Below are 55337 nucleotides of genomic sequence, written 5' to 3' on the forward strand. Positions count from 1 at the left end.
TTTTAAAGTTGCATTAGCCAAAGGTTTTGGACGATCAAAAATGGATTTACCAAGATCTTTGAAATCAATACATTCGGCACCTGAACGCCATTTTTTCTGCCCACGTTTAGGTACCTTAATATGACTTGGTTCAGGCCATACAATTGGTTGACCATCGCATCGAGCAACTAAAAATAAACGTTCACGGGTAGTTGGTGCACCAAAATCTGCGGCAATTAATTTTTTCCATTCAACCACATATCCAAGATTCTCAAGGCTTTTAACAAAGTGTTTCCATGTTTTGCCTTTTAACTTGGGATTTGGGACTAAAAATTGATTATGGCGTGGTACTCGTTCACCAGGTTCAGCAACTCGATGAACCAATTTCCCTTCCACTTCAATTTTTTCTAAAGTAATAACTCGACCAGTTGCTTTATCACGTTTGGCAATTAATGGTCCCCAGTTAAGAATCTGCTTCACATTTTCCAAACTGATTACATCAGGACGTACCTTTCCGGCAAATTTGATTACTATCCAAGAAAGGTCACGAATTTCCTTCTTACGTGGTTGCCCACCGGCAGCTTGGGAATGATGAGTACAATCTGGACTGGCATGAAACCATCCAACTTGGTAACCGCCACAAATTTCAACTGGATCAGCAGCAAATACGTCCTGCACATAATGCTTTGCATGAGGATGATTAGCTTCATGCATTGATATGGCTTTTGGATTATGGTTTACAGCTGCATAAACTGGACGGTTTAAGCCCATTTCCAAACCAGTGCTTGCGCCCCCACCACCCGCAAAATAGTCAACGATAATTTTTTCAGAAAAATTTAAATCAAATTGGGTTTTAAATGCCTTTGAATAATCAACAAAGCTTGTCATGCTGCCCCCTCATATCCAATGGTTTTACCGCTACCACCTAATACCTGGTCGGCAATCCATAATTTACGTAAACGGTCTTCCGCTAATTCATGTCCAGCATTTACCCACTCAGCAACCGCTAAAAATTCCTGATAGCACTTGGTATTGATAAATTTAATATCAGCTTCGATAAGGACCTGAATTTGCTCAATACCAAAATCATCAGGAATATTTTTCTGAGATTCGATTTCTTTTATGATTTCCTCATCCAAACCAAGCCAACCCACCTTTTTTAATCCATGGCCAAGATCAATTTTGCAATCTTTCTTGCCACGTAATAATTCAATATGGCTCATGCTTGGCAAATCACGACGAAATTCAACCGTGACCATTGGTTTGCTCAAATCATCAAGATTCATCATGTGAATATCAGCAGATAATTTCCATGCTTCTGGTTGTTCAACATGACCAAGAATTAAAGCTATGGATAAATCCTGATAGTCATATGCACCAATAGTGAAGTGATAAGGTAATGTTTCAGCATGAGGGAACTTATCTAATAAAGACTTTTCCCCGATTTTTTTGTCTTCAATGAAGTCACGCACATGGGATGAGATAAATTCCATACTCATTTCATAAGTTTCAGAAATATCTTTTTTGTACTGTGCTGCCTGTTGAAGCTGTTTTATCTGTGAAGGCAATAATTTGTTTGGATTAAACTTTTTGGTGCGCTTCTTTTTCATGCTGCCACCTTCTTTTCATGACTTGAACGAACTTTATTCACACCTTTTATATGATGTGGTCTATAAACATGGTCATAGCAACCTTTACATGCTGATTCTGGTCGTAATGTAATGGTTCCATCCTTCAGCTTTGATTTCATCATGAACCAAAACTCTGAATCTGTAGGCCAGTACTCATCACAGTGCTTACACAGTTTTTCTTTTCCTAGTTCAGTAAAGATGTACATAGGTTTTTTAGCTTCATTTAATTTCATGCTGCTACTCCCTTATGTTTCTTCACATGCTGTGCCCAGCCTTTGCATGGCTTCATACGCTTCTTGTCTTCACTGGTCGGACAGTCCAGATTCTCAATATTTTTATGACAATAGAAAACCGCATCTGATTCCAAGGCATGAGCCAAGTCAGATTGAGTCGTAAGACAGTGATTTGCGAGTGTTCCGCAGCGATAAGCACATGATTCACATAGCACATCTTGATTAGGTGCTTTCTGAGCCAAGATCAGCCCATTCAGAGCACCATGAAAACTTGGTGAGATTAGCTTTTCAATCGAATAGGGATGCATACCACCATTGGTGACCATATGTAGGTAAAGAGTCTCATCACACGATTGGGCATAATTCACAGCAACATTTAAAACATTGCCAAGTAAATTAAGTAATTCATCATGTGATTTTGCTGAAAACTTATCCTTGATTGCCTGTAAGCGTTCAGCTTCAGGCAATTGGGTAATGTCAGTTAGGGCGAGAATTGAGGTGTTATCAATCATGATGTCACCTCATTCGCTTTTTGCTTTTCTTCGCGTTGTTTGAATACGCATTCAGCATGGATGACACGAAAACCTTTTGCATTTTGACGCTTTTCAAAATGACCTGCGCCTTTTGCAACTAAGTCCGAGCAGTAATAGCATTTACCAGGGAAGCGATTTCTCATGCTGCACCGCCTTGGATTACCTTAAATTCGACTACCCACACCCATGGGTTTATATTCCAAGCATTAGCACCGTAAATCTGTTCCCATGTGTGGCGAAAGTTGGTTCTAGCACCAATGGCATAGCCCATTTCAATTGCAGAAGGATGTGTTGAATAATCAAAGCCTTCTGCTTTTGCATCTTCATCAGAAATGTCCTGCAAACGCTCAACACGAATATTGGTGATTTCAAGCAAAATGCGCGATGCCCAGCGTGGCATATGAATTGAGGGCTTCCAGTTTCCTTCTGTTCCCGAAAGAACATCATCGGCCCATGCTGCAAATGAATATTTTTCTAAACGTGGATCGTCATAGTTAATAGTCCCGTCATCGTCTTGAAAGCTTTCGTTTTCAACGACACGGATTACATCACTATCAGCTTTATATGCCAAAGCAATTTCGCCATATAGGTTGACTGGGGCAAATGTCTCACGCACCCATAGACGATCACCGACCATCCCAAAAGGGCACTTTATTGTGAATGGGAAAGTGGTAATGTATTGCTGAATGACTTGTTCGCTCTTTGCTGTGCCTTTCCAGTAACCACGTTCACCATTAGGGACAAAACCAGTAACCACAGGATGAGTATTATTTAAAACACGACGTGTCTGGGTTTTACGACCTTCTAAAATAGCATTGACCATTTCAGCATTAAATAGAATCGGACGCTCAATCATGACACTTCCCCTAATGCTTGCTCAGCCAACGAAAGACGACGTTTAGCATTTAGCTCAACTGTCGATGCATGACGTAGTAAATGTGCAAGTGCAAATTTGCGATTACCATCTAATAGGATTCCATCACCCTGCACTTTATGAACTGTCATCAGGTGGTCAGGCATAAATTCGTCAACAAATACAACCGTGTCGCCTTTCACGAAATCAGAGCATGTTGCTGTTTCCACCGATATGGTTTTCACATACGCCTCATCGGGTGCTACACCTAATTCAAATTCGCGCTTTTCAATCTGCTGTACTAAACAGTGATTACACTGCTCCCCTTTAAATTCAGGGCATTTGCCAGCGCACTTATGTTCTGTTAAATTAGTCATGTTCATTTTCCTGATAGATGATGAATACTAGAAGCTCGACCTGCTACGTCGGGCTTTTTTAATGCTTGAAAAAAAGTGAATACTTTTCTGAATACGCTGGAATACTTTGTATTCTTTGATTTTTCTATGTGCTCAGATGATGATTGACCTGTCTCCAGTTCGATCTTCATATCTATGGCATCTCTTAACCATTTCGCACGATCACTACCTTGGCTTTCAGCCAAAGTATCAATGATCTCTTGGACTTCCAGCGGTACACGTGTTGACATGGGTGCCAACAGTTTTTTGCTGAAAACGAACATTATTTTTGTTTCCATGGGGTTACCTATTGAATTTGTTCAGGCTCTCTTAGTTCAATCCAAATATCCTGATAGTCTTCTGGGAAAAGGTCTTTGCGTGTGCAAATGCCACGATCTTCTGCAATCACAGCTAGACGGATTTTTCTGTCAGTTGGAATAGCTTTCCAACCACTCACTGAAGGTCCTGTAATACCTAAAAGCCGTGCAACTGCATTACATCCACCTAAGGCTTCAATAAGTTGGTTGTCATTCATGTTGCTCTCCTATAACAAAAGTAATTATTAGGTATTCCTTATAAATAATCAATAGGCATACCTAATTTTATTCATGTTAGGATTTCCTAATGATTTGAGAGTTACTTATGAAGACACTTGCTGAAAGACTTAGACATGCAATGGAGGTTTTACCACCCAAGAAGATTAAGGGTGTAGAGCTTGCTCGTGCGGTTGGTGTTAAACCACCATCTGTAAGTGACTGGCTTTCAGGTAAATCAAAAACAATGGAAGGTGAAAATCTTCTAAAAGCGGCTCAACACTTGAATGTAAACCCTATTTGGCTAGCGACTGGTAAAGGCTCACCTAAACCAGATAGTGAAATTAATCCTCAATTCACCCAAGTAAATGAATGGGATAGTAATACTCCAGTAGATGATGACGAAGTAGAAATCCCATTTTTCAAGGATTTTTCTTTCGCTTGTGGCAATGGTTCATTTAATGAAGCTATTGCTAATGAAAGACGTAAATTACGAATGTCCAAAGCGACTTTACGCAACTTAGCAATCACCGAATCTAATGCAGTTGCTGCAACTGCATCAGGTGACTCAATGACACCAACCATTAATGATGGCGATACAATCCACATTGATCTTGGTCGCAAAGAGGTTAAAGATGGTCGTATCTATGTGATTTGTATAGGTGGGCTTCATTACTGCAAACGTTTATATAATCTTCCCTTTGGTGGAATCCGATTGTTATCTGATAATTTAGAAGAATATAAAGAAATTGAACTAACAGCAGAAGAAAGAATCTCGCAACAATTTGAAATTATTGGTTGGGTTTGGCAGATCTCAAAAATAGAAAAGTGGTAATTGTACACCTGGACTTTTAGGTGTTGAGGACCTAAACGAGTAAGAATAAATTAATCAGTTTCGATCTGCAGGAATGCCATGAAAAAAATATCAATATCGCTAATAATATTTTTCATATCATTTTCCGTTTACGCTGATCGATATATTGAAGATGGGCTTAGAGGCTCATCGGGTGGATTTTTTGACATTATTATTGGAATTGTGTTTGCAATAGGTGCTTTAATTTATTTTGTTGATTCTTTTTCAAAATGGAAAGTACGACAAGCTAAAGATGAAAAGCCTGAGCAAATAGATGGTGTTGCAGAATGGAGTTTTTTTCTATTTGCATACGCTATTATCTCAGCTTTTGCGTGTATACCAGTTTTATTAATATTAAAAATTATTGGTGGTGCAGATTTTGTTAGGGAGTATTGGTTATGGGGATTTATTCTTTTCTTTTCGATACTTACATATTTAAAAAGAACATGATATTTAATTAAAACTGCGAACCCGACGCAGTCCCTTAGAACAGATCGGGAGGAGATAATATGCCTTTTTACACAGTAACTTATGACTTAAATAAGAAAAAAGATTATGTAAAATTTGAGGAAGGAATTAAGAAAGTTTCTAATAATGTATATGTTAAGGCAACATTGTCTCAATATATAATTCAGTCTAATTTAACTGCAGAAAATGTTCATAATACCTTAAAGGGTTATGCTGATTCAGACGATTCTATTCTAGTTCTGAAATTAGACGTAAGTGATTGGGCATACACTAATTTACCCAATAAGTTAAAAGAATGGTTGTTAGCGGCTACTAGAGTTGGCAACTAGGATTATTACCAACAACATCTATTCCATTCTCAAAATCTTCTTGAGCCTTTAAAACCTTGTCAAGGTAGATTTGAATACCATCTACTTTGACATCTTCAAGCAAAGTATAAGTACACCCCATAATTTGAACTTTAGTACCTTTTGGTATTACCGCAATATTTTCACTCATTTTAAACTCCATACAACCTGCCCTATGCAGGTTTTCTTTTGTCTATTAAAACATGAAAACAAAAAAAATATTAGGCAATCCTAAAAATAAATTAGGCTTACCTATTGACTATATTGTTAGGCATGCCTAATATTTATATCACCAACAACAACCAACCTTGGTGAAAAAATGAAACCTACTGACCACAATCAGTTTATTGATGACATTGATGGCGGTGTCTTTGCTCAACAGCTTGGATATGCAATTAGTGAAGTAGCTTCAGCAGTCGTCGATAACAATAAAGCTGGTGAAATCACCATCAAGCTGAAATTAACAAAAGGAATTGGTGCTGACAATGTAACCATTGAGCACAAGTTAACCTCCATTGCCCCTTTAAAAGATGGTCGCAAACTTGAAGATCACGGTGCCAAAACTCCTATGTTCGTCAACAAACATGGTGATGTAAGCCTGTTTGCTAACCACACTGCTCAAATCTTCGATAAAGAAGAAGCTTAAAGCCCCCTAACCAATCTGAATATTCCATAAGGAAAAAATCATGTCATTAGAAAAAAGTGAAGTAGCAGCAGTTGTGGAACATTGTGCACCAGTAATGGATTTAGTGCGTGGCGGTCTACAGGCTGTCCATGAGAACTTCAAAGTTCTTGATGCTGAAAAGTATCAAGATGGGCGCAACCGAATTCGTGGCATTTTTGCAACACCAATCTTTGCAGATTTTGCTCAATACATTGCAGATGCACCAACGACTGGACCAGTACCAGTATTCGTTTCTCGTGATGATGTTAAAGCTGTTGCTGTATTGAATTATAGTGAAAAAGGCTTTGACCAAGGTCATTGCGACCACACAGCAACATTACAACTTGATCCAACTGTTGTTTGGAAAAAGTTAAATCAACTTAAAGATACGAAACTTGATCAAAAACGTTTTGCAACCTTCCTTGAAGATTGGGCAAGCGTATTGTCAGCGGTTGATGCAGACGAAAATGAAATCAGTATCAAAGAAGCGATTGTCGCTGTACGCAATATGAAAGTGGATATCAACACTTCAAATGAAGCGGAAGTAGAAAATACTCGTGAAGTACAAACTGCCTATACCGATATCGCTGCTAAAGCTAAAAAAGGTCAACTACCTGCAAAATTCAAAATTCTTGATACGGCGTATGTGGGCTTAGATGAAAAAGAAATCGAATTACGTCTAATTGTGAATGGCGGTAGCGGTGAGCCTATTTTCGCAATCCAAATTGTGAAAGAAGAAATCCTGGTAAATGAAATCATCCAGGAATTTAAGCAAAAAGTAATTGATTTACTTCCAGAACAACAAGTTCTGATTGGTACCTTTTCCGCTTAAAACTAAAAATTAAGCAATAAAAAGCCCCGAAATTTTGGTCGAGGACGGGGCTTCTTTAAGGGGTATAGCAATCGCTATAAGGAGATTATGAACATGGTTTCAGTAAATTTCAAATCTATTTTGTTGGGTTTAAGTGGCGCGGTAACAGTGACAGCTGTATTGGCTTCTGTGCAAATGTATCAACCAACCAAGTTCTTCAATGAAGAACACCCTCCAATCACAGTTGAATCAAACTTCTACAAAGTAGATGAGCTTGATTTGGGGCCATACAACGACTGTCAACATGACTGTCATGCAACCTTATTAACAGCAAATGACCAGTATTACATCGAAGTGAATTTTGACTATTCAGGTTTCGATGATGGTAACAGCTTTAATCGTGCTGAAGGCATTCAGATTGATCGCTTAGAACCTGAATTGGTCGGTGATGAAGATGGTGAAATCAATGCATATCTTGATCGTTATGAACTCGTAAAAATCAATGATGCCATTGAAGATTCTATCGCTGTGAAATTACATAAATTGAGAGGTTGATATGCTTGATTTAATTGAAATTAAAACAGCTAAAAGCGAAAAAAACGATCCAACCGAAAGTATTCAAGCTGTTGTATACCGCGCTTTGTTTGGTGAGCCTGTCAAAAGCAACGAATTTGAATTCGATGTTGGAAATAAAACTGTTATTTGCCTAATGCATGGCTTTCCTTGGCATGTGGTTTCTAAAGATGAACCATTTAATAACCATAACGGTGAATTTTGGGGATGGAATCCGTTCAAAGTCAAAAGTTCTGGTCGATTTGGTGGTGGATGGGCTTTCAAATTTGGCATCACTTCAAATGAAAATTTTCGTGAATTAGTTACTGATGTCGGAATTGGTTCAATTCGTTTGGAAATCATGAATTCACGTAGAGGATTTAGAGCATGAAAATCAAAAAGATTACCTCTCACAACTAAATATAGTGCCAATCAAACAATATAAGGTGAACACAATGCCAAATCATGTATCCAATAAGATTGAAATCACTTCAACAAATGCAGCCGATGCACTTAATTACATGCGTGCAAATGAGCGTGAATTTGACTTCAATAAAATCATTCCAATGCCTGAATCTCTAAATGTTGAATCAGGATCTCGTACCGATGCTGCACTAGCATATGCTTTATCAGAAGGCTTCAAGTCAGAGCTTACAGCTGATCAAATTGAAAAATACTTCGAAGATGGCTTTTTCACCACAAAAGAAGCTGTGGCTCAACGTGATTTAGCCACAGCTCAGCGTCTTATTGATGATAATTCTGAAACTGCTGAAAATCTCCTAAAGCTCGGGCAACAGATCATTTCAAACGTAGATACCTATGGCGCTAAAACTTGGTACCAATGGGCGATCCCAAACTGGGGAACGAAATGGAATGCTTATGATGTGAAAGTGGAAGAAGCTCAAGTGACTTTTGATACCGCATGGAACTCTCCTCTCGTTGTGCTGGACGCATGGATTTCTCAATTCAAGTTAAGTTGCACAGTTAAAGCTTTTGATGAAGGTCATAATTTTTGGTTCATTCGAACCTACAAAGACGGTGTTCTTGAATCAGAGAGAGACACTTTAAAAGAAGATTGCAATTCCTTATGCAAAGAGCTCAAGGGATATGACCCATCCGAAGAAGATGAGGATTAATTTATGAATACACAAGTTAATCGTGACCAATTTCTTGCAGGTCGTAAAAAGGGTATCGGTGGTTCAGATGTTGCTGCAATCCTTGGTTTCAGCCCATACAAATCACCATACCAATTGTGGTTAGACAAAACTGGTCGCAGTGAACGTAAAGAATCACAAAATGAGTCTGCCCATTTCGGCAACTTACTTGAAGACGTTGTTGCAAAAGAGTTCTCACGTCGCTCAGGTATGAAAGTTCAACGTGTTACTCAGCAATTAACTCTTGAAAACATCGGAGAGTCTTGGGCTATCGGTAACATTGACCGTGCTGTTGTAAATCCTGAAATCGCAGGTCGTGTTTATTTCGATAAAGATGGCAAGTTGACCACTGACCAAGGTTTGGAATGTAAAACGGCTTCTGAATATCTTTCTAAATTATTCGGTGAAGAAGGTTCAGACCAAATTCCAGATTATTACCTGACTCAATGTCTTTGGTACATGAAGCTTACAGGCTTCCAAGTATGGCACCTTGCCGTTCTCATTGGTGGCAATAAGTTCCGCATGTATCGAATAGAGCGTGATGACGATTTAATTGAATCAATCTTTAAACAAGTTAAAGCATTTTGGTTCAACCATGTCATTGCTGATGTGCCACCCGACCCTACTTGTTTTGATGATGTTCTGCACCGCTGGTCTAAGCATATTGTAGGCAAACAAGTAGAAGCAACTTTTGAGCAAATCAAACTCAATGAGGAGTTGATCACAGTTCAAGGTCGCCAAAAAACAGATAAAGCTCGTGAAGACGAGATCAAATTAACACTTGTTTCATCCATGCAAGATGCAGAAATGATGATTAGCCAAGGCATGACCATTTGCACTTACAAAGAACAATCCTCTACCCGTATCGACAGTACGCTGTTGAAAAAAGAAGAACCTGATTTATTTGCGAAATATAGCAAAACCTCCAGCACCCGAGTTTTCCGTATTTCAAACAAATTTAAAGAAACAGTTTAAGGAATTTTATTATGAACGCATTAACAACCCCACAAAATGGTCAGATTGCCCACTTAACTGCTTTTGACATCATGATGAATCCTGAAATTATGGATCGTTTTGAGCGCATTGCAAGTGTCATGGCTTCATCAAAATTTGCAGTGCCGAAACATCTTCAGGGTAATACTGGTGACTGTTTAGCAATCATTATGCAGTCTGCGCAATGGCAAATGGATCCTTTCGCAGTTGCACAAAAAACCCATCAAATTAATGGTGTATTAGGGTATGAAGCGCAACTTGTGAATGCTGTGATTACCAACCGTGCACCTATCACTGGTCGTTTGAATTTTGAATGGTATGGCGATTGGGCAAAAATCAACGGCAAGGAAGATAAATCATGGGATAAAGGCATTAAAGTTTGGGCAACATTAAAGGGTGAAGCTTCTCCACGTGAAATTGATATTTCTATGGGACAAGTAGGCTCAGTACGCAATTCACCTTTATGGGTAAGTGATCCACGCCAACAACTTGCATATCTCGCTATTAAACGCTGGTCACGCTTATATACACCCGATGTAATTCTAGGTGTTTATACCCCAGATGAGATTGCTGAACGTGAAGAACTTGATGTTACCCCAGTTCAATCAACGGTAAAAAAACATCAAGGTTCGAGTGGGCTTAAGGCTCAGATGGCCGAACGTGAACAATCACAAGAAACTGTCATAGATATGGCTCCTAATTTTGATGTTGAAGGGCTCATTAATCAAATTAATGCTCTAAGCACAATTGAGGAATTAAAGGCTTTAGCTAGAACAATTCCTGCCGATCTTGGCGAACCTGCAAAAACAAATATTTCTACTGCGTATGCCAACCGTAAAAATTATGTGCAATTACTGGTTGATTTGGATGGTGCCGATACCATCGAGTTAATCAATTCAATTATGGCTGAACGTTTTGAACCTAATACAAGTTCAATGAGTGATAAGCAAATTGATGAAGTTAGCGCACTATTTGAACGTAAATCAGCAGAACTTACACCTTAACTATTGGCATGTGGTGCCCTCACACATGAGGGTACCAATAGTGAGATAGAAATATGAATCCAACTATTGAACAACAACATGCCATTGATATGGCATTACATGGACAGTCTTGTAAAGTGACCGCATACGCTGGTGCTGGTAAGACCTCTACCCTTAAACTGATTGGTAATGCAAAGCATCACCAACATGGCATGTACTTGGCATTTAACAAGGCTATTGCAACAGAAGCACAGTCTAAATTTAACCATAATGTTAAGTGCAAAACATTTCACAGCCTAGCTTATAACTCTGTTCCCCGTTGGTTGACCAATAAACTTAAAAATCGTCGTTTGATGTCAAACCAATTGGCATCTCGCCATGATCTTGAAAATTATCAAGTACCAGTGGCATTGGTTAAACAACGTGGTGAGGATGACCAGAAACGTTTATTTAATTCAAAACGTATGGCCACATCTATGATGAATGCCGTTGGTTATTTCTGCCGTTCTAATTACAGCGAAATTCAATTATCACAAGTCTATGCTGCTTTACCTGATTGGATGGATGATACATACCGTGCTGAATTGGCAAATATCCTCTTACCTAAGGCACATGATTACTGGAATGACATTTTAAATCCTGCTGGTATTAACCGTCTCGAACATGACCATTACCTAAAATATTGGGCATTGAGCAATCCAGTGATTAATGCTGACTTTATTTTATTTGATGAAGCACAAGATGCTGATCCAATCATGTTAAATGTCTTGAGTAAGCAACGTGCTCAGGTAATTTATGTGGGTGATCGTCACCAGCAAATCTATGCGTTTCGTGGTGCTGTCAATGCGATGCAATCCCTAGATATTGCTGAAACACGTTTAAGTCAATCATTCCGTTTTGGTGAAAACATTGCTGATCTTGCGAATAAAATTTTGTTCAATGTTTTGGATGAAGAAATTCCATTACGTGGTTTTGAACAGATAGATTCACAGGTTAATGAAATTAGCGATGAAATTGCAGATGCCTTTATTTATCGCACCAATGCTGCTGCCCTTTCTAATATGGTTGAGTTAGTCAAAATTGGACGTGAACCACGTTTAGAAGTTGATACCGGCTCTTTATTAAAAAATATTGAAGATGCCAAAAAAGTTAAGTCTGGTATCAAAGTCCATGATGGCAGTGTATTTGAAGGTTTTGGCAATTGGGAAGAAGTCACCGAATATACAGAAGAAGTCACAGGTAATGACTTAAAACCTCTGGTTAGTCTGATCAACAAAGTGGGAGAAAATGCCTTAATTGAAGCTTTACTCAAAAGCAATTCTAGTGACTATGACTGCATTGTGACCACAGCTCATAAGTCTAAAGGACTGGAATTTAATAAGGTCAAACTTGGTGGGGATTTCTTTTATAAAGAAGCTGCTGCACCTGGTGAAAAAATCCTAACCGAAGATGAAGCTCGTCTTTTATATGTTGCTGCTACTCGTGCCAAAAAACAGTTAGATATTTCTGCACTGAATCCACTATTTAAAAATCTTGGATATATCACTCAAGTTGAGGTAGCAACATGATCACTCGCCTACCTTGCCGATTTACAAACTTATTCACTTACTGGTTGTACTGTGATGGATACAGGCCACAAGTGAAAAAGGATGCTGTGGTTATGCGTCGTGGAGATAGTGTTCTCAAAATATTCTGCCACAAGGGTCGAATGCAGCAAGATTATTTGATGAATGAAGCATGTCAGCGAAAGTTTAAGCAATTTTGTGGATGCTACTTAAATGGATATCGAGAATTTTTAGTCGGCTTAGAGCGCGAAGCAAGAGTTGAGGTAACTCGTAGTAAGAATTTTAACTATTTAATGGTGGCGTGATGAAAGCAATTGTAAATTTTGATTTAGAAAGTGAGCTAAAAGCACATCTTAATTATTTCATTCAATCTAATAACTTGGGAGTCGACTTTTTATTAAAACAAGATCCTCAAGTAGATCGAGATTTTGAAGTAAGCGAAAAATCTTGGATTGCACGAGCAACACCAAAAGTACCTGCAAAAGTGATTGTGAAAGCATCTGTTCGTTATTGGGAAGACACTGAAGTAAATGGAATTGATGACACCGAAAATGGCGACAACATCCCATGCAAACAAGGTGAATTGTGGTGCCCAATCATCAATATAGCTACTGGCATTATTGAAAATTGGGAAATCGGTAAAACTGCAAAAGTTCACTACAAAGTATCCGATGGCTGCGGTTGGGAGTTAGTGGATTCAATTGGCAATACTATTAAATCCCAAGAAGATGGATATGTCCCTAGAACTCTGTGCCCTGCTGAAAATGGTTATGGCGATTACATCATTATGAATATTGATGAAAAAGGTCAAATTGATAAATGGCGTTTTGATATTGATGATTTTCAGGAGGATAAAGACTGATGGAAATTCAGAAAGAAAATCATTTGTTTGAGCAATTTGAAAAGACAAAAACTTTTAAACGCTTTTTTTCAACCTTGCTGCGTTTCGATGAAGAATTAGATTGTTTTATTGCTACAGAAAAATGGCGCGATAAAGAAGCCGAGCTACTTACTGCTGCGTGGTGGATGTTTGCTGAAGTAGCAACAGCTCAACCTGTAACTGAAAGTTTTGAGAAGGCATACAGTAAAATATTTTCCCCTATCGTCAAACGGCCATTTCCACGTTTAGAAAATGGCGATTACAAGTATATTGAAATCGATCAGGGATGGAAGTTATGGCAAGCGGCTACAGCCCAAGTCGTGCCTGAAGAGTTTGTTGTTTTAAAAATATCAGATGTGCGCGAGATTTTATCAAACGCAAGTGATGCGATATGCGATGAAAAGGCCTCAACTGTTTTTAGCGAAACAGGTAGCCCCTCAACTTGGTATGACCATCATCTTGTAGCTGAGAAAAATATTCTTGATGCGATTGAAGCACAGGAGCAAAGTCATGATTAAACAATTAAAGCGTGTCGATCTACCTGAAGACCTTTGCTGGTGGTTTCATCCTGATTTTAATTTAATTGACCCAATGTCAGCCTGTGATGAAGAACGCGGCTACACGCCTGAAGAATGGGAAGAGCTTCAAGCAAACAGCAATATTGATATTTTAATCGACACGTCTGTTGATCTTGAGGAAATCGATCCCAATGCAAATGGTGAGTGGAAAGGCTTTGTACCTACACCACCATCACCAGAACATTTTTTAATGGCTTCTTTTGATACCGAGCATTTAGACAGTGCTGTTTTTTGGTGGGCTAAAGAGCGTTTACCGCATTCTGTGCAGCAAAGTTTAAAGGAGGTGCCATGACTAACCTGCAACACATCGCCCAAGACCTTGCTGAAGAATTTGCACCACTCGTCATTGGCAAGTCAGGTACAACAAAAACATTCACGGCGGAGCAAGCCTCTGCCATTTATCACATCCTTGTGGATTTTGGATTTAAAGACGAGTTCACAGGCTTGGACACCAAATTGCCGTTTGAGTTAATTGATATTAAGAAGGAGGTGACTTGATGGCGCGTTTAACAAAATTGGACAAGTTGTCAGCTGATGAAAAAAAAGCTTTAGTTGAAGACTTTCGCAATTCACCTGATGATGGCTTATTTACTCCTGAAGCCGTGGCATTATCTTGTGGTTTTTCCATCCCATGGTTGCAAAAAAAACGCTGTGAAGGTGGCGGTATTCCTTTCTCGAAACCTACTTCAAAAACCGTTTTGTATAAGAAAAAGGATGTTATGGATTATGTAGATAATCATCGCATGCTTCATACAGCTTAAGAAAAGCCCACTTATGTGGGCTTTATTTCTTCTTGCATTTTTGTAATTAAAACTGCTTTATGCTCTTTCAATACTGTATCTTCAATTTCATTCATTGCTTCACGCAGTCTTTTATCACTCACTTGAATGTAGCCAGAAGTCACATCCCCATCATCATCAGATTTTTTGTGGTTTAAGAGCCGTTTAATTGTGTAATGTCCATAGTCTAAGCCTTCCGCGATTGAACCAAAGGTGCGTCGAAGATCGTGGAATGTGAATTTAACAGCACAAATTTTATTTACCCGGTCGCGAACTTTTGACAAATTTACTATATGGCCAGACTTAGATTTGGCAGACGGAAAAACCCATTCGCTTTTTATCATCCGCTTACGTCGTTTCATTAACTCAAATAGGAAATCACCCATTGGTAGTGTGTGAACTTCGCCATTTTTAGGATCTGTTGATGTAATAGTTCCGTACTTTAAATCTATGCTAGACCATGGTAGTGATTCACATTCTTCCCGACGGAAGCCAGTTAGAATTAAAGTCAGCATAAAATCACGGTTTGTATCCGTCTGCTGCCCTCTTTCATTGAAATTCACAATCGCATTAATCCAGTTGGGTAACTGGTCATCATTGATGTATGTTTTTCGACGTTTAATTTTATTCCAAACTTTTTTTGCACTTAAAGTTTTGGTGGGGTTATACGGTATTAAAATTGGCTGATCATCTTCACCGAGATAATGTTCAACTGAGAAGTTGTATACTGCAGAAAAGACACGCATTGCCAAATTGGCTTGTGCTTTACTACTTTTGCTCAATGCAGCATGTTTATCCTGAATCATCTTTCGGGAAACTTCGTCTAATTTAGAGTCATGCCAATCAGATAAGTGTTTATTAAGAACTGTGTAATAGTCTTTTAATGTACGCGGTTTTAATTCTTTGAGTCCGATATAATTTTCAAAAGCGATTTTTACAGTTGGTTTGGACTTTGAGATGCTATTTTTAACATCCTCCTCTGCTATTTTCTTTCGCTTTTCATTATTTGGATTTATGCCCTGTGACATTTCAAGCAGTTTGGCGCGTGCCAACTCTCTTGCTTGAACAAGTGTAATGTTTCCGTGTAGACCCAAAGTAGACCGAACTGATTTACCCAGTACTTTTTTTTCAACAATATACGTCTTATAGCTATTGTTTACGCGCACAGCAAAGCCAATCAATTCAGAATCTCTATAGATGGCTGGTGTCAGCTCTAATTGATCAATAAATGACTTTGTTAGCTTTACTCTTTTGGATGACATATATAGAATCGCTATCTGTCGCAATATCAAACAATATAGCACAATAATTTTTACAGTCTACTATGCGTCTACTTGGTAAAAATGCTTGCTTCAAATCAAAATATTGGATAGTATTGGACACATCGCAAGTAATTGATAAATAATTACTTCGACACATATAGGGCCTATAGCTCAGTTGGTTAGAGCAGCGGACTCATAATCCGTTGGTCCACAGTTCAAGTCTGTGTGGGCCCACCATATAAAACAACCACTTAGGTGCATTAATCCTAGGTGGTTTTTTATTGGCTATTTTTATATAAACATTTTGAATTCAAGTATTAGTCGTTTCTGCTTATTTAAAAAAAGATTCGAAATTTTCATTTAAGCAATCCTTTCTAATCTTCATCATTCTCAGAATCACGACCTAATTTATCTTTGCTTTAGATTTTCCTGTCAAATCTTATTTTCAGGCATTTTTTATGATAACTGTAACAAATTCTTTGCCTAAACTTGCAGCTATAGATTCAAATGATATGAGTCAAGCCATCATGACTGATCGTGCCCCATTGTTTCTATACCCTCCTACAGAAACCTATACTGTAATCACTTAGCCTCACTACTCACAAAAATATGGCTAAGTTAAGCATAGAATAACTGTGAACATAACATCCAACACGCTATATATGACTAGTAAGTATAAATTTTAAGCATCCAAACATGATGCTCTAACAAAGTATCTCATTTAGAATAAGAGCTATTAACGATTATAGATGATTGAAAATTAAATTTTTAAGTCAATCAAGCTAGTTATAGCTAGCATCAAAAATCAGTGCATTTATACATTATTACCACTAAATACTGATTTCCTTTTTCTTACGAGACTCAATGAAAAATTCAACAACCGACCACAGAACAATCAAACCGAAAAGGACAAATGCCCATAAAAAAGTCGAAAGATAAGTCATTTTAACAATCCTGAACTTTGTTACACCAAAGTTAAAGTATGAAAGTTCACACTCTTTTCTTAGACCAAAGTCTAATCTTTCATTTCGATTATGAATAGTAGTATTTTTAACAAAATTATACTTATTTTCTATTAATAAATATCTATCAAGACTTATTACATACTTTTTAATCATAATTATTTAGCCTACTAATGGAAAAATCTGACCTCTAATGTCTGATCAGAATTAAGTTAGGGCTTGACTCAAACGCCAAACAAGCAGACATTAGCCACTTTAAAAAACACTTGTATATTTATGCTCATGTTAAAGAAACTGATTGGCGAGTCTGCATTTAAGCTCGCAGGCTGGAAATACCATGTGGAACCAAATGTTTTAGAAGATAAGCAAGTCATCATTGGATTTGAGCATACCTCTATGCTCGATGCTGTTTTATCACTGGCCATTTTTCAAATCTACGATATGAAAATCCATACCCTGATTAAAAAAGAATTATTCAAGGGGCCAATCAAGCCACTACTCGAGGCGATTGGTGGTATTGCAGTTGACCGTAAGTCAAATAAAGACATCGTATCGCAAATGGTTGAACACTTTTCTCAACATGAAAAATTCAACTTGGTGATTGCACCAGAAGCAACCCGTGCGAAAACAGGCGAAGCACGTAAACCGATTCGTACAGGCTTCTGGCATATTGCAAAAGCCGCAAATGTCCCTATTGTACTCATGTATGCGAATTCGCAAACCAAACAAGGGGGTATTTTTGGAAAAATCTATCCCACAGAGTTAGATCATGATTTGGCCCTCATTAAAGCACTTTATAAAGAACATGTTGGTTTAGATATCGAAATTCCTGAACCTAGAAATGATCCCAAATAAGCTCATCTAAATGACCTAAAAGAATGTGAATAGCCCCTCTCTTTTAGGTCTAAATTAATTCTGTCTAAGGGCTCATTTTTGAAATGAATTGCTTCACAATCTAAATTTGAAATAACTGGCTTTATTTCAAACAATTTTATTTATTTTTTGTTTAATCTGACTCATTTCAGAAAAACACCTACTTTCGCATAAAAAAGTGCTTATGGTAGAATTTGCACAATTTGATAGGCACAAAGCCAATCTACAAGGAGCATATTTCGCATGGCGGGTCATTCCAAGTGGGCCAATATTAAGCATCGTAAAGCAAAACAAGATGCTAGCCGTGGTAAACTTTTTACCAAATTTATTCGTGAATTAACAACTGCTGCAAAGCTTGGCGGTGGTGATGCTGCAAGCAACCCACGTCTCCGTGCGGTTGTAGAAAAAGCACTTTCTGTGAATATGACACGTGACGTCATTAACCGTGCAATCCAACGTGGTGTTGGTGGTGAAGATAACGACGATTTAAAAGAAATTACTTACGAAGGTTATGGCGTTGGTGGTGTTGCAGTTATTGTAGAAACCATGACTGACAACTTAAACCGTACTGTACCAGATGTGCGTCACTGTTTCTCAAAAACAGATGGTAACTTAGGCACAAATGGTTCAGTTGCTTTCTTATTCACAAAGCGTGGTGAGATCACTTTTGAAGATGTGTCTTTAGAAGATCAAATCATGGACGTAGCCCTTGAAGCAGGTGCCGAAGATATCGAAGTTGATGAAGATGAAATCTTAGTCATTACTACACCCGAATCTTTTGGTGATGTGCAAGATGCTTTAACTGCTGCTGGCTTAAAATCTGATAATGCTGAAGTGGTCATGAGCCCTTCAACAAAAGCTGAAATTTCTGATATCGACCAAGCGAAAAAGATCATGAAAATGATTGATATGCTGGAAGATTTAGATGATGTACAAAACGTTTATACCAACGTTGAGTTCTCTGATGCGGTGTTGGCAGAATTAGACGCCTAATCTTTGCTTGATCAAAATGCGCGCTCAAACATAACTTTGGGAGCGCATTTTTTATGTCTGATTTAATACACTTTCAATAAATTTTGCTTTTTTGCAACGATATTTATCCATGCTTAAATGCTGGCTGTCGTGTTTTAATTGATTATAAGCCATGACTAAATTCTGATTTTTCAACAAGCGATCACGAAAGATCAAAAAACTTTGCCACTGAGAGTTTTTCACAACCAATTGAATAGCAACATCATCCTGCTGTAGCGACTCTAGCATACACAGTTCATGCGTTCTTAAAGTATCAAGCTTTTCAACAAAACCTAAACTGGAAATACTAACGATGGCTGAGTCAAAATCTACAGCATCAACAGCCACATAAATATCCAAATCACCTTTAGAAACTGCATGAGGAATGGCAGATGAACCAATATGTTCAATCTGTGCTTTGGGTATGAGAGCTAAAAGTTGTCGCTGATAGTATACAAATTTTTGATGGCAAGATGCTTGATACTCAGTAGCTGCATAGAACCTCAGCATACACTAAACCTTACTCAACAAACCGCTACAGTTAAATACATTATATTCTTTAATCACAAAGCTTGAATGAAGTGCCACCACATGCTCAATTTTACCAATGCGTTTGAGTAAAATATCACTGTAATTTTCCATATCTCTTGCCACAACTTCAACAATAAAATCTGCTGACTGCCCTGTCACTAAAAAGGCATTGGTCACTTCAGGAATGCTTTCCAACTCTTCCAAGAACTTGGAAAAAGTGTCGGTATCATGTTTACTCAAAGATACTTGGAGTAAAACATGTAAACTAAACCCGAGTTTTTGATAGTTAATATCTCGCTTAACTTTAGTCATAATCGCATTATCAATCAGATGCTTAATACGACGATGCACCGAACTGACCGATAAATTAATACGCTCTGATAATTCGTTTAGATTGATATCTTCATTACTTAAAATTTCTAAAATTTGCTTATCAAAACGGTCTAATTCCATTTTTTAACTCTCATAATGCATTATGTTTATAGGTGTTTATTTCATATTAAGCTTTTCAGATGAAAGATAAAGCTTATTTGCATATTTTTTTCATCTATTTTCAAATTCATAAAAATATATCAATCATTTAGGCAAAAAATTGCTATAATTTTTTATAAAAATTACAAATAGACTGAGAAACTTTCTATTCAACACACCACATCATTTTCTTTAAATAGCAGACAAAGGCTTGATGTATAACGTCCGCCTTTGCCTATTTGACTACAGTTGATCCTAAATGCCACGCCAGTCGACTCGGGCATTGCGCTCGGTTTGATAGACTCTTAAAACATACTGCCCCAAAGGTAAATTGCTTAAATAGGTTTTATAGGCACTGAATTCTTCAGATAGGCTATCCTCATGGTCTTTTTCCCAAGGAGTCCCTTTAATTTCCAACACAGGCGCTAACATTGAACACACAGCAATATCCGCCAAACCTAAACGATCTCCCACAAAGTAACGCCCATGATTAGCAATTAACTTTTCATTCAAGACCTCAATTAAACGCTGCATTTCAACTTTCGAGTGCTCAACTTTATCGGCATTGAGTTCATAACCTTTCGACATCAAAGTTTTAATCAGAGGTTTGGTGTATTTTTCAAATTTACGTAAATAGCCCTTTTCGCCCAACATAATTTGTAGCGATTGGTCATTATCGGATAAAGCATGCGCCAGCCCCCAACGGCGAACGTGTAGCCCTAAATCATTGGCTAGAGCATTAACATCTAAAGCCTCTTTACGAAGCTGAGCTTCGCTACGTAACAGTCGATGTTCTGGATAACGCTCATCCAGATATAACGCAATCTCGGTGGTATCTGCGACCCATTTGTCTTGATCACGTAAAATAGGCAATTTATTCTGCCCTGTCTTTAACTGCGCAAACGCCCGATGGACCCCAGGCACTACATTTTGCGCGACAAAATCTAGCTCTTTATGATCGAGCAACCAGCGAGCTTTCTCACAAAAATGAGATAAAGGAAACTGGTATAAAGTTCTCATAAATGCTCCACACTTATTTTTCTATTTTGGCTTTTTAGCAAAGCCATCTATTTCAGTTGGATACTTTAGTCACTGTATTTAAGATTTACAATGTACTTTTTACCCAAAACTGCCCAGCAAATGTTCAACAGCCTTTATCAAATTTATACGTTTTTTTCTCTACAATATCTCAAATATGAATAAGTAAAAATTTAACGACCTTGCTTAGACTACAGCTAAAATACATATTTTATATTTTTCAGATACTTATAATATTCATCAAATGATTAAACTTAGCATATTTTATTTTTAACTTTTTAGCTGCTAAGCAATTCAAAATCCTTCATTTAATCATTCAAACAATCCCAAGTAGCGTATAGAGATTAAGTAAAGGTGCTTTTATGTCTCATACTCTCTCTAAAAATATTCACGTGATACAAAATGATCAGGATGCGATTAATGCAGCCTATCATGTCGCTGACTTTGCCTTAGAAGGTCGGGATCAACGTGATCAGAACCGTCAGCTTCCATTTGCTGAAATCGAATTATTCAGCAAAAAAGGCTTAGGCGGTATTCGTATTCCTCAAGCTTTTGGAGGCGCATTTGTTTCCAATAAAACTTTAGCTCAGGTTTTTCGCATTATTAATAAAGCCGACTCAAGTGTCGGTCAAATTCCACAAAACCAAATTGCGCTACTCAACATGATTGATATTTTAGGTAGCGAACAACAAAAACAGTTTATTTTTAATGAAATATTAAACGGCAAACGCCTTGCCAATGGTGGCCCCGAACGAAATACCAAAGACACTAAAACATTAAATACGACATTAAGCATTGAAAATGGTCGTTACTATGTCGATGGTGAAAAGTTCTATTCTACAGGGAGTAGCTTTGCCCATTGGTTAGCCATTAAAGCCATTCACCCTGAAGGTTATGTGGTACTGACGCTTGTTGATGCCACAGCACAAGGTGTCGAAGTCATTGATAACTGGAACGGTTTTGGTCAGCGTACAACCTCAAGTGGCACAGTAAAATTACAACGGGTTGAAGTCGATCCACTCCTTATCTTTGATGAGCGGAAACTAGCTGAGGACGTTACTTATCGCGGTGCCTTCTCTCAGCTAATGCAAGTCGCGATTGATGTGGGTATTGCAGAAGCAGCGTTTGAAGACACATTGTCAGCGGTTAAAAAAGCCCGACCGATTGTCGATGCGCAGGTTGAGAAAGCCAGTTTTGAACATTACACCTTACAAGAAGTCGGCAAATCTGCAGTGCTACTGGATGCCGCTATCCTACTGCTCGACGAAGCTGCCGAATATTTAGATGAACTTGACCAACTGAGCGTTGTCAGTGCGGAACAAGCAGCTCAAGCCTCCATTTTAGTCGCCGAAGCCAAGGTCTATGCCAATGATGCTGCACTACAAATTTCTGAAAAACTCCTAGAGCTTGGCGGCAGTCGTTCAAGCCTAAGCCAACATAATTTAGATCAACATTGGCGCAATGCACGTGTGCATACCTTACACGACCCGATCCGCTGGAAGCTGCATGCACTGGGTAACTACTATTTGAATAACACTTTCCCTGCCCGCCACGCTTGGATTTAAGGAGAACGTCATGACTTCATTTCAACCTATTCTTCCTCTTCAATCCCAAGACACGGCGTATGCACATATTATTCAAAGCGATGCCGAAGCCTTAGAAATTGCCAAAAATTTAGCTGAGCAGTTTAAACAACAGGCTATCCAACGCGATGCGGAACGTATTTTGCCTTTTGAGGAAATCGAGACCTATAGCCAAACTGGCCTTTGGGCCATTACTGTACCTAAGGAATTCGGGGGAGCCGATGTTTCCAGTTATACTGTCGCACAAATTATTGCGCTAATGAGTGGTGTGGATGGTTCGATTGGACAAATTCCACAGAACCATTTCTATGCCTTAGAGGTTTTACGTAATAACGGTACTGAACAACAAAAGCGTAAACTCTATGCAGAAGTGCTCAAAGGCGCTCGCTTTGGTAATGCCTTGGCTGAGTTTAAAACTAAAAATGCAACACAAAAACAAACTGCACTGAGCCAAACGGAACAAGGCTATGAGGTCAATGGTGAAAAGTTTTATTGCACGGGCAGCCTGTTTGCAGACCGCATACCGACCTTAGTCAAAGATGCCGATGACAAAGAGTTTCTGGTCTTTATCCCACGTAGTAGTACAGGGCTAGAACTGATTGATGATTGGTCAGGTTTTGGTCAACGTACCACAGGTAGCGGTACAGTCAAATTTAATCATGTCGCTGTAGGTGCAGAAGATATTGTTCCTTTCGATACAGCATTTTCCAGACCGACTCTGGTGGGGCCTTTTGCTCAAATTATGCATGCAGCGATTGAAACGGGCATTGCACGTGCTGCTTTTGAGGAAACACTGGTTCGTGTACGTCGGGCTCGTCCATGGATTGACTCTGCTGTTGAACAGGCAACCGATGATCCTTTAACACAGTTTGAACTGGGACGAGTGGTTGCCGATGTACGTGCCAGTGAAGTCTTACTCAAACAAGCTGCTCGCTCCATTGACGCAGCACGTCCTAATCCAACAGCTGATAACATTGCTAAAGCATCACTGGATGTAGCGAAAGTTCGTGCCCACAGCACAGAAACCGCATTAAAAGCAGCTTCGAAATTGATTGAACTGGCAGGCAGTCGTGGTAGTCAACGTGAAGATGGCCTAGACCGCTTTTGGCGTAATGCACGTGTTCACACGCTACATGATGCGTCACGTTGGAAATATTACTTCATTGCCAATTATCTCCTTAATGGTGTGCTTCCGCCACGCAGAGGGACATTGTAATGACACTATCATCTCAAAATAAAAATCCGAAACAAATCATTCTGAATGCCTTTGATATGAATAGCGTAGGTCATATCAATCACGGTTTGTGGACACACCCACGCGATGAGTCGCATCGTTTTAATGAGCTCAGCTATTGGACCGATTTGGCGCAAACTTTAGAGCTAGGTTTATTTGATGGTTTATTTATCGCCGACATTACGGGTGTCTACGACGTTTATCAAAATAGTCTGGATTTAACCCTAAAAGAGTCGATTCAGCTTCCAAGCCATGACCCTAGTACACTCGTTTCTGCTATGGCCGCCGTTACACAGCACTTAGGTTTTGGTGTCACTGTGAATCTGAGCTATGAGTCGCCTTACCAATTTGCACGGCGCTTTGCAAGCCTCGACCATTTAACCCACGGTCGTATTGGCTGGAATATTGTCACCGGCTACTTAGACAGCGCAGAACGGTTAATTGGTCAAAAAGGTTTAAAAGATCACGACTTGCGCTATGAACAAGCCGAAGAGTTTCTCGAACTTTGCTATAAATTTTGGGAAGGTTCTTGGGAAGACGATGCCATACAAAAAGATAAGTTAAACCGTGTCTTTACTGACCCTTCAAAAGTTCATGCCATCCAGCATCAAGGCAAATTTTTCCAAAGTCAGGGCGTTTTTCAGGTTTCCCCATCTATTCAACGTACACCTGTGCTTTATCAAGCGGGTGCCTCAAGCAAAGGCTTAGCCTTTGCAACCCAACATGCTGAAGCCATGTTTATTGGTGCTGACACGCCTGAAAAACTTAAACAGCAAGTCGATAAAATTCGTGCGCTTGCATTAAGCCATGGGCGCAATGAGCAAGCTATTAAACTCTTTGTCGGTATTAGTGTGGTGACGGCAGAAACGGACGAGTTGGCTCAAGAAAAACTCGCCGAATATATTCGCTATGCCAGTCCAGAAGCAGGTTTGGCGCATTTTTCAAGTTCAGTCGGAATAGATTTGGCTCAGTTCACAGATGATGAAGCGATTCCCTATAAACAAACCAATAGCATTGCCTCGGTCAATAACAAATTTAAAGAGCAAAAAGTTACCCGAGCAGATTTAAAAGCCCAGCATGTACTGGGAGGACGCTACCCGCTAATAGTCGGGAGCGGAAAAACTGTAGCAGAAAAACTCATCCAGCTATTAGATGAAACTGGTGTAGATGGCTTTAACCTTACACGAACCGTTGCTCCTGAGTCACATCAAGACTTTATTCGTTGGGTCATCCCAGAGTTACAAGAGCGTGGCCGTTATAAAACTGCCTATGAAACAGGTAGTTTACGCCACAAATTATTCGCTCAAGGTGACCGACTGTCCGCAGACCACCCAGTACAGCAGTATCGCTGTCAAAGCTCGCCCCCTCATACTCAAACACAGCAAAAACAAACCGCATAAATTTTAAAATACGAGAAATATCATGGCTCAAACTGCAAAAACAAAATTTACCATTATTGGGGTAATTGTCGCCGCTATCGTCATCGCACTAGTGGCTTGGTCTTATCATAAAAAATCGAGTAACACTGAACTGGTGATTGGGATCAGCCCACCCTTTGCAAATCCGTTAAAAGTGGCTGTAGATGAAGCAAAACAGCAAGGCATCAACGTCAAACTGGTGGAATTCTCAGATTGGAACACTCCAAATATCACGCTCAACCATGGTGATATTGATGCCAACTATTTCCAGCATCAACCCTTCTTAGATAACGCTATCAAAGAAACTCAATTTAAACTGAAAGCACTAGATAAAGGCGTCACCACACACGTCGGTTTATATTCAAAAAAATATGACTCGATTGATGCGATTCCTGAAAATGCACGTACAGTTATTCCAAATGATCCAGTCAACCAAGGCCGTGCGCTTTTACTGTTACAACAGGCCAAATTGATTAGCTTAAAAGACCCAAACAATCATCTATCGAATCTGCAAGATATTGTGAGCAATCCTAAAAAGCTTCAGTTTATTGAAGTTGAAGGTCCACAAACTGCACGTGCCGTTGATGATGCTGACTTGGTCTTTAGCTATCCACATTATTTACGTCTTGCAAAAACCATTGACCCAAATGATGCACTGATCTTAGATGACAACACCAATACCCTGTATTCGATTTTATTTGTGGTGCGTGACGACTACCAACAGAAACACCCAGAGAAAGCCGCGCAACTTGAAAAGTTCATCAAGATTTATCAAACATCGGACAAAGTTAAACAGACTTTGAATAGTGAAATTGGCGAAAAACTTTGGTTCCCTGGTTGGAAGTGAGTATAGGCCATGACGCAATCTTTCACTCAAAATCGAAAAAAATGGCTGATTGGCTTGAGTGTCATCGTGGCAATTTTTGCTCTAGCGGGTTACCGCTATAGCAAAAGCCATGCGCAGGATGATGTCTTAACGATTGGCATTAGCCCACCTTATGCAGAATTGCTGCAAAGCGTGGCAGATGATTTAAAAAAGCAAGGTATTCAGGTCAAACTGGTTGAATTTTCGGACTGGCATGCGCCAAATGTTGCTGTGCAAAATGGTGACATTGATGCCAACTTTTTTCAGCAAAGCGTCTTTCTACGCAATGCAATTCGCGAAACAAATTATGACCTGCATGCATTCGCCACAGGCACAGGAAGTCATGTCGGACTATATTCTAAAAAATATCAGTCCTTAGATGCACTACCCACTCAAGCCCGTGTGGTTATTCCCAATGACCCTGTGAATTCAGCGCGTGCACTGATTTTACTGCATCGTGCAGGTTTGATTCAGCTCAAAGATATCAACAATGAATTGTCTACCGTAAAAGATATTGTGAGCAATCCTAAACAACTTCAGTTTATTGAAGTAGAAGGCCCACAAACTGCCCATGCATTTAATGATGCCGATTTAATTTTTGGCTTCCCGCATTATTTAAAAATGGCTAAGGTCACAGATCCGCATCATGCCCTTTTTCTTGATCCGATAGACAAGAAATACGCCATTTTATTTGTGACACGTAAAGACTATCCAGACCAAAACCAAAAACTTGCGACTTTTGTGCAAGCATTCCAAAACTCAAAACATGTTCAAGAAATTTTAGACCGTGATTTTGGCCAAGGTCTGTGGTTTGAAGGCTGGAAATAAGGAGAAAAAGAATGGTCAGCTTTGGTTCTCATGTGGATTTTTCCATTCCACATATCAAAATTCGTAATTTAAACAAACACTATGCAGTACAAGGGCATAGTGTACATGCACTCAAAAATATTGACCTCGACATACCGACAGGGAAAGTGTTTGGCATTATTGGCAAAAGTGGCGCAGGTAAATCTTCCCTACTCCGCACCTTAAATGGTTTAGAACGTATTAATGAAGGTCATATTCATATCCATCAGCAAGACTTGGCAACATTGAGTCATGCTGAATTAATTCAGCTCCGCCAACGCATTGGCATGATTTTCCAACATTTTAATTTAATGTCTGCCAAAACAGTCTATGAAAATGTCGCACTGCCCCTCATCGTTGCCAATTATCCCAAACAAGACATCGAACAACGAGTCAATGAAGTTTTACAGTTGGTTGGGCTGAGCGATAAGGTTCAGCATTACCCATCACAACTGTCTGGCGGTCAAAAACAGCGTGTCGGCATTGCCCGTGCATTGGTTCACCATCCTGAAATTTTACTCTGTGATGAAGCAACATCTGCACTCGATCCAGAAAGCACCTCTGTGGTGTTGTCCTTGCTCAAAGAGATCAATCAGAAGTTGGGTATCACCATTGTATTGATTACCCATGAAATGCAGGTGATTCGGGAAATCTGCGATCAGGTCGTGGTCATTGATGGCGGTGAAATTGTGGAATCAGGTGAAGTTTGGTCTGTGTTCTCTCAACCGCAGCAAGGCATTACCCAAGAACTGCTGAATCTAGAACAACTCGATTTGCCTTTTCGCTTAAATGCGGGACCCACGCAGCTCGATACACATGCCATTATCAAAATTCGCTCGACTTCAGATGCGCATCATCCACCTGACTTAAAACAGATTTTGGAGTACTTTCCACAAACTGTGCATTTGTATCAAAGTCAGGTCGACACCATCCAAAACCATTTAATTGGAACATTGATTATTGCTATTCCCACACAGGGCTTAGAAATTCAATCGCTACTACAAAAACTAAAAGCGCATGTCACACATGTAGAGGTACTTGGCTATGCACGACCAACTCATTGATTTATTACTGACAGGCACTATCGACACCTTAATCATGGTCGGCGCATCTGCATTTTTTGCCTTACTCATTGGTCTACCTATGGCAGTGGTTCTCGTCAGTACCTCTGAGCATGGCATTTATCCCTCTAAAAGTATCAACCATAGCTTAGGCTGGTTGGTAAACATCACCCGTTCTGTTCCCTTCCTTATATTGATGGTGGCCCTCATTCCACTCACACGTTGGATTGTAGGCACCAGTTATGGCGTTTGGGCAGCAGTTGTCCCTTTAACTTTGGCGGCAACCCCCTTTTTTGCACGAATTGCAGAAGTCAGTTTACGCGAAGTAGATCAAGGGTTGATTGAGGCTGCGCAAGCGATCGGCTGTAACCGTACTCAAATCATTTGGCATGTGTTGTTACCTGAGGCACTACCCGGAATTGTCGCGGGTTTTACCGTGACCATTGTGACCATGATTAACTCCTCTGCCATTGCAGGCGCCATTGGTGCGGGTGGTTTAGGTGATATCGCCTATCGCTATGGTTATCAGCGTTTTGATATGCAGATCATGTTGGCCGTGATTGTCGTGCTCGTGATTTTGGTGATGTGTGTACAAGCGATTGGCGACAATCTGGCAAATCAGCTTGATAAAAGAAAGGTTTAATCACATCTCCCATATCAAGTAGAGCACTCTACCCCCACTTAAGTTTTTAACCCTCCTTTTTCTAAGGAGGGCTTTTTAATATCAAGTTCACTACCTACTTATAATCGCTTCTGATTTATGACAGCAATCTAATCAACCGAATTAAAAATGTTTTATTTCAAATTCATATAGAAAAATATGGCTCTCAATATACAGATAGACATGTATAAGCTATAACGTATCCTCAAGCCTAAATAAGAATAATCCCCCTAAGATGAGTCATTCCTCTAAAATTAAAGTACTCGCTTTCGACATCTTTGGAACTGTCGTGGACTGGCATTCTTCAATCGTCCAAGAAGTGGAACGCCTAGCCTTGAACATCAATGCCAATCAATTTGCATTAGACTGGCGTGCAGGCTATCGACCTGCAATGGATCAGGTTTTGTTGGGTCAGCAGCCGTGGACTTCCATTGATGATATTCACCGCCTCATTTTGGATGAGCTTTTAGTGAAATATCAAATCTCCACACTGAGCGAAGCTCAAAAAAGCGATTTAAACTTTATTTGGCATCGTCTCAACCCTTGGCCAGATACAGTCGTAGCGCTTAATCAATTAAAACAAGATTATATTATTTGTACCCTTTCAAATGGCAACATCCGTTTATTGGTCGATTTAGCAAAGTATGCAAAATTGCCTTGGGACACTATTTTCTCTGCTGAAAACTTTAAAGCCTACAAACCTTCTCCTAAAACCTATTTAGGTGTCGCAGACTTACTTAATGTTGCACCCAATCAAGTGATGATGGTGGCTACCCATCAAGATGACCTTGCTGCAGCACGTGGCTGTGGACTTCTGACGGCTTATATTGAACGCCCCTTTGAGTATGGTGCAGCCCAATTGAAAGACTCTAGTCCTTGCATAGACAATGATCTACATGCAACAGATCTGTTAAATCTAGTTTCTTTATTAAAAGAAAAGGCTTAAAAGGCTCGTATATAGGGCTTAAATGAGGACGTTCTACCCGCAACATGATTTACAACTTTGATTCTTCTGCCCTGAGACCTGACTTTGTCATGGCTTTCATGTAAAATCACTGGCAATTTTTATATAACACGTTGTGAGTTATTTCATGGGTTTTAATTGCGGTATTGTCGGCTTGCCGAACGTTGGTAAATCTACACTTTTCAATGCATTGACTAAAGCTGCTATTGCTGCTGAAAACTTCCCATTCTGTACCATTGAACCGAACACAGGCATCGTTCCTGTGCCAGATCCACGTTTAGACAAACTTACCGCAATTGTAAAACCTCAACGCGTAATTCCAACGACTATGGAATTTGTAGATATTGCAGGTTTAGTTGCGGGCGCATCTAAAGGTGAAGGCTTGGGGAACCAATTCCTTGCAAATATTCGTGAAACGGATGCGATTGCTCACGTTGTACGTTGTTTTGAAGATGAAAACGTCATTCACGTTAACGGTAAAATTGACCCGCTTGATGACATCGCAACCATCAACACGGAACTTGCACTTGCTGACTTAGAAACTGTGACAAAAGCTGTAACTCGTTTAGCAAAATCTGCAAAAGGTGGCGACAAAGAAGCACTTGCAACCAAAGCGGTTTTAGACAAAATTTTACCTTTACTTGATGAAGGCAAACCTGCCCGTGCTGCTGACCTAGACGACGACGAACGTAAATTGGTTCGTGGTTTTGGTTTAATGACTTTAAAACCAACCATGTATATTGCGAACGTTGCAGAAGATGGTTTTGAAAATAATCCGCATTTAGATGCTGTGAAAAAACTTGCAGCTGAAGAAAATGCAATCGTCGTTCCGCTTTGCAACCAAATCGAAGCTGAAATTTCACTACTTGAAGATGAAGACCGTGCTGAGTTCCTTGAAGCTTTAGGTATGGAAGAGCCGGGGCTAAACGTCGTGATTCGTGCAGGCTACGGTCTTTTGGGTTTACAGACTTACTTCACGGCGGGTGTACAAGAAGTTCGTGCTTGGACCGTTAAAGTGGGTGCAACTGCACCACAAGCGGCAGGTGTGATCCACACTGACTTCGAAAAAGGTTTTATCCGTGCTGAATGTGTTGCTTATAATGACTTTGTTCAATACAACGGTGAAGCAGGCGCGAAAGAAGCAGGAAAATGGCGTTTAGAAGGTAAAACCTACATCGTTCAAGACGGTGATGTTCTACACTTCCGCTTTAACGTATAAGCCATTTCGAATATAAAAAAACCCGATACCAATCGGGTTTTTTTATAAGCTTAAACCAAGCTTAAAAACAGCATTAAATAACATATAAACACCTGATCCATTTGGATCTCACACAATATTATAACTTCTATTCTTTTGTATTATCGCTAATTTAATCACAGGCACTAATGCCTTCATTGAACAAACGAAAATGAAAAAGATCAGCACATTTATTGCAGCAGGTTTATTCACCACCCTTAGTGCAACAGCATTTGCATGCCCTCAAGGCACAACACTGTCGGGTGGTACAGGTGTAAATCATAAAGGTGGTAAGTGTGTCCCGACCATGAACATGGCAAAGCATGATCATGGCATGAAACAAGAGAAAGTAGCAAAGCAAGATAAAATGGCTAAACATGATCCAGCCATAAAGCAAGATAAAATGGTGGAACATGATTCAATGAAAGCCAATGACATGACCAATAAATCCCATAAAGATTCTCATGCTCCAAGCCCGAATGCATCCAAAGTTCAGCCAGATACACATAAAGTCTCGAAGACATCTTAAAACAGCATAAAAAAGCCAGTGAAATTCACTGGCTTTTTAAACTGATTTTATTAAGGTGATATCACAGAGACATGCTTATTGTCCATTGTCGCACGTTGTTTACGCGCTGCATCTAGCATCCGTTGCTCGATATCTTTTCTAAAACCAAGCATAAACACCATTTCAGCCAAAACAAATAATGGACCAATGGCGAGGCCAATTACATCGTCCATAAACGCTGGTTTTTTCTTTTCATAAAAATGTCCAACGAACTGAAACACCCAACCCACCACAAAAATACCAATACTTAAACTTAACCAAAGACCCAAATCAAATTGCGCAATTTTATACGCCAATGGATAAGCCATGGCATAGATCACCAGCATGATCAGACCAAAAATTCGATCTAAGCTCAGGTAGTAAACAATACTCGCTAAAATCAAAACCATCGCCAAAGTGATTTCAAAACCACCCACAGCCCAGCCTGCTCTTGCGGTTAAGCACATAATTGAAAACACAATCAGGGGAATACCCACAAAGTGGGTCATAATATTCTTATGATCGAGATGGTAAGCCGCATATTGGCTAAGTAACTGCTCAAGCTTTGACATTTTAATCGTCCTTGTAAAATACTTTTATTCAATATATAAAAAAAACTCGACCTAAGTTGTCGGCTAAGTGACAATTACAAATATGGAAATTTTTAAGATTCATTATAAGGATTGAATGTGCTTAAGGAAGCTGAACTCCACATTTTAAAAAATAACATTTGGTATTCCCAACTACCTATTTTATTTCAAGATTTCATTACACATCACGCCACACAAGTGCATATAGAACGGGATCAGGCCGTATTTCATCATGGCGATGCTTTCGACGGAATCTATGCCGTCCTTCATGGGAAAATCCGCTTAGGCTATATTGATATTGAAGGAAATGAGTCAATTGCGGCAATTGCTGAGCCTATCATGTGGTTTGGAGAAATTTCATTAATTGATCAACAACCTCGCTCCCATCATGCAATTGCTGTTGAAAAAAGTACCATTCTAAAAATTTCCAACACTGCCATTGAAGACTTACTCCACACACATCCGCAATTTTGGTTTCATATTGCGCAGCTTAGTTCGCAAAAGTTACGTCTCGCATTTTTGGAATTGATCGCTATCCAAAGTCAAAATATTAGCCAAAGGTTGGCTCAACGCTTGCTTTTTATTTTGAATGGCTATGGCAACCATGTGCATATTGAAAACCATATGATACACCTTTCTCAAGAACAGCTAGCTCAAATGCTAATGTGTTCAAGGCAAACCATTAACCAAGAATTACATCAACTAGAACAACAAGGGATTTTGAAAATATCGTTTAAAAAAATTGAAATTCTTAATCTTCCAAGACTTCATACGCTAGCACACGCAACAATGTAATTTTGAAAATAAACTTAAGATCTCCTCTCTCCACTCGCATTGTTTGAAAACAATATTTTTTATGATTCATATTCACTTAAGGAGCCAAAATTCATAATTAAACATACAATTTACATATTTCCGTTTACATTAAATATCTTTATGTTTCAGTTAGGCGCGAATGCCTATGACATAAAAGATGAATACGATGAAAAAAATCACAACACTTCTCACAGCAGGACTTTTCTCAGTACTAAGCGCATCAGCATTTGCCTGCCCTAAAGGTACAACTTTAACTGGTGGAACAGGCCCAAATCACAAAGGGGGTTCTTGTGTAGCAGTGAATGGCGTAGCTCAAAAAGCAAAAACATCCGAAGTAAAAGCCGAAACTACAAAAATGAAAGATAAAACGACGACTACCAATAAAACAGCCACTGCTAAATCTAAAGGTACTGTGGAAAATGTAAAAACTGCGACAGCAACCAAAGTGAATGCTGAAACCAATACAAAATCAAAAAGCTCTAATCAGGCAAAAGTAAAAAGCGAAACAAAGAATCAAGTGAGCAAAGACGTAAAAAATAAAGATGCAAAAGCTGTTTCAAATAGCACCTTAAAATCGTAATTCATCGTAATCATTTAAAAAAGGCGAAATTATTTTCGCCTTTTTTATTCAAACTAAAAAATATTGTTATTGGCTTTCGTGTTACCTAAATTTGGATGATCAATGGCATCCTTACACTGAACTTTGTCACGCTCATATTCGTGTTGCGCTTTTATGATCTGCCTATCTTTCTCTAAAGTTGCTCGCGCCCAGACATCCAAACTCGTCAACGCCTTTCGGCATAACGCATACTTTCCTTCAGTCACAGAGTCGGTCATTTTGACATTAATACGCCACTCTGTACTGAGCTTACGTGCAGGTTGTCGTACTTTAGTTTCGATTTGATCCAATTGTTTGTGATAGACCAAACTATCGACTTCATTAATAAATGCCCAAGCACGCTGTGCATATTCTGTTGCGTCATTGGTAATTTTTGGCGCAGCCTTAATTTCTACTTTTTGTTCAGGAGCTTGCTCTGACTGTCCACAAGCTTGCAAAAGTAAACTGCTCACAATAATAGCAGCCAGCCCTAAAGTACGTAATTCGAGCTTCAACATGGTTAAACGCCTCAACAAACAATTCGGCACTATGCTAGTGAATTCAGTTACAATACACAATCAATTTTGACCTAGTGATAAAGTCTTCTTCAAGGTGTGTTGTGTCCGAACTTAATCCCACTCCTGCACAAGCTGCTGGCTTTTGGCAAGGGGCTAAGGATAGCCAAGCGATTATCTTTACCTATCTACCTGTTTCTTTTGCCTTTGGTGTATCTGCAACCCAGTTTGGCTTTAGTGCATGGGAGGCTTTATTTTTATCCTGCTCAATGTATGCAGGTGCTAGTCAGTTTTTAGTCGTTGCACTGCTCGGTAGTGGTACATCTATTTGGATGACTGCCCTCACTGTCATTGCCCTAGATATTCGTCACTTACTCTACGGCCCTGCGCTACAGAACCTAATTCAAGATAAACTGAACCTAAAGAAAACTGCTATTTGGTCATGGGGATTAACCGACGAAGTCTTTGCTTCAGGCATGATCAAGTTGTCACAGCGTCGCCAAGAATGGTCTGAGTCTTGGATGCTGGGTTTAAGCCTATTCAGTTGGCTCGCATGGGCGACAGGTTCTTTTCTAGGTGGAATGTTTGCAGACCAAGTCAGCCATTTACCCCAGTTCTTACAAGCCGCTTTAGACTTTTTATTGCCTGCACTTTTTTTAAGTTTTTTATTGGCAGCTTTTGAAAAGAGGCACACTTTCGTGGTCACTGTGACTATTCTGGTATCTGCGATTGCCTGTTACTTTATTGACTTATCTGCTGCCATTTTTATTGGCATCAGTTCAGGTATTTTTGCTGGCTTGTTTAAGCACTATATACTGAAAAAACCAGACCCCGAACATAGTGGAGATCAAACATGAATATCGAAATTATCTTGGTCGGCATTTTAGTGGGTATTGCAAACTTTGCTTCACGCTTTGGGCCATTCTTCGTCATTCAAAAGCTTCAACAAGGTTCACAAAAGCGCGGTGCTTTATGGTTGAAGATTGCATTGGGTTCAATTGGTATTTCAGCAATTAGTTCGATGCTGGTGGTTGCAACTTTGCCACCACTGTTGGATGCACCCAATAAAAGTTTTGCCATGTTAGTCGGCTTCATCGTCTTGGCTGGGCTTTATTTCAAATTTAAGCAAATTGTCCCTGCTACACTGACCGCAGCACTCAGCTACGGCTTGGTATATACCTATATTCCTGTAGTTTTTTAACTATCTGTTCCCCCTAAAACTTAGCTTGACCTAAACTCAATTTACAAAACGGCTAAAAGTATCAATTTTAGAATGCATTTTTCGTGGCATTTTGAATTTGGTTGAGCAATTCTCAGAAATACGATTTTGCTACTTCAAATGCACGTATGTAAACACAATCGCTTTATAAAAAAAATTGTTGGACAATATCATTAATTTATGTGAATGAACCCTGAACACCTTTAAGAGTTCTGCTATTCTAAAAGCCCATAAAATCAAGCATGGATGATTTACATGAGCGTTACTATTGGTACCCCACTTCAGTCTTCAGCATTTAAAGTCCTGCTACTGGGTTCTGGAGAGCTAGGGAAAGAAGTTGTGATTTCTCTACAACGCTTAGGTGTAGAAGTTCATGCTGCTGACCGTTACGATCATGCTCCTGCAATGCAAGTGGCACACTATGCCCACACCTTAAATATGGCAGATGCGACAGCGCTGAAACAACTTATTGAAGACATTAAGCCGAACCTGATTGTTCCTGAAATTGAAGCCATTGCAACCCAAGTATTGGTTGAAATCGAACAAAAAAATATTGCCACAGTCATTCCATCTGCAAAAGCAGTAAACCTCACCATGAACCGTGAAGGCATCCGTCGTTTAGCTGCTGAAGAACTGGGTTTGCCCACTTCTGCTTACCGCTTTGCCAACACCTTAGAGTCGTTCCGTGCAGCATGTGATGACATTGGTTATCCAAACTTTGTTAAACCTGTCATGTCATCTTCTGGTAAAGGTCAATCCCGTGTAAAAGAGTTCGCAGAAGTAGATGCTGCATGGGAATATGCGCAAACAGGTGGTCGTGTAAACCAAGGAACTGTGATTGTAGAATCGCAAATTGATTTTGATTTTGAAATCACTCTATTAACAGTTCGCTCTAAAAACCCTGAAACAGGTGAAATTGAAACGTCGTACTGTGATCCAATTGGTCACCGCCAAGATGCGGGTGATTATGTAGAAAGCTGGCAACCTCAAGCTATGTCACCAGTGGCCCTCGATGAAGCAAAGCGTATTGCCAATAAAGTTACCATCGCATTGGGTGGCTGTGGTATTTTCGGTGTAGAACTCTTTGTCAAAGGCGATAAAGTGTGGTTTAGTGAAGTATCACCACGCCCACATGACACAGGTCTTGTAACGCTTGCTTCTCAGTTCCAAAGTGAATTTGAACTTCATGCGCGTGCGATCTTAGGTTTACCTGTAAATACGGCACGTCATAGTGTTGCAGCCAGTGCCGTAATTTATGCGGGTGTAGATGCAAACAACTTATCTTTTTCTGGCTTAAATCTTGCTTTGGCAAACCCAAATACTGATTTACGCATTTTTGGTAAGCCAGAAGGCTTTACACGTCGCCGTATGGGCGTTGCAACAGCACGTGCTGAAACAACTGACCAAGCACGTGAACTCGCTGCTCAAACAGCAGAACTGGTTAGCGTTCATCAAAACTAAGCGTTGTTAAAATTTACGGATACGGAACATGATCAATACTTCTCCACTGCTTAGCTATGTCAGCAGTAATCACGACATTAAAGCGATCAATCAATGGCGTAGTGATGTCGAAAATCAATTACAAGAGAGTTTTGATCATGGTCAATCCATCCGTGATGTCATTTTAACCCGTTCAAATTTGATTGATGAGGCACTTATTTTCCTTTGGAAACATGCTGAACTCAATCAAACCGATTTGAGCTTATTTGCTGTTGGTGGCTATGGTCGCCGAGAGATGTTGCCTTATTCAGACGTAGACATCATGATCCTGTCTGAAGATGAATTTAGCGAAGAACAAGAAAAGCTCATTTCTGTCTTTATTTCCTCCCTGTGGGATGTCGGCAATTTCAAACCTGGCATTAGTGTACGTACCATTGCCAACTGTGTTGAACAAGCCACAAATGACTTAACTGTTGCCACAGCCCTCATCGAGTCCCGTTTAATTATAGGCAATGAACACTTAGCCAAATGGCCACGACGTATTGTTTCGCAAACATGGACAGATAAAACCTTCTATGATGCAAAAATGGAAGAACAGGCCAAACGCTATGCGCAACACAATTTCACAGAAAGCAATCTAGAACCCGACATAAAAAATGCGCCGGGTGGCATTCGGGACATTAACCAAATTGGTTGGATTGCAAAGCGGCATTTCCGCGTCAATCGCATTTATGACTTGGTGCATTTGGGCTTTATTTCAGAGTTCGAGTTAGGGGTATTAGAAGAAGCCGAAAGCTTCCTCTGGGAAATTCGTCACCACTTACATCGCCTCACCAAACGCGATGAAAACCGCTTATTATTCGACTATCAACGCGATATTGCTGCGAAGTTTGGCTATGTGCGCGAAGAAGGCAAATCCCCGAATTACCCAATTGAGCAATTCATGAAGCGTTATTATCGAAGCGCTCAACAAGTGACCACACTGAATGAAATGCTGTTGGCTTATTTCAACGAGTCGGTCATTACCCCACGCCTACCAAACTACGAACGTAACATTGAAGAAATCAATGAAAATTTTAAACTAGTTGATGGCAAACTTGCTGTTCAACACCATAAGATTTTTTCTGAAAACCCAAGTGCCATCTTAGAAATTTTTTATTTATTGGCAAACCGTCCTGAGATTACGGGTATTCGTGCACGGACTTTACGCCTTCTCACTTTAGCTGCAAAGCACATTGATCAAGAGTTTCGGGATAACCCAACCCATCAAGCCTTGTTTATGGCGATCATTCGCTCACCACATCGCTTATATGAGACGATGGTGGCAATGAAACGTTATGGAGTATTGGGCAACTATATTCCTGCATTTGGGCAGATTATGGGGTTAATGCAATATGACTTGTTCCATATCTACACAGTCGATGCACACACCTTACTACTACTGCGTAACTTAAACCGCTTCAAAGAGCCTGAGTTTGCCAAAGACTTCCCTGTCGTGAGTTCGGTGTTCCAACGTCTAGCACGTCGGGATATTGTCTATTTGGCTGCCATTTTCCATGATATCGCTAAAGGCCGTGGTGGAGACCATAGTGAGCTGGGTGCAACTGATGCGATTGAATTCTGTCGTAATCATGGTTTTACCGAACGCGAATGCAACCTTGTCGCGTGGCTCATCCAAAACCATTTACTCATGTCCGTCACTTCTCAAAAGAAAGATATTTCTGACCCCGATGTGGTTAAAGCTTTTGCTGAGAAAATGGGCGACATGGAACATCTCGACTATCTGTATACGTTAACTGTTTCAGATATCAATGCAACCAATCCTTCGCTTTGGAATACGTGGCGCGCTTCTCTCATGCGTCAGCTCTATACGCATGCACGTGATGTGATTCGCTCAGGTTTAGGCCGTCCTGTGGATTATCAAATGCTCATTGAGGACACCAAGTTTTCTGCCAGTGAACAACTGGTCGAAGAGTTTGCACTGGATGACGTCGAAAAAGTCTGGCAAGAACTGGGAGACGAATATTTCCTCAAAGAATCTGCAGATGAAATTGCTTGGCACACACGTGCTATTTTACAGCATGGTGATAACCCAGAACCGCTGGTTTTGATGCGTGCACAGCGTAAATTTGCTCAGGATGCAGTACAAATCTTTATTTATACTCAAGATCAGCCCAACTTGTTTGCAACAACGGTTGCCATACTTGACCGTATGAATTTGGATGTACAAGATGCGCGTATTATTACCGCAACCAAAGCATTTAGTTTAGACACTTATGTTGTGCTTGACCGCTTTGGCACCCTACTGACTGACCCAGAACGTGAAGCCAAAGTACTGTCTGCTTTAAAAGATGCCTTAGTCAATTCAGATAAATATCCTGGTCTCATGCAACGCCGCATCCCACGTCAGCTGCGCCATTTTGACATTGAAAACACCGTTGATATTACGCTGAATGAAGCACTGCAACAAAACATGGTCGAAATTGCAACACTTGACCATCCCGGCCTACTTGCCAAAGTGGGCGGGTTGTTTATGATGCAAGGTCTAGATATTCACTCTGCTAAAATTGCCACTCTAGGTGAACGTGCCGAAGATATTTTCTTTGTCACTAAAAAAGATGGTCAACCCATGACTGAAGCTGAAGCTGAGACTTTTGCTGCTCAACTAAAATCTGCCTTAGATGAAGCGTCTAGTCAGGTCTGTGGTCAACATTAACAATACACACTGGTATTTTGTTTCATGAACTCGAGTTTATCCCTTTTACATCCTTATCCTTTTGAAAAGTTAAATAAACTATTTCAGGATATTACTCCCGCAGACTTACCCCTCATTCCACTCTCGATTGGTGAGCCTAAGCATCCTGCGCCAGAGTTTGTGAAACAAGCCATTATTGATAATTTTCAACATTTATCGACCTATCCAAACAGTAAAGGTCTGCCAGAATTACGTACCAGTATTGCAAACTGGTTGACCCGTCGTTTTCAACTCAATCAAATTAGTGCAGAGAACAACATCCTGCCTGTTTCTGGTACCCGTGAAGCAATCTTCTCTTTTGTTCAAGCCTTGGTGAACCGCGAAGATGTACCTTATGTGGTGATGCCTAACCCGTTCTACCAAATTTATGAAGGTGCTACCTTACTTGCTGGAGCAAAACCATATTTTGTAAATTGTACTGAAGAAAATGGTTATCTCGGTGACTTTGATGCTGTACCTGCTGAGGTCTGGGAAAAAACTGCCTTACTGTTTGTTTGTACGCCAGGTAACCCAACAGGTGCGGTACTCTCAAAAGAGCAGTTTAAAAAATTAATCGCACTTTCAGACCAATATGGTTTTGTCATTGCATCGGATGAGTGCTATTCAGAACTTTGGTTTGATACTGCGCCTGTGGGTCTACTCGAAGTTTGTGCTGAAATAGGCCGAAATGACTACAAAAACTGTGTTGTATTCCACTCATTGTCTAAACGCTCAAACTTACCGGGTATGCGCTCTGGCTTTGTCGCAGGTGATGCAACATTACTCAAACCTTATTTACAATACCGTACCTATCATGGTGCAGCGATGCCTGTACAACACCAGTTGGCTTCGATTGCGGCTTGGGATGATGAAACACATGTTGAAGAAAACCGTGTACAATATCGTGCAAAATTTGACTTATTTCAAAACGAATTAGGCCACTTACTCCCTCTACAAAAACCAGATGCAGGCTTTTACTACTGGTTAAAAGTAGATAATGATGAAGCTTTTGCAAAAATGCTGATGGAGAAAGCACATGTCAAAGTACTTCCAGGGCGTTACTTGTCACGCAATACTGAGCAAGGCAACCCAGGCGAAAACCATGTGCGTCTTGCTCTAGTCGCCGACCTTGCACAGTGTGAGCAAGTCATTTCGCGCTTAAAAGCAATTTTATAAATAAGTTCATCTAAAAAAGAAAACCTCCTGTAGCGGAGGTTTTCTTTTTTTTTCTTCGATTAAAAATCAAATGATGCACTAAGCATGAATGTACGAGGTAAACCAGCAACCAAGTAACCATTATTGGTATTGCTTGTACTGTTGATATTGTCATACAGACCAACGGAACTCCAATAATCTTGATCAAATACATTATTCACAAGGAAGTTAAATGTAGTTGGGGTTTGCCCCAACTGAGTTTTATAGCTTGCACCCAGATCAAGCGTAGTCCAATCATTAACCTTCAAGTTATTGTCCAGACTAGCATAGGTGGAACCCGTGTAAGTCAATTGAGCGTTCAAAGAAATATCTTGCGGAAGGGGCAACTTCCAATTTGCACCAAGATTTGCCTGAAACTCAGGAACACCTACTTCATAATTTCCATCATAGGTCGTCGAACCAGTTTCTTCTTGCTTTGCATGCATCCACGTCACCCCACCTAAAACAGTTAAGGAGTCAGTAAGCTTGCCATAACTACTTAACTCTAGACCACGATGGACATATTCACCAGCATCACTGAATACACCATTTTGCATGACGCCACGCTGTTTATTAATATCAAATAAACTTAGTGTCACCCCAAGATCGTCATTTTCATATTTAGCTCCAATTTCTTTTTGCTCTGCTACAAAAGGTTTGAGTGACGTTGTGACACCACCACTTGTATTCGTTAGCCCTTTCGCTAAAGACTCAATGTAATTAGCATACACCGAAATTTCAGGTGTGATTTTATAGGTTATCCCGAGTGCTGGTGTCCATTTACTCTCGTCATACGTGCCTGTTTTCACTTGAGAATAGTTATATGTATCTTGAAGAATTTGCTGATAACGCGCACCCAGCATAATGACTAAGGTATCATCCAATGCTGTCAAATTATCACCAATTGCAACACTTCTTAGACGTGTACGTGTAGTTAATTTCGGACTATCCATATTTCCACCTGAGAATGCTGGAGATAGAGCAGCAGGTTGGTCGTATTGAATAGGTTGATAAATATTAGAATTCAACGGATTCCCCGAATCCATTAAATAAGCATTTCTGGTATTCAGTTGAAATACTGAACCAGAAACAACCACATTATGCTTGATCGAACCCGTATCAAACTTCCCACGTAGCCCGACTTCGCCCGTATTAACCATGTCAACACGGGCATTATCAAAACGGTAAAGCGTACTTGCTCCTGTAGAAGCATTTCTCAAAGTGTAATTTGCTAATGAATTTTGCTCTTCACCATGACGGAATCCATAAGCCATGTAAGTAGTAATCGCGTCATTGAAATCGTATTCAGCACGGTAACTTCCAAAAATATTTTCTTCATTTGAATAAGACCATTTTTGAGCATAATTACTCGAACTATCTATAGCTTTTGGTACTGATGTTAATCCAGCAGCTAATGTTACATTTGGTCGCGTTGCATTTAAACGATTATTGCTATACCCCATATCACCAGAAAGACGTAAGCGCTCACCATTGTAATCTAATCCAATTGCAGCAAGTCCAAGCGATTTCTTTTCATCATCAACGGATGTATTTCCATCATGATAGGCGGTATTTACTCGCACCCCAAACTGCTGATTTTCACCAAAACGTCGCGAAATATCATTCGAAAGATAACCGCCATTAAAATCTGTACCGACAGTCACGCGATTTAACGGGTCATTTCCTGCTCGCTTCGGTAAGAGATTTATTGCTCCACCAATCCCGCCATTGCTCGGCATAGCCCCATTTAAGAATGAAGATGCACCTTTTAATACTTCTACACGCTCAAAGAGTTCTGTTGGAATATACTGGCGAGGTAAAATTGAGTATAAACCATTATAAGCGGTGTCATCTGATCCTAAGTTAAAACCACGGATGTAGTAATTTTCCTGAAAGTTGCCATACCCCCGCCCTACACGCACGCTAGGATCTGCTTTAAGTACATCACCTACACTTTTCGCTTGACGTTCTTGGATATATTGATTGGTATAGCTGGTCAAATTAAATGGTGTATCAAGATTCTTTTGATTCCCAAAAATCCCGACTCGACCACCAGTTGCTACTTGTCCACCAGCGAAAGCTTCCATTAAACCATTTGCAGAAGCATCAGCACTTGCAACAATTCGAATTGTTTCTAAAGCTGTGACATTGCTCGCTTGAGATGATGAGTCAGATTCAATGACCACTTGAGTTTCAGCAGCATGTGAAATGCTGTACCCAGATACACATGCCATCATTAACACTAATGGTTTTAGCTTAACCATTTCCCACCCTCTTTCATCAATCTAAAATTCGAACCTGATAGTAAATGAGAATTAGTCTTAATCAAAACTATTTGATTCTTATTTGGATAGTAAATTCAAATGAGAATTAATTACTTCATTGTTATAAGTTATATAAATCAACAAACTCTAGACATTATTAAGCTTTTAGATTAGCCCATCTATAAACAAAATTATGGCAAAAATGGCAAAACAGAGACCTGATACCTTATAAAGCCAGCCCAGTTGCCTTGTTAAATATTGATTCCAATGATTTAGGCTAAAAAGTTTCAACAACAGTAAATTCCAAATCAATACTATCCCCACCATCCACAGACTAATGCAAAGTAATTGAACTACATTAAATTTCGAATAAACCAAAAGAATCAGACTACTATAGAACAGCATATTCTTTGGGTTCAAAAGACTAGACTGTAACCCCCTGACAAAACAAGCGCCTCTCGCTTGTGGGGATGGCTGTATATTTTCATCTATTTTGATTTTTTCTTTCTGCACATAAACTAAACACTGCCACGCCAAATACGTTAGATAAACAATGCCTAATCCACGCAATAGCATCAACACATAGGGATGGATGTAACCAAGCCAGCACAATAAAATAAAAATCAATATTAGAATTAAGGCATTACCCGTCACGATACCCAAAACGGTATATCGTGCCATTTTTCGACCACTCTTCAGAAAAGTTAGCAAAATCAGGAAAAAATCTGGACCCGGAGAAAGCAAAGCAACAAAATGTGTCACAGCAATAATAATGAAAAGTTCCATCACATAACTCAATAAAAAATCGAGTTAATCCTAACGATTACTTAAAATGGACTCTTGGATAAAATTGCGCGATGTTGCTTCTGATAAAATTTCGGTGTTGTCCCTGTCAAAGCTTTGAAAACGCGCTGAAAATGACTTTGATCACTAAAACCTAGCGCATAACTTAATTGCGCAATGTCCATACCTTGCTTCAAGAATGAGCGTGCTTGATTTATTTTATAATTGAGCTGATAAGCATGTGGCGTCATACCTAACGATGCTTTGAAAAGCCGAATAATGGCATAGCGACTTAATTGTATTGCTTTTGACATTTCTTCTAAAGATAAAAACGCTTCTTCTTGCTGGATCATCGTCAAAAGATAACTCAATTCTTCTTGTGCATAGGAACTAACTACAATTTGCTCAAGTGCAATTTGAGGTAATAACAACTCAGCGAGCGTCGTAATTAAAGTCTGTTCTTTTTCCCAATAGGACAATCTAGGGCTAAATAGCTGATTGTTCAACCGACTGAAATCTTGATACATGTTGGCATCTTTATAGATTTTCGGTTTAAATTTAGGTATTCCTAAATAATCTTGCTCTGTTTCATATAGAAGTTGTTTCAGCCAAGATGCATCTAAATGCATCATTTGATAACTCCATGCTTGTCCTTCCACTGGATTACAAGCATGCTCCACATGTTCTGGAATCAAGACCAACGTACCCACTTCTATAGCTTGTGTTCCCGCAAAGGCACTACTAAATATACTTCGCCCCTCATCTACAGCCCCAATCGAAAAAGTGGAATGGCTATGCGACTTATAACAGGCACGACTTTCACATGCCCTACGTGTTTCCACATAAGGCATGCATGAATCACTCCAAAACTCTACACCATCAGGCTGAAACTGACTATTCACAACCAGTCCAAAAAAATTTAAGCTTGCAGTGCTTTTTCAATATCATCTTGAATTGCTTCAGGTTTAGTGGTTGGTGCATAACGATTGATCACTTTGCCATCTTTTCCAATTAAGAACTTGGTAAAATTCCATTTAATCCCACTACCTAAAATACCTTTACTATTATTAGTTAAATAACGAAAGATGGCGTGAGCCTCAGGGCCTTTCACATCGACTTTGGAAAACATAGGGAAACTAACTCCATAGTTCTTTTGACAGTATGCGCCTATTTGCTCATTACTTCCCGGATCTTGCCCCCCAAATTGGTTACAAGGAAAGCCCAAAACTTCAAAACCTTGTGCCTTGTATTGTTCATATATTTTTTCTAAACCTGCAAATTGTGGAGTAAAGCCACATTTACTGGCTGTATTAACTATGAGCAGGACTTTGCCTTCATAGTCAGCAAAAGATTTATTTTTCCCATCTAACAATTCCGCTTCAAACTGATAAATGTTTGTCATGGATAAGTATCCTCATCACTTTTTTCTTGTGTTTCTAGTTCTAATGAAGCCGAGTTTACACAGTAACGTAAACCTGTAGGCTCAGGTCCATCTGTAAAAACATGGCCTAAATGAGCATCACAGTGATGACATACAATCTCAGTACGCACCATGCCATGTGAAGTATCCTGATGCTCTTCTATAACAGCTGTATTTACGGGCTTATAAAAACTTGGCCATCCGCAACCGCTGTCATATTTATTTTCAGAAATAAATAAAGGTGTCCCACAGCAGCGACATACGTAAGTCCCTGCTTGTTTAGTATTCCAATATTTACCTGTAAAAGCTGGCTCCGTCCCCTTTTGTCGCGTAATGCGAAATTCCTCTGGTGATAACTCTCTTTGCCATTCTCGGTCTGTTTTACTGAGCTTTCCCATGATTAGGTCCCTTTCTATCTTGCTATTTAAAATAGGATAATCCCATATTTACGTGATTCATCTTAAAATTTCTAGTGTTTAATTCACAATTTACAAAAGACCTATAATCCCAATAAAAGCAAAAAGTAAGCAAATTTAAAAACATGGTGAGCAATTTTATTTCTTAAATGCTTTTTTGGAAGCAATTTTAATGTTACTCTTATAGGCATTCTTGCTTAGGATTAAAAAATGTCGCAAAAAAAGAGCGTTATTTTTAAACATCTACTGCCTGTGATTAAACAATATCAACAGGTAGGATTTACGCATGAAAAAATTGTTGCTTTACTTAGAGATGAACATCATCTAGACCTAGTAACAACAGAAACATTTAAAAGTTATTTATATCGTTATGCAAAAGTGACCTCCACTCTTTCCGAGAACATCAAAATGCCGAACACTCTCCAAACCCCACGCGAAATAAAAAAATCGTCTAAGCTTGAGCATGTATGCTACGACATTCGCGGACCAGTGTTACGAGCGGCCAATGAAATGGAAGAAGCTGGTCATAAAATTATCAAACTCAATATTGGCAACCCTGCACCGTTTGGCTTTGAAGCACCTCAAGAAATTATTAACGATGTGGCTTTAAACCTGCCAAATGCAGTAGGTTATACCGACTCAAAAGGGATTTTCCCTGCGCGTAAAGCCATCTGTCAGTACTATCAACAAAAAGGCATTTTAGATATGCACGTTAATGACGTGTATATCGGCAATGGTGTCTCTGAATTGATCGTGATGGCAATGCAAGGCTTGTTAGATGATGGTGACGAGATGCTCGTCCCGATGCCAGATTATCCGCTTTGGACGGCTGCTGTGAATTTATCAGGCGGTACAGCGATTCACTATAAATGTGATGAAGAAAACTTCTGGTATCCCGATATTATAGATATGGAGAGTAAAATCACACCACGCACCCGTGGTATCGTGATTATTAATCCAAACAATCCAACAGGTGCAGTTTATCCACGTCATGTGCTTGAGCAAATCGTTGCATTAGCTAAAAAGCATGATTTAATTTTGTTTGCAGATGAAATTTACGACAAAATCGTTTATGACGGTATTGAGCATGTTTCTGTAGCAGCGTTAGCGGGTGACCAACTCTGTATTTCATTCAATGGTTTATCTAAAGCATACCGTATTGCGGGTTACCGCTCAGGCTGGATGGCAATCACAGGTGATAAGTCTCGTGCGGTCGACTATATTGAAGGTTTAGACATGCTCGCTTCTATGCGCTTGTGTGCCAACCACCAAGCACAGTATGCGATCCAAACAGCTTTAGGCGGTTACCAATCAATCAATGATTTAATTCGCCCAGGCGGTCGTTTGTACGAACAGCGTAATATTGCTTGGCAAATGTTGAATGACATTCCTGGCGTATCTTGTGTTAAACCTGAAGGCGCGATGTATTGCTTCCCGAAATTGGACCCAGAAATCTATCCAGTTCAAGATGATGAAAAACTGATGCTTGATCTACTTCGTGCGGAAAAAGTACTTCTGGTTCAAGGCACAGGCTTTAACTGGCCTACACCAGATCATTTCCGTGTGGTATTCCTCCCTGCTGAAAATGAACTACGTGAAGCCATTACCCGTGTAGGTCGTTTCCTTGCGAAAATGCGTTAATTGATCACTTAAAAAAACCGTACTTTATGTACGGTTTTTTTATTTACAAAACTGTAATACATCACTTTTCAAGTTTGGCATAAGTTTAAAAGAAGCAGCCATTTTGCTGTGATTCCATTGAGATGATGGGGAGTCGCTTATGGGGACAATTGCGGTAACATCCTGGAAATACAATGCTTCTTCACGCTATTTAAAAATTTTCTATGCCGATGGTTCAGGCGAGTTGTATCATCCCGTGCCTGAATTTGTTTATAACAATTTAGTTCGATGTAATAATAAAACAGCCTTTGTTCATAAATATTTAGAATATGATTTGCACTTTACACGCTTAAGTATTCATTAATTTTTCAAGCACAAACAATCAGGATTTATCCTGATTGTTTTTCATGATCTCTCGTCACTAACAACAAACCTGCGCCAATCGCCAGTGTAGACAAACTAAACTGCTTTTCTTGCTGAATAAGTGCTATAAAATCTGCAACTTGATCCGCATGCGATAGAACATTATCAACCACCAAAACTCCGCGTGAAACACACATTAGTCGTTTCAAATCTGGCCAATAGTCGATATAAGCATCACGCTCAGCATCTAGCAATATAAAATCAAAGATGGCTTGCGCCTGCTTCAGATATTCAGCTGCATCACCGACCCAAAATTCAACGCCATTGGATAAATTGAAATCTGCAAGATGACTAGCGGCTTGCTGACTTCTCTCAGCATCAATTTCCAAAGTGGTTAATCGAGCATTCACTTGCTGTGCTGCATAAGCTAGCCATAATGTTGAGTAACCTGTTGATGTACCTATTTCTAATATCTGCTCAGGCTGCTGAATATGAAGCAGTTGCGCCAAAAATTGTGCAGACTCGGGTTCAATATTGCGAAAGCGTGCAATACGATCTGTTTGCTCACTATCATGTTCTTGAAAGCGATGATATAAGGCCGATACTTTACTCAAAAATTCTGCATGCATCATCAAATCCCCTCTACTTTACTTAGCTTCGTTTATACTTCTTGAATCAGTTTAAAGCGCTCAACCTCGCGGTCATCCTCTAGCATTACCGTTTCAGTAAACATGGCAAATGGACGCACCCAAATCGAGTAATCACCATATAAACACTGATAAACCACCAGTTTTTCTTCAGTTTCACTATGTGTTGCCACATGTAAGACTTGATACAGTTGCCCTTTATAATGTTGATAAATACCACGTTGTAATTGCATCAGTTACTTCCCTATTTTTTAACTGTCTCGATCATACCGAATTTCAGCTCACTAAACTGCGAATCAGTTGAAAAATCATTTAAATTCCCCATATAGCTTTATGAAATGATTCAAGAAAACACCTTAAAATCTATAAAACCGATTATTAAAATAAAAACAATCTATTTTTAGATTTACTCTATGATTCTTTTATCAAATAATTTTACAGACTGCTTTGGAGAGCTTAACCATGTTAGATCAAAATACTTCAGCTCAATTAAAAACGCTTCTTGAACGCCTTGAAGGTCCGATTGAATTGGTTGCAACTTTGAACGGTTCTGAGAAATCAGACAAAATCAAAGAATTGGTTGAAGAGGTTGCAGCACTGTCTCCACTGGTGACTGCACGTTTTGATGGTCAAAATTCACGTGCTCCTAGCTTTGGTGTAGCAAAAGCGGGCGAACAACCACGTGTCTTCTTTGCAGGCCTACCAATGGGACATGAGTTTACCTCTTTGATCTTGGCATTGTTACAAACCTCAGGTTACGCACCCAAAGTATCAGATGAAGTTTTGGCTTCAATCAAAGCTTTGGGCATCCAGTCTAACTTTGATGTATTTGTCTCTTTAAGCTGTCATAACTGTCCAGACGTGGTGCAAGCGTTGAACCTAATTGCCATTTACAACCCAGGTACGACAGCCACCATGATTGATGGTGCATTCTTCCAAGACGAAGTCGAAGAACGCAAAATTATGGCTGTTCCTATGGTGTTCCAAGACAACACCCATATCGGTCAAGGCCGTATGACCTTGGAAGAGATTGTTGCCAAACTGGATACCAATTCCGCAGCCAAAGAAGCTGAAAAACTCAATGCCAAAGATGCTTTTGATGTTCTCGTGATTGGTGGTGGTCCTGCAGGAAATACCTCTGCTATCTATGCAGCACGTAAAGGCATTAAAACGGGGATCGTGGCTGAACGTATGGGTGGTCAAGTCATGGATACCATGGACATTGAAAACTATACCTCCATTCAAAAGACCCAAGGACCAAAGTTTGCTGCTGAAATGGAAGCACATGTACGTGAGTACGGTGTGGACATCATGAACTTACAACGTGTTTCTCACATCAAAGGTGCAGATGAGACAGCGAATGGTTTGGTTGAAGTCACTTTAGAAAATGGTGCGAAGCTTGAATCTAAAACAGTCATCCTTTCAACAGGTGCACGTTGGAGAGAAATGAATGTGCCGGGCGAAGCAGAATACCGTACCCGTGGTGTTGCTTACTGTCCACACTGTGATGGCCCACTGTTTAAAGGCAAACGTGTTGCGGTAATTGGCGGGGGGAACTCAGGTGTCGAAGCGGCAATTGATCTTGCTGGGATTGTAGAACATGTAACTTTGGTTGAGTTTGATACCAAACTACGTGCTGACCAAGTGTTGCAAGATAAATTGCATAGCTTACCCAACACTACAGTGATCCTGAACGCACTATCGACTGAAGTTGTGGGTGATGGTAAGCAAGTGACAGCATTGAAATATAAAGACCGTGCAACCGACGTAGAACATACGGTTGAGCTTGCAGGAATCTTTGTACAAATTGGCTTATTACCAAACACCGATTTCCTCAAAGACACAGCGGTTGAGCTTTCAAATCGTAATGAAATTGTGATTAACGATCGCAATGAAACCAATGTCAAAGGTGTATTTGCCGCAGGTGACTGTACGACAGTGCCTTACAAGCAAATTATCATTGCTACAGGTGAGGGAGCGAAAGCATCACTGTCTGCTTTTGATTATATTATTCGTTCTGGGCTGTAACCCTCTCCCTCTCCACCCCCTCTAAAGGCTTATAGGCAACTCAGCTTATAAGCCTTTTTATCACGCTGTTTTTTATAAAAAATTACATATTTTTAACAATAATGTAGTCTGCTTTTCACACAAATTAGATTATATTTTGCCCACCCCCTACTTTTGGGTATAAAACGAAAAGGATAGGAAAAATGAATAAATTACTTATTGCTTTAGGTCTTGCTGCGACTGTTGCTCTTGTTGGTTGTTCAAAAGAAAAAGCGCCTGAAACGGGTGCAACAACTGGCGAACACATTGAAAATGCTGCTGAACAAGCAGGTCATGATCTAAATAATGCTGCAAGTACAGCAGTATCTGATACTCAAAAAGCTGCTGATGAAGCATCTGCAAAAATTGGCGCTGCTGCTGATGAAGCTGCTGCAAAAACCGAAGCTGCTGCTCAAGATGTGAAAAATGCTTCTAAAGAAGCAACTGCTCATGTTGCTGGTGCAGTTGAACAAGGTGCTGCTGATGTGAAAGAGAAAGCACAACAATAATATCTAATGCCATAAAAAGGCCTCCTACTGGGAGGCTTTTTTATGGTCTGTGCTATAGTAGATGCAGAGCGTATTATCAAATAAATCATAATTTTAAAATTTGAGGATGATCTATCACCATGTCTTACTCCCACCATGTTGAACCACATCTCATTCATCGTACAGGTTGGTTACGTGCTGCAGTTTTGGGTGCTAACGATGGCATCATTTCAGTGACCAGTTTAATTATGGGTATGGCTGCGAGTGGTGCATCTAGTCAAACCTTGCTCATTACTTGTATTGCTGGACTCATTTCAGGTGCAAGCTCGATGGCTGCTGGGGAGTATATTTCAGTTAAGTCTCAATCCGATATTGAAGAAGCAGATTTAAAACTTGAAGCTCGAGAACTCGATAAAAACCCACACTTAGAACTAAAAGAACTGACTCAAATTTACATACAACGCGGACTCAATCCCGAACTTGCTCATGAAGTTGCTGTGCAACTCAGTGCACATGATGCACTTTCAGCACATGCACGTGATGAAATAGGCATCCATGAAAATACCAGTGCAAAACCACTACAAGCCGCAGGCTCTTCTGCCCTCGCTTTTTCACTCGGTGCATTGCTTCCAATGCTGGCTATTCTTTTAAGCCCAGAGGGGCATTTAGCACAGTCTGTTGCCATTACAGGAGTACTGTCTTTATTAAGTTTGGGTGCTTTATCGAGCTACTTTTCTGGCACTGCAATCTGGGCCGGCGCAATTCGTGTCACCCTTTGGGGCATTTTTGCAATGCTCTTTGCAAGTTGGATTGGTTCACTTTTTAATGTGCATGTCTAAACCCATACTACATTTACCAATCCGTTAAACATTCATAAAAAAATTCTTAAAAAGCCCACAACATTTTGGGCTTTTTACATTCATTCATCAGTATCAATTCAATGCTGCTTTTAAGTTACAACCATAATTCATCGTCTGCTGTACCTGACGATATGTACTATAACGATTGATAATAAAATCATAAAACTGTTCAGGTGAGCTAAAATTTTGTTTTAAGTTTTCTTGTTCAGTATGTGGAAGCTCCACATCACTGATAAGCTCTAAATTATAATGCCCTAAACGATACATTTCAGCAAAATAACCGTTCATCACATCACAATAAGCAATTTTGCTGGGTTTAAGCGCGCTACGGCTAACCAAATGTTGATTCAATGTTTGAAGATTATTTACATCCAAAGGCAGTTGCTGAGCAAAAGCAACACTTTCTTTTTTCTTTAATTGTTGAAAATCTCGCACTAATTTTTCATTAAGCTGACTAAAGCGCTGTTGCAAATTTGCAGCATCTTTAACGTGATAATGACTCGGATTAACTTTCACGCTAGCTTGATCTGCCTCTGAACATGCAACAAGATTTAGACTTGAAACAATCGCAGCGGTGGAAATGTACTTTATCATGCGATAAACACCTAAAAATAATCATGCTGCGGCATTATGCCCTAAAGCCTTGTTTATGGGCAGTTATATTATTTTCTCATTCAAGTATCGCCAATAGCGCTTAGGTACAAATTGAACATGCAGCTTGAGGTTTTTTCTCGCTTCGATATTGATACTTTTAAAATAATCTTTCCATAATTGATCATACAGTCGTTCATCGTCATCCAATTGAATACTAAACGACTGACTATGTCCTACTTTGTAAGCAAGGTCGAGTTGCTCAACCTCCATCTTCACTTGATGCACCATTGTTAAATCATAATAAATACCGAAATGTCGTTTTTCATCATAAATCAGCCATCTTTGATCTTGATAACGATTTTTAAAATGCCGTTCAATTAAGGGAAGAACATTAAAATCAGGTTGGATGAGACTCAAAAATAGTCCATCACGGCATTTTTTAAACCGCACAAAAGCCTCCATACGATGCTTCTCTCGACCCACCTGTTTGGCCCACTGCGAAACAGCCAACACATCCGCATGTGCATAGTTTTGGTCAACTACTTGTGTATTTTTAAATATATAAATACAAAAGTTAAAAAGATGCTGATGTGCCTGCTGTTGCTCTGACAGAAAACAATAATAAAAATACCGTAAACTGATGGGGCTGACTCTTTGTCTCAAGCCCTGCCACACTCGCTGTGCATGCTCCTCATTTGAAGCGACATCAATATATTCATCAAACAGACCCGCTTGTGTATTATCAGCAATAAGTCTCACATCAAAGTCTTTGAACTGAAAACTTCGATACACACAACTCAGTAGCCCAGTCATGGTTTGATCAAAGCAGTACATTGTCATGTTAAAAACCAAAACCTAGTTGAGGAGAAAGCTGTTTTTGGTATTTGGATAGACCTGACTGTAAAATCTGTTGACGAATCTGACTGGTCGAGAGCTCTTTTTTAAATTTTACGGTATCAACACAGCGAATAAAATGCTGTGCCCGATTGTAAGCAATACCCATACGCTTTAGTTGATCGATATGAATCTGCCCAAAACGCCGAGCTTGCACAATTTTTTTAGCCGATTGAACACCTATACCCGGAACACGTAAAATCATACGATAGTCTGCATGTTGAATATCAACAGGGAAATGCTCAGGGTTACGCAGTGCCCAGCTTAGCTTCGGGTCAATGTCCAAATCTAAATTCGGATGCTGATCATTCACGATTTCCTGCGCATCAAAACCATAGAAACGCATGAGCCAATCCGACTGGTACAGCCGATTTTCTCTTAATAATGGTGGCGTAGAACCCACGACAGGAAGCATTTTCTCCTGTTCATTGATTGGGATATAACCTGAAAAATATACTCGTTTTAACTGATAAACCTTATAGTGATGATCCGCCATTAAAATAATATCTTTGTCTGTTTCTTGATGTGCACCTACCACCATCTGTGTAGTTTGACCTGCAGGTACAAACTTCGGTACGTGCCGAATCAAACGTCGTTCATCACTCAACTGAATCAAGCGATCTCGTACAATAGCTAAATCCTTTTGTACCTCAGCATGTGACTTCTCGGGTGCAAACTGCTTTAAGCCAACTTCCGTTGGCATTTCCAAGTTAATACTCATGCGGTCTACATATAAACCAGCCTCGGTAATAATCTCTTGGGAAGCGCCTGGTATCGTTTTTAAATGAATATAACCATTAAAGTTTTCTTCAATGCGTAACTTTTTCACCACTTGTAGCATTCGCTCCATGGTGAAATCAGCTGATTTAAAAATACCTGAACTGAGAAATAACCCTTCAATATAATTGCGGCGGTAAAAGTTGATGGTTAAATCCACTACTTCTTGTACGGTAAAAGCGGCCCGTTTGACATCGTTAGAGCGTCTAGAAACACAATACGAACAATCAAAAATACATACATTTGAAAATAGAATTTTAAGTAATGAAACACAACGTCCGTCTTCCGTATAACTATGACAGATGCCATTTCCTGTATTACCCAACCCTTTCGCTTTGTTTTTACGATTGCTTCCACTAGAGGAGCAGGACACATCATATTTAGCTGCATCAGCTAAAATTTGTAACTTTTCACGAATACGATCGCTCATGACTCACTTCGGTAAAATCAAAAACAAAAGTATAAAAAATTTCGGTCCTAAAACATGTAGAAAGACTGCTTTCAACGACACTGTTTGTCGCTATACAATAAAATGTGATACTCAAGGTTTCTGTATTTTTCGATAAAATAATGAATATTATTTGCCAATTCTGCTGTGCTTGGGCAAAGTGTTGATATGAAAAAGGAGCAAGCACATGTCTTTATTATTAGAACGCCTTGGAATTAAGCATCCTATCTTTCTCGCACCTATGGCAGGTGTCTCTACTCCAGAACTTGCAGCAGAGGTTTCAAATCAAGGTGGACTCGGCTCACTAGGCTTAGGTGCCAACACAGTAGAAACAGCTCGTACACAAATTTTAAAAACTCAAGAACTGACTGAGCAACCATTTCAGGTCAACTTTTTCTGCCATCAAAGTGTTGAACTTGAACCCATAGCATCACAGGCATGGATTGATTTTCTAAGACCTCATTTTGAACAATACCATGCAGAACCCCCTACACAGTTGCACTGTATTTATCCAAGCTTTTTAGACAACGATGACTACTTAAATGTCGTACTCGAAACTCGCCCTAAAGCAGTAAGTTTTCATTTTGGAATCCCACACCCTCATCAAATACAAGCCCTAAAGGATGCGGGTATTTTAACCATGGTCTCTGCAACAAACTTAGCGGAAGCACGGGCAATTGAAGCTGCAGGTATAGATATTATCATTGCGCAAGGCACTGAAGCTGGTGGTCACCGCGGAATATTTAATGAACTTTTTGATAGCGCAATTCGGACTGTCGATCTGGTTCAGCTTTTGGTAGAGCACTGTCAATGTCCAATTATTGCCGCTGGCGGCATCATGAATGGTGCGCAATCTCAACAAATGTTAAACCTAGGGGCGAGTGCAGTCCAATTGGGTACAGCATTTGTACAGTGTAAAAGTTCAAATGCAAATGATGCCTATCGTCATGCGTTATTTCATGAGCAAATTACGCAAATTAGCGCCAGCATCTCAGGTCGTCCCGCACGAGGACTTCTAGGTCACTGGCATACGCAAGTCGACTTACCAAACCGCCCTGCAGTCGCTGCTTATCCATATGCTTATGATCTTGGAAAACAATTACATGCTGCTGCCAGTCAACAAGGTGATCACGGCTTTGGTGCTTTTTGGGCTGGAAGCAATGTTTCTCAGATTCGTGAACTTGAAGCTCGTGATTTAATTAATCAACTCTTAGTCGAAATGCAACAAGCCAATTATTAAGTCATTCTATCTTTTAGCTAAGC

At 39.7% G+C, this 55337-nt stretch carries 67 protein-coding genes and 1 tRNA gene (1 of these 68 only partly in view); 42 read left to right on the forward strand and 26 right to left on the reverse strand.

The window, feature by feature from the left end; all coding sequences use genetic code 11:
• The 9 genes in view from B9T36_RS09710 to B9T36_RS09745 are tightly spaced (at most 8 nt apart) and all read right to left on the reverse strand, a layout consistent with a single transcriptional unit that may run on beyond the window.
• Nucleotides 1–867 carry the beginning of a DNA cytosine methyltransferase gene (locus B9T36_RS09710; protein ID WP_086209292.1) on the reverse strand. It extends 915 nt beyond the left edge of the window, so the window shows 867 of its 1782 coding nt (coding positions 1–867); the start codon lies at nt 865–867; its stop codon lies off the left edge, out of view.
• Nucleotides 864–1589, reverse strand: a complete 726-nt coding sequence (locus B9T36_RS09715) for a hypothetical protein (RefSeq protein WP_086209293.1) — start codon at nt 1587–1589, stop codon at nt 864–866. The genes B9T36_RS09710 and B9T36_RS09715 overlap by 4 nt, the downstream gene beginning before the upstream one ends.
• Nucleotides 1586–1843, reverse strand: a complete 258-nt coding sequence (locus tag B9T36_RS09720) for a hypothetical protein (protein ID WP_086209294.1) — start codon at nt 1841–1843, stop codon at nt 1586–1588. Before B9T36_RS09720 ends, B9T36_RS09715 begins: the two co-directional genes overlap by 4 nt.
• Nucleotides 1840–2355, reverse strand: coding sequence for a hypothetical protein (locus B9T36_RS09725; protein ID WP_086209295.1), 516 nt, complete (start codon nt 2353–2355; stop codon nt 1840–1842). The genes B9T36_RS09720 and B9T36_RS09725 overlap by 4 nt, the downstream gene beginning before the upstream one ends.
• Nucleotides 2352–2519 carry a hypothetical protein gene (locus B9T36_RS19060; RefSeq protein WP_171264451.1) on the reverse strand — a complete coding sequence of 56 codons (168 nt, stop codon included), beginning with the start codon at nt 2517–2519 and terminating at the stop codon, nt 2352–2354. Before B9T36_RS19060 ends, B9T36_RS09725 begins: the two co-directional genes overlap by 4 nt.
• Complete coding sequence (locus B9T36_RS09730) at nt 2516–3232, reverse strand: hypothetical protein (protein ID WP_086209296.1); 717 nt, start codon at nt 3230–3232, stop codon at nt 2516–2518. The genes B9T36_RS19060 and B9T36_RS09730 overlap by 4 nt, the downstream gene beginning before the upstream one ends.
• Nucleotides 3229–3606, reverse strand: a complete 378-nt coding sequence (locus B9T36_RS09735) for a hypothetical protein (RefSeq protein WP_086209297.1) — start codon at nt 3604–3606, stop codon at nt 3229–3231. The genes B9T36_RS09730 and B9T36_RS09735 overlap by 4 nt, the downstream gene beginning before the upstream one ends.
• A 2-nt stretch (nt 3607–3608) precedes the next feature.
• The gene (locus B9T36_RS09740; protein WP_086209298.1) at nt 3609–3923 is read right to left on the reverse strand and encodes a hypothetical protein; all 315 of its coding nucleotides are present in this window, start codon (nt 3921–3923) and stop codon (nt 3609–3611) included.
• A gap of 8 nt (nt 3924–3931) precedes the next feature.
• A complete protein-coding gene (locus tag B9T36_RS09745) occupies nt 3932–4159 on the reverse strand; it encodes a Cro/CI family transcriptional regulator (RefSeq protein WP_004761406.1) in 228 nt (75 codons plus the stop codon).
• A gap of 107 nt (nt 4160–4266) precedes the next feature.
• Between B9T36_RS09745 and B9T36_RS09750 the strand changes: the two genes are divergently transcribed.
• The 3 genes from B9T36_RS09750 (at nt 4267) to B9T36_RS09760 (ending at nt 5807) form a co-directional block, all read left to right on the forward strand.
• Nucleotides 4267–4992, forward strand: coding sequence for an XRE family transcriptional regulator (locus B9T36_RS09750; protein WP_086209299.1), 726 nt, complete (start codon nt 4267–4269; stop codon nt 4990–4992).
• Between the two features lie 78 nt (nt 4993–5070).
• Entirely contained in the window at nt 5071–5460 is a 390-nt protein-coding gene (locus tag B9T36_RS09755; RefSeq protein ID WP_086209300.1) for a putative four-helix membrane protein, read from the forward strand.
• Between the two features lie 59 nt (nt 5461–5519).
• Entirely contained in the window at nt 5520–5807 is a 288-nt protein-coding gene (locus B9T36_RS09760) for a hypothetical protein (RefSeq protein WP_086209301.1), read from the forward strand.
• Here the strand turns inward: B9T36_RS09760 and B9T36_RS09765 are convergent.
• A complete protein-coding gene (locus tag B9T36_RS09765) occupies nt 5791–5976 on the reverse strand; it encodes a hypothetical protein (RefSeq protein WP_086209302.1) in 186 nt (61 codons plus the stop codon). The genes B9T36_RS09760 and B9T36_RS09765 overlap by 17 nt on opposite strands.
• Before the next feature lie 168 nt (nt 5977–6144).
• Between B9T36_RS09765 and B9T36_RS09770 the strand changes: the two genes are divergently transcribed.
• The 13 genes from B9T36_RS09770 (at nt 6145) to B9T36_RS09835 (ending at nt 14766) form a co-directional block, all read left to right on the forward strand.
• Entirely contained in the window at nt 6145–6471 is a 327-nt protein-coding gene (locus B9T36_RS09770) for a hypothetical protein (RefSeq protein ID WP_086209303.1), read from the forward strand.
• Nucleotides 6472–6511: 40 nt separating this feature from the next.
• The gene (locus B9T36_RS09775) at nt 6512–7321 is read left to right on the forward strand and encodes a DUF2303 family protein (protein WP_086209304.1); all 810 of its coding nucleotides are present in this window, start codon (nt 6512–6514) and stop codon (nt 7319–7321) included.
• Nucleotides 7322–7414: 93 nt separating this feature from the next.
• Entirely contained in the window at nt 7415–7855 is a 441-nt protein-coding gene (locus tag B9T36_RS09780) for a hypothetical protein (RefSeq protein ID WP_086209305.1), read from the forward strand.
• A gap of 1 nt (nt 7856) precedes the next feature.
• Nucleotides 7857–8243, forward strand: coding sequence for a hypothetical protein (locus tag B9T36_RS09785; RefSeq protein ID WP_086209306.1), 387 nt, complete (start codon nt 7857–7859; stop codon nt 8241–8243).
• Nucleotides 8244–8307: 64 nt separating this feature from the next.
• Complete coding sequence (locus B9T36_RS09790) at nt 8308–8988, forward strand: hypothetical protein (protein ID WP_086209307.1); 681 nt, start codon at nt 8308–8310, stop codon at nt 8986–8988.
• Nucleotides 8989–8991: 3 nt separating this feature from the next.
• A complete protein-coding gene (locus B9T36_RS09795; RefSeq protein ID WP_086209308.1) occupies nt 8992–9981 on the forward strand; it encodes a YqaJ viral recombinase family protein in 990 nt (329 codons plus the stop codon).
• Between the two features lie 11 nt (nt 9982–9992).
• Nucleotides 9993–11003, forward strand: coding sequence for a RecT family recombinase (locus B9T36_RS09800; protein ID WP_086209309.1), 1011 nt, complete (start codon nt 9993–9995; stop codon nt 11001–11003).
• A gap of 53 nt (nt 11004–11056) precedes the next feature.
• On the forward strand, nt 11057–12550 hold the full coding sequence (locus tag B9T36_RS09805; RefSeq protein ID WP_086209310.1) for a 3'-5' exonuclease: 1494 nt from the start codon (nt 11057–11059) through the stop codon (nt 12548–12550).
• 301 nt (nt 12551–12851) lie between these two features.
• Nucleotides 12852–13409 carry a hypothetical protein gene (locus B9T36_RS09815; RefSeq protein ID WP_171264452.1) on the forward strand — a complete coding sequence of 186 codons (558 nt, stop codon included), beginning with the start codon at nt 12852–12854 and terminating at the stop codon, nt 13407–13409.
• On the forward strand, nt 13409–13945 hold the full coding sequence (locus tag B9T36_RS09820) for a hypothetical protein (RefSeq protein ID WP_086209312.1): 537 nt from the start codon (nt 13409–13411) through the stop codon (nt 13943–13945). Before B9T36_RS09815 ends, B9T36_RS09820 begins: the two co-directional genes overlap by 1 nt.
• Complete coding sequence (locus B9T36_RS09825) at nt 13938–14297, forward strand: hypothetical protein (protein ID WP_086209313.1); 360 nt, start codon at nt 13938–13940, stop codon at nt 14295–14297. Before B9T36_RS09820 ends, B9T36_RS09825 begins: the two co-directional genes overlap by 8 nt.
• Nucleotides 14294–14503: a hypothetical protein gene (locus tag B9T36_RS09830; RefSeq protein ID WP_086209314.1), complete on the forward strand. Its 210-nt coding sequence runs from the start codon at nt 14294–14296 to the stop codon at nt 14501–14503. The genes B9T36_RS09825 and B9T36_RS09830 overlap by 4 nt, the downstream gene beginning before the upstream one ends.
• On the forward strand, nt 14503–14766 hold the full coding sequence (locus B9T36_RS09835; RefSeq protein ID WP_086209315.1) for a DNA-binding protein: 264 nt from the start codon (nt 14503–14505) through the stop codon (nt 14764–14766). Before B9T36_RS09830 ends, B9T36_RS09835 begins: the two co-directional genes overlap by 1 nt.
• Before the next feature lie 11 nt (nt 14767–14777).
• On the opposite strand, the gene B9T36_RS09840 is transcribed toward B9T36_RS09835, so the two are convergent.
• Nucleotides 14778–16046 (reverse strand): integrase family protein, encoded by a 1269-nt coding sequence (locus B9T36_RS09840; RefSeq protein ID WP_086209316.1) that lies wholly within the window; start codon nt 16044–16046, stop codon nt 14778–14780.
• Between the two features lie 160 nt (nt 16047–16206).
• Here B9T36_RS09840 and B9T36_RS09845 point away from each other — a divergent pair.
• The 3 genes from B9T36_RS09845 to B9T36_RS09860 all read left to right on the forward strand — a co-directional run bounded on the left by B9T36_RS09845 (nt 16207) and on the right by B9T36_RS09860 (nt 18874).
• A tRNA-Ile gene (locus B9T36_RS09845) sits at nt 16207–16283 on the forward strand.
• 1007 nt (nt 16284–17290) lie between these two features.
• Nucleotides 17291–17863 (forward strand): 1-acyl-sn-glycerol-3-phosphate acyltransferase, encoded by a 573-nt coding sequence (locus tag B9T36_RS09855; RefSeq protein ID WP_086209592.1) that lies wholly within the window; start codon nt 17291–17293, stop codon nt 17861–17863.
• A gap of 261 nt (nt 17864–18124) precedes the next feature.
• A complete protein-coding gene (locus B9T36_RS09860; RefSeq protein ID WP_086209318.1) occupies nt 18125–18874 on the forward strand; it encodes a YebC/PmpR family DNA-binding transcriptional regulator in 750 nt (249 codons plus the stop codon).
• 51 nt (nt 18875–18925) lie between these two features.
• Here B9T36_RS09860 and B9T36_RS09865 read toward each other — a convergent pair whose 3' ends face one another.
• The 3 genes from B9T36_RS09865 to B9T36_RS09875 form a co-directional block, all read right to left on the reverse strand.
• Nucleotides 18926–19399 (reverse strand): GrpB family protein, encoded by a 474-nt coding sequence (locus tag B9T36_RS09865; RefSeq protein WP_086209593.1) that lies wholly within the window; start codon nt 19397–19399, stop codon nt 18926–18928.
• 6 nt (nt 19400–19405) lie between these two features.
• Nucleotides 19406–19876 (reverse strand): Lrp/AsnC family transcriptional regulator, encoded by a 471-nt coding sequence (locus B9T36_RS09870; RefSeq protein WP_086209319.1) that lies wholly within the window; start codon nt 19874–19876, stop codon nt 19406–19408.
• A gap of 273 nt (nt 19877–20149) precedes the next feature.
• Complete coding sequence (locus B9T36_RS09875) at nt 20150–20914, reverse strand: glutathione S-transferase family protein (protein WP_086209320.1); 765 nt, start codon at nt 20912–20914, stop codon at nt 20150–20152.
• A gap of 380 nt (nt 20915–21294) precedes the next feature.
• Here B9T36_RS09875 and B9T36_RS09880 point away from each other — a divergent pair, with 380 nt between their 5' ends.
• The 10 genes from B9T36_RS09880 to B9T36_RS09925 all read left to right on the forward strand — a co-directional run bounded on the left by B9T36_RS09880 (nt 21295) and on the right by B9T36_RS09925 (nt 31330).
• Nucleotides 21295–22497: an SfnB family sulfur acquisition oxidoreductase gene (locus B9T36_RS09880; RefSeq protein WP_086209321.1), complete on the forward strand. Its 1203-nt coding sequence runs from the start codon at nt 21295–21297 to the stop codon at nt 22495–22497.
• A gap of 10 nt (nt 22498–22507) precedes the next feature.
• Complete coding sequence (locus B9T36_RS09885) at nt 22508–23731, forward strand: SfnB family sulfur acquisition oxidoreductase (RefSeq protein ID WP_086209322.1); 1224 nt, start codon at nt 22508–22510, stop codon at nt 23729–23731.
• Entirely contained in the window at nt 23731–25149 is a 1419-nt protein-coding gene (locus B9T36_RS09890; RefSeq protein WP_086209323.1) for an LLM class flavin-dependent oxidoreductase, read from the forward strand. The genes B9T36_RS09885 and B9T36_RS09890 overlap by 1 nt, the downstream gene beginning before the upstream one ends.
• 22 nt (nt 25150–25171) lie before the next feature.
• A complete protein-coding gene (locus tag B9T36_RS09895) occupies nt 25172–26014 on the forward strand; it encodes a MetQ/NlpA family ABC transporter substrate-binding protein (RefSeq protein WP_086209324.1) in 843 nt (280 codons plus the stop codon).
• A 9-nt stretch (nt 26015–26023) separates the two neighbouring features.
• On the forward strand, nt 26024–26860 hold the full coding sequence (locus B9T36_RS09900) for a MetQ/NlpA family ABC transporter substrate-binding protein (protein ID WP_086209325.1): 837 nt from the start codon (nt 26024–26026) through the stop codon (nt 26858–26860).
• An 11-nt stretch (nt 26861–26871) separates the two neighbouring features.
• Complete coding sequence (locus B9T36_RS09905) at nt 26872–27942, forward strand: methionine ABC transporter ATP-binding protein (RefSeq protein WP_086209326.1); 1071 nt, start codon at nt 26872–26874, stop codon at nt 27940–27942.
• Nucleotides 27923–28582, forward strand: a complete 660-nt coding sequence (locus B9T36_RS09910; protein ID WP_004693438.1) for a methionine ABC transporter permease — start codon at nt 27923–27925, stop codon at nt 28580–28582. The genes B9T36_RS09905 and B9T36_RS09910 overlap by 20 nt, the downstream gene beginning before the upstream one ends.
• 253 nt (nt 28583–28835) lie before the next feature.
• Entirely contained in the window at nt 28836–29546 is a 711-nt protein-coding gene (locus tag B9T36_RS09915) for a haloacid dehalogenase type II (protein WP_086209327.1), read from the forward strand.
• A 145-nt stretch (nt 29547–29691) separates the two neighbouring features.
• Complete coding sequence (gene ychF / locus B9T36_RS09920; RefSeq protein ID WP_004693442.1) at nt 29692–30783, forward strand: redox-regulated ATPase YchF; 1092 nt, start codon at nt 29692–29694, stop codon at nt 30781–30783.
• 190 nt (nt 30784–30973) lie between these two features.
• Complete coding sequence (locus B9T36_RS09925; protein ID WP_086209328.1) at nt 30974–31330, forward strand: hypothetical protein; 357 nt, start codon at nt 30974–30976, stop codon at nt 31328–31330.
• A gap of 50 nt (nt 31331–31380) precedes the next feature.
• Here the strand turns inward: B9T36_RS09925 and B9T36_RS09930 are convergent, their stop codons facing one another.
• A complete protein-coding gene (locus B9T36_RS09930) occupies nt 31381–31920 on the reverse strand; it encodes a DUF962 domain-containing protein (RefSeq protein ID WP_086209329.1) in 540 nt (179 codons plus the stop codon).
• Between the two features lie 117 nt (nt 31921–32037).
• Here B9T36_RS09930 and B9T36_RS09935 point away from each other — a divergent pair, with 117 nt between their 5' ends.
• Together B9T36_RS09935 and B9T36_RS09940 are read left to right on the forward strand one after the other, a co-directional pair.
• The gene (locus B9T36_RS09935; protein ID WP_086209330.1) at nt 32038–32733 is read left to right on the forward strand and encodes a Crp/Fnr family transcriptional regulator; all 696 of its coding nucleotides are present in this window, start codon (nt 32038–32040) and stop codon (nt 32731–32733) included.
• A gap of 187 nt (nt 32734–32920) precedes the next feature.
• The gene (locus tag B9T36_RS09940) at nt 32921–33334 is read left to right on the forward strand and encodes a hypothetical protein (protein WP_086209594.1); all 414 of its coding nucleotides are present in this window, start codon (nt 32921–32923) and stop codon (nt 33332–33334) included.
• 53 nt (nt 33335–33387) lie between these two features.
• On the opposite strand, the gene B9T36_RS09945 is transcribed toward B9T36_RS09940, so the two are convergent.
• On the reverse strand, nt 33388–33870 hold the full coding sequence (locus tag B9T36_RS09945; protein WP_086209331.1) for a hypothetical protein: 483 nt from the start codon (nt 33868–33870) through the stop codon (nt 33388–33390).
• A 101-nt stretch (nt 33871–33971) separates the two neighbouring features.
• On the opposite strand from B9T36_RS09945, the gene B9T36_RS09950 reads away from it, so the two are divergent.
• The 5 genes from B9T36_RS09950 (at nt 33972) to dapC (ending at nt 40436) form a co-directional block, all read left to right on the forward strand.
• Nucleotides 33972–34724 carry an AzlC family ABC transporter permease gene (locus B9T36_RS09950; protein ID WP_086209332.1) on the forward strand — a complete coding sequence of 251 codons (753 nt, stop codon included), beginning with the start codon at nt 33972–33974 and terminating at the stop codon, nt 34722–34724.
• Nucleotides 34721–35068: an L-valine transporter subunit YgaH gene (ygaH, locus tag B9T36_RS09955; protein ID WP_086209333.1), complete on the forward strand. Its 348-nt coding sequence runs from the start codon at nt 34721–34723 to the stop codon at nt 35066–35068. Before B9T36_RS09950 ends, ygaH begins: the two co-directional genes overlap by 4 nt.
• A gap of 264 nt (nt 35069–35332) precedes the next feature.
• The gene (gene purT / locus B9T36_RS09960) at nt 35333–36547 is read left to right on the forward strand and encodes a formate-dependent phosphoribosylglycinamide formyltransferase (RefSeq protein WP_171264453.1); all 1215 of its coding nucleotides are present in this window, start codon (nt 35333–35335) and stop codon (nt 36545–36547) included.
• Nucleotides 36548–36575: 28 nt separating this feature from the next.
• Nucleotides 36576–39242: a [protein-PII] uridylyltransferase gene (glnD, locus tag B9T36_RS09965; RefSeq protein ID WP_086209335.1), complete on the forward strand. Its 2667-nt coding sequence runs from the start codon at nt 36576–36578 to the stop codon at nt 39240–39242.
• Between the two features lie 24 nt (nt 39243–39266).
• Nucleotides 39267–40436 (forward strand): succinyldiaminopimelate transaminase, encoded by a 1170-nt coding sequence (dapC, locus tag B9T36_RS09970; protein ID WP_086209336.1) that lies wholly within the window; start codon nt 39267–39269, stop codon nt 40434–40436.
• A gap of 59 nt (nt 40437–40495) precedes the next feature.
• Here the strand turns inward: dapC and B9T36_RS09975 are convergent, their stop codons facing one another.
• From B9T36_RS09975 to msrB, 5 genes are all read right to left on the reverse strand, one after another.
• The gene (locus B9T36_RS09975) at nt 40496–42718 is read right to left on the reverse strand and encodes a TonB-dependent receptor (RefSeq protein ID WP_086209337.1); all 2223 of its coding nucleotides are present in this window, start codon (nt 42716–42718) and stop codon (nt 40496–40498) included.
• Between the two features lie 165 nt (nt 42719–42883).
• Nucleotides 42884–43504 carry a LysE family translocator gene (locus B9T36_RS09980; RefSeq protein WP_086209338.1) on the reverse strand — a complete coding sequence of 207 codons (621 nt, stop codon included), beginning with the start codon at nt 43502–43504 and terminating at the stop codon, nt 42884–42886.
• A 41-nt stretch (nt 43505–43545) separates the two neighbouring features.
• Nucleotides 43546–44352 carry an AraC family transcriptional regulator gene (locus B9T36_RS09985; RefSeq protein WP_086209339.1) on the reverse strand — a complete coding sequence of 269 codons (807 nt, stop codon included), beginning with the start codon at nt 44350–44352 and terminating at the stop codon, nt 43546–43548.
• Nucleotides 44353–44420: 68 nt separating this feature from the next.
• Nucleotides 44421–44903: a glutathione peroxidase gene (locus tag B9T36_RS09990; RefSeq protein WP_086209340.1), complete on the reverse strand. Its 483-nt coding sequence runs from the start codon at nt 44901–44903 to the stop codon at nt 44421–44423.
• Complete coding sequence (msrB, locus tag B9T36_RS09995; protein WP_004693474.1) at nt 44900–45319, reverse strand: peptide-methionine (R)-S-oxide reductase MsrB; 420 nt, start codon at nt 45317–45319, stop codon at nt 44900–44902. Before msrB ends, B9T36_RS09990 begins: the two co-directional genes overlap by 4 nt.
• Nucleotides 45320–45547: 228 nt before the next feature.
• Here msrB and B9T36_RS10000 point away from each other — a divergent pair, with 228 nt between their 5' ends.
• Both B9T36_RS10000 and B9T36_RS10005 read left to right on the forward strand, forming a co-directional pair.
• A complete protein-coding gene (locus B9T36_RS10000; RefSeq protein WP_086209341.1) occupies nt 45548–46978 on the forward strand; it encodes a pyridoxal phosphate-dependent aminotransferase in 1431 nt (476 codons plus the stop codon).
• 139 nt (nt 46979–47117) lie between these two features.
• Complete coding sequence (locus tag B9T36_RS10005; protein WP_086209342.1) at nt 47118–47321, forward strand: KTSC domain-containing protein; 204 nt, start codon at nt 47118–47120, stop codon at nt 47319–47321.
• Nucleotides 47322–47346: 25 nt separating this feature from the next.
• Here B9T36_RS10005 and B9T36_RS10010 read toward each other — a convergent pair whose 3' ends face one another.
• Nucleotides 47347–47952: an O-methyltransferase gene (locus B9T36_RS10010; protein ID WP_086209343.1), complete on the reverse strand. Its 606-nt coding sequence runs from the start codon at nt 47950–47952 to the stop codon at nt 47347–47349.
• A 29-nt stretch (nt 47953–47981) separates the two neighbouring features.
• Nucleotides 47982–48200: a DUF1653 domain-containing protein gene (locus tag B9T36_RS10015; RefSeq protein ID WP_086209344.1), complete on the reverse strand. Its 219-nt coding sequence runs from the start codon at nt 48198–48200 to the stop codon at nt 47982–47984.
• 229 nt (nt 48201–48429) lie between these two features.
• Here B9T36_RS10015 and ahpF point away from each other — a divergent pair, with 229 nt between their 5' ends.
• From ahpF to B9T36_RS10030, 3 genes are all read left to right on the forward strand, one after another.
• Nucleotides 48430–49995: an alkyl hydroperoxide reductase subunit F gene (gene ahpF, locus B9T36_RS10020; protein ID WP_086209345.1), complete on the forward strand. Its 1566-nt coding sequence runs from the start codon at nt 48430–48432 to the stop codon at nt 49993–49995.
• Between the two features lie 182 nt (nt 49996–50177).
• A complete protein-coding gene (locus B9T36_RS10025) occupies nt 50178–50522 on the forward strand; it encodes a hypothetical protein (RefSeq protein ID WP_086209346.1) in 345 nt (114 codons plus the stop codon).
• A gap of 119 nt (nt 50523–50641) precedes the next feature.
• A complete protein-coding gene (locus B9T36_RS10030; RefSeq protein WP_086209347.1) occupies nt 50642–51340 on the forward strand; it encodes a VIT1/CCC1 transporter family protein in 699 nt (232 codons plus the stop codon).
• 93 nt (nt 51341–51433) lie between these two features.
• Here B9T36_RS10030 and B9T36_RS10035 read toward each other — a convergent pair whose 3' ends face one another.
• The 3 genes from B9T36_RS10035 to B9T36_RS10045 all read right to left on the reverse strand — a co-directional run bounded on the left by B9T36_RS10035 (nt 51434) and on the right by B9T36_RS10045 (nt 54056).
• Nucleotides 51434–51955 (reverse strand): hypothetical protein, encoded by a 522-nt coding sequence (locus B9T36_RS10035; protein WP_086209348.1) that lies wholly within the window; start codon nt 51953–51955, stop codon nt 51434–51436.
• A gap of 63 nt (nt 51956–52018) precedes the next feature.
• Nucleotides 52019–52795, reverse strand: coding sequence for a TIGR03915 family putative DNA repair protein (locus B9T36_RS10040; protein WP_086209349.1), 777 nt, complete (start codon nt 52793–52795; stop codon nt 52019–52021).
• Nucleotide 52796: 1 nt separating this feature from the next.
• Nucleotides 52797–54056 (reverse strand): putative DNA modification/repair radical SAM protein, encoded by a 1260-nt coding sequence (locus tag B9T36_RS10045; RefSeq protein ID WP_086209350.1) that lies wholly within the window; start codon nt 54054–54056, stop codon nt 52797–52799.
• Nucleotides 54057–54261: 205 nt separating this feature from the next.
• Here B9T36_RS10045 and B9T36_RS10050 point away from each other — a divergent pair, with 205 nt between their 5' ends.
• The gene (locus B9T36_RS10050) at nt 54262–55314 is read left to right on the forward strand and encodes an NAD(P)H-dependent flavin oxidoreductase (RefSeq protein WP_086209351.1); all 1053 of its coding nucleotides are present in this window, start codon (nt 54262–54264) and stop codon (nt 55312–55314) included.
• Nucleotides 55315–55337 lie beyond the last annotated feature (23 nt).

Origin of the sequence: Acinetobacter sp. ANC 4204 (assembly GCF_002135205.1) — a bacterium.
Lineage (GTDB): Bacteria > Pseudomonadota > Gammaproteobacteria > Pseudomonadales > Moraxellaceae > Acinetobacter.

Excerpts from the sequence above, each read along its gene's own strand:
- B9T36_RS09715 (WP_086209293.1), bottom strand. The coding sequence starts at position 1,589 with ATGAAAAAGAAGCGCACCAAAAAGTTTAATCCAAACAAATTATTGCCT.
- B9T36_RS09720 (WP_086209294.1), bottom strand. The coding sequence starts at position 1,843 with ATGAAATTAAATGAAGCTAAAAAACCTATGTACATCTTTACTGAACTA.
- B9T36_RS09725 (WP_086209295.1), bottom strand. The coding sequence starts at position 2,355 with ATGATTGATAACACCTCAATTCTCGCCCTAACTGACATTACCCAATTG.
- B9T36_RS19060 (WP_171264451.1), bottom strand. The coding sequence starts at position 2,519 with ATGAGAAATCGCTTCCCTGGTAAATGCTATTACTGCTCGGACTTAGTT.
- B9T36_RS09730 (WP_086209296.1), bottom strand. The coding sequence starts at position 3,232 with ATGATTGAGCGTCCGATTCTATTTAATGCTGAAATGGTCAATGCTATT.
- B9T36_RS09735 (WP_086209297.1), bottom strand. The coding sequence starts at position 3,606 with ATGACTAATTTAACAGAACATAAGTGCGCTGGCAAATGCCCTGAATTT.
- B9T36_RS09740 (WP_086209298.1), bottom strand. The coding sequence starts at position 3,923 with ATGGAAACAAAAATAATGTTCGTTTTCAGCAAAAAACTGTTGGCACCC.
- B9T36_RS09745 (WP_004761406.1), bottom strand. The coding sequence starts at position 4,159 with ATGAATGACAACCAACTTATTGAAGCCTTAGGTGGATGTAATGCAGTT.
- B9T36_RS09750 (WP_086209299.1), top strand. The coding sequence starts at position 4,267 with ATGAAGACACTTGCTGAAAGACTTAGACATGCAATGGAGGTTTTACCA.
- B9T36_RS09755 (WP_086209300.1), top strand. The coding sequence starts at position 5,071 with ATGAAAAAAATATCAATATCGCTAATAATATTTTTCATATCATTTTCC.
- B9T36_RS09760 (WP_086209301.1), top strand. The coding sequence starts at position 5,520 with ATGCCTTTTTACACAGTAACTTATGACTTAAATAAGAAAAAAGATTAT.
- B9T36_RS09765 (WP_086209302.1), bottom strand. The coding sequence starts at position 5,976 with ATGAGTGAAAATATTGCGGTAATACCAAAAGGTACTAAAGTTCAAATT.
- B9T36_RS09770 (WP_086209303.1), top strand. The coding sequence starts at position 6,145 with ATGAAACCTACTGACCACAATCAGTTTATTGATGACATTGATGGCGGT.
- B9T36_RS09775 (WP_086209304.1), top strand. The coding sequence starts at position 6,512 with ATGTCATTAGAAAAAAGTGAAGTAGCAGCAGTTGTGGAACATTGTGCA.
- B9T36_RS09780 (WP_086209305.1), top strand. The coding sequence starts at position 7,415 with ATGGTTTCAGTAAATTTCAAATCTATTTTGTTGGGTTTAAGTGGCGCG.
- B9T36_RS09785 (WP_086209306.1), top strand. The coding sequence starts at position 7,857 with ATGCTTGATTTAATTGAAATTAAAACAGCTAAAAGCGAAAAAAACGAT.
- B9T36_RS09790 (WP_086209307.1), top strand. The coding sequence starts at position 8,308 with ATGCCAAATCATGTATCCAATAAGATTGAAATCACTTCAACAAATGCA.
- B9T36_RS09795 (WP_086209308.1), top strand. The coding sequence starts at position 8,992 with ATGAATACACAAGTTAATCGTGACCAATTTCTTGCAGGTCGTAAAAAG.
- B9T36_RS09800 (WP_086209309.1), top strand. The coding sequence starts at position 9,993 with ATGAACGCATTAACAACCCCACAAAATGGTCAGATTGCCCACTTAACT.
- B9T36_RS09805 (WP_086209310.1), top strand. The coding sequence starts at position 11,057 with ATGAATCCAACTATTGAACAACAACATGCCATTGATATGGCATTACAT.
- B9T36_RS09815 (WP_171264452.1), top strand. The coding sequence starts at position 12,852 with ATGAAAGCAATTGTAAATTTTGATTTAGAAAGTGAGCTAAAAGCACAT.
- B9T36_RS09820 (WP_086209312.1), top strand. The coding sequence starts at position 13,409 with ATGGAAATTCAGAAAGAAAATCATTTGTTTGAGCAATTTGAAAAGACA.
- B9T36_RS09825 (WP_086209313.1), top strand. The coding sequence starts at position 13,938 with ATGATTAAACAATTAAAGCGTGTCGATCTACCTGAAGACCTTTGCTGG.
- B9T36_RS09830 (WP_086209314.1), top strand. The coding sequence starts at position 14,294 with ATGACTAACCTGCAACACATCGCCCAAGACCTTGCTGAAGAATTTGCA.
- B9T36_RS09835 (WP_086209315.1), top strand. The coding sequence starts at position 14,503 with ATGGCGCGTTTAACAAAATTGGACAAGTTGTCAGCTGATGAAAAAAAA.
- B9T36_RS09840 (WP_086209316.1), bottom strand. The coding sequence starts at position 16,046 with ATGTCATCCAAAAGAGTAAAGCTAACAAAGTCATTTATTGATCAATTA.
- B9T36_RS09855 (WP_086209592.1), top strand. The coding sequence starts at position 17,291 with ATGTTAAAGAAACTGATTGGCGAGTCTGCATTTAAGCTCGCAGGCTGG.
- B9T36_RS09860 (WP_086209318.1), top strand. The coding sequence starts at position 18,125 with ATGGCGGGTCATTCCAAGTGGGCCAATATTAAGCATCGTAAAGCAAAA.
- B9T36_RS09870 (WP_086209319.1), bottom strand. The coding sequence starts at position 19,876 with ATGGAATTAGACCGTTTTGATAAGCAAATTTTAGAAATTTTAAGTAAT.
- B9T36_RS09875 (WP_086209320.1), bottom strand. The coding sequence starts at position 20,914 with ATGAGAACTTTATACCAGTTTCCTTTATCTCATTTTTGTGAGAAAGCT.
- B9T36_RS09880 (WP_086209321.1), top strand. The coding sequence starts at position 21,295 with ATGTCTCATACTCTCTCTAAAAATATTCACGTGATACAAAATGATCAG.
- B9T36_RS09885 (WP_086209322.1), top strand. The coding sequence starts at position 22,508 with ATGACTTCATTTCAACCTATTCTTCCTCTTCAATCCCAAGACACGGCG.
- B9T36_RS09890 (WP_086209323.1), top strand. The coding sequence starts at position 23,731 with ATGACACTATCATCTCAAAATAAAAATCCGAAACAAATCATTCTGAAT.
- B9T36_RS09895 (WP_086209324.1), top strand. The coding sequence starts at position 25,172 with ATGGCTCAAACTGCAAAAACAAAATTTACCATTATTGGGGTAATTGTC.
- B9T36_RS09900 (WP_086209325.1), top strand. The coding sequence starts at position 26,024 with ATGACGCAATCTTTCACTCAAAATCGAAAAAAATGGCTGATTGGCTTG.
- B9T36_RS09905 (WP_086209326.1), top strand. The coding sequence starts at position 26,872 with ATGGTCAGCTTTGGTTCTCATGTGGATTTTTCCATTCCACATATCAAA.
- B9T36_RS09910 (WP_004693438.1), top strand. The coding sequence starts at position 27,923 with ATGCACGACCAACTCATTGATTTATTACTGACAGGCACTATCGACACC.
- B9T36_RS09915 (WP_086209327.1), top strand. The coding sequence starts at position 28,836 with ATGAGTCATTCCTCTAAAATTAAAGTACTCGCTTTCGACATCTTTGGA.
- ychF (WP_004693442.1), top strand. The coding sequence starts at position 29,692 with ATGGGTTTTAATTGCGGTATTGTCGGCTTGCCGAACGTTGGTAAATCT.
- B9T36_RS09925 (WP_086209328.1), top strand. The coding sequence starts at position 30,974 with ATGAAAAAGATCAGCACATTTATTGCAGCAGGTTTATTCACCACCCTT.
- B9T36_RS09930 (WP_086209329.1), bottom strand. The coding sequence starts at position 31,920 with ATGTCAAAGCTTGAGCAGTTACTTAGCCAATATGCGGCTTACCATCTC.
- B9T36_RS09940 (WP_086209594.1), top strand. The coding sequence starts at position 32,921 with ATGAAAAAAATCACAACACTTCTCACAGCAGGACTTTTCTCAGTACTA.
- B9T36_RS09945 (WP_086209331.1), bottom strand. The coding sequence starts at position 33,870 with ATGTTGAAGCTCGAATTACGTACTTTAGGGCTGGCTGCTATTATTGTG.
- ygaH (WP_086209333.1), top strand. The coding sequence starts at position 34,721 with ATGAATATCGAAATTATCTTGGTCGGCATTTTAGTGGGTATTGCAAAC.
- purT (WP_171264453.1), top strand. The coding sequence starts at position 35,333 with ATGATTTACATGAGCGTTACTATTGGTACCCCACTTCAGTCTTCAGCA.
- glnD (WP_086209335.1), top strand. The coding sequence starts at position 36,576 with ATGATCAATACTTCTCCACTGCTTAGCTATGTCAGCAGTAATCACGAC.
- dapC (WP_086209336.1), top strand. The coding sequence starts at position 39,267 with ATGAACTCGAGTTTATCCCTTTTACATCCTTATCCTTTTGAAAAGTTA.
- B9T36_RS09975 (WP_086209337.1), bottom strand. The coding sequence starts at position 42,718 with ATGGTTAAGCTAAAACCATTAGTGTTAATGATGGCATGTGTATCTGGG.
- B9T36_RS09980 (WP_086209338.1), bottom strand. The coding sequence starts at position 43,504 with ATGGAACTTTTCATTATTATTGCTGTGACACATTTTGTTGCTTTGCTT.
- B9T36_RS09985 (WP_086209339.1), bottom strand. The coding sequence starts at position 44,352 with ATGCCTTATGTGGAAACACGTAGGGCATGTGAAAGTCGTGCCTGTTAT.
- B9T36_RS09990 (WP_086209340.1), bottom strand. The coding sequence starts at position 44,903 with ATGACAAACATTTATCAGTTTGAAGCGGAATTGTTAGATGGGAAAAAT.
- msrB (WP_004693474.1), bottom strand. The coding sequence starts at position 45,319 with ATGGGAAAGCTCAGTAAAACAGACCGAGAATGGCAAAGAGAGTTATCA.
- B9T36_RS10000 (WP_086209341.1), top strand. The coding sequence starts at position 45,548 with ATGTCGCAAAAAAAGAGCGTTATTTTTAAACATCTACTGCCTGTGATT.
- B9T36_RS10005 (WP_086209342.1), top strand. The coding sequence starts at position 47,118 with ATGGGGACAATTGCGGTAACATCCTGGAAATACAATGCTTCTTCACGC.
- B9T36_RS10010 (WP_086209343.1), bottom strand. The coding sequence starts at position 47,952 with ATGATGCATGCAGAATTTTTGAGTAAAGTATCGGCCTTATATCATCGC.
- B9T36_RS10015 (WP_086209344.1), bottom strand. The coding sequence starts at position 48,200 with ATGCAATTACAACGTGGTATTTATCAACATTATAAAGGGCAACTGTAT.
- ahpF (WP_086209345.1), top strand. The coding sequence starts at position 48,430 with ATGTTAGATCAAAATACTTCAGCTCAATTAAAAACGCTTCTTGAACGC.
- B9T36_RS10025 (WP_086209346.1), top strand. The coding sequence starts at position 50,178 with ATGAATAAATTACTTATTGCTTTAGGTCTTGCTGCGACTGTTGCTCTT.
- B9T36_RS10030 (WP_086209347.1), top strand. The coding sequence starts at position 50,642 with ATGTCTTACTCCCACCATGTTGAACCACATCTCATTCATCGTACAGGT.
- B9T36_RS10035 (WP_086209348.1), bottom strand. The coding sequence starts at position 51,955 with ATGATAAAGTACATTTCCACCGCTGCGATTGTTTCAAGTCTAAATCTT.
- B9T36_RS10040 (WP_086209349.1), bottom strand. The coding sequence starts at position 52,795 with ATGACAATGTACTGCTTTGATCAAACCATGACTGGGCTACTGAGTTGT.
- B9T36_RS10045 (WP_086209350.1), bottom strand. The coding sequence starts at position 54,056 with ATGAGCGATCGTATTCGTGAAAAGTTACAAATTTTAGCTGATGCAGCT.
- B9T36_RS10050 (WP_086209351.1), top strand. The coding sequence starts at position 54,262 with ATGTCTTTATTATTAGAACGCCTTGGAATTAAGCATCCTATCTTTCTC.